This window comes from Oceanobacillus indicireducens (assembly GCF_014647195.1).
Lineage (GTDB): Bacteria > Bacillota > Bacilli > Bacillales > Amphibacillaceae > Oceanobacillus > Oceanobacillus indicireducens.
The window spans coordinates 128,412-186,082 of sequence record NZ_BMOS01000003.1 but is presented as its reverse complement, the minus strand read 5'-3'; the positions used below and the strand labels follow the sequence as shown (position 1 = coordinate 186,082).

51 protein-coding genes, 1 pseudogene and 2 other annotated features (1 of these 54 only partly in view) are annotated in these 57,671 nt (G+C 40.3%); of the genes and pseudogenes, 45 read left to right on the top strand and 7 right to left on the bottom strand.

Translation table 11 applies throughout. The features are described 5' to 3' along the window. The 20 genes and pseudogenes from IEX94_RS03580 to IEX94_RS03490 form a co-directional block, all read left to right on the top strand. Nucleotides 1–235, top strand: the end of a protein-coding gene (locus tag IEX94_RS03580; protein ID WP_188856057.1) for an acyl-CoA dehydrogenase family protein. It extends 932 nt beyond the left edge of the window; only the last 235 of its 1,167 coding nucleotides appear in the window; its start codon lies beyond the left edge, outside the window; the stop codon is at nucleotides 233–235. 104 nt (nucleotides 236–339) lie between these two features. Then, nucleotides 340–1,479 carry an acetyl-CoA acetyltransferase gene (locus IEX94_RS03575; protein ID WP_188856056.1) on the top strand — a complete coding sequence of 380 codons (1,140 nt, stop codon included), beginning with the start codon at nucleotides 340–342 and terminating at the stop codon, nucleotides 1,477–1,479. Nucleotides 1,480–1,482: 3 nt separating this feature from the next. Beyond that, nucleotides 1,483–1,881 (top strand): Zn-ribbon domain-containing OB-fold protein, encoded by a 399-nt coding sequence (locus tag IEX94_RS03570; RefSeq protein ID WP_188856055.1) that lies wholly within the window; start codon nucleotides 1,483–1,485, stop codon nucleotides 1,879–1,881. Between the two features lie 131 nt (nucleotides 1,882–2,012). After that, on the top strand, nucleotides 2,013–3,209 hold the full coding sequence (locus tag IEX94_RS03565; RefSeq protein ID WP_229782543.1) for an MFS transporter: 1,197 nt from the start codon (nucleotides 2,013–2,015) through the stop codon (nucleotides 3,207–3,209). A 135-nt stretch (nucleotides 3,210–3,344) separates the two neighbouring features. Further along, complete coding sequence (locus IEX94_RS03560) at nucleotides 3,345–4,901, top strand: class I adenylate-forming enzyme family protein (protein ID WP_188856054.1); 1,557 nt, start codon at nucleotides 3,345–3,347, stop codon at nucleotides 4,899–4,901. A 75-nt stretch (nucleotides 4,902–4,976) separates the two neighbouring features. Further along, nucleotides 4,977–6,977, top strand: a complete 2,001-nt coding sequence (locus IEX94_RS20085; RefSeq protein ID WP_188856086.1) for an ABC transporter ATP-binding protein — start codon at nucleotides 4,977–4,979, stop codon at nucleotides 6,975–6,977. 4 nt (nucleotides 6,978–6,981) lie between these two features. Then, the gene (locus IEX94_RS03550) at nucleotides 6,982–7,929 is read left to right on the top strand and encodes an ABC transporter permease (protein ID WP_188856053.1); all 948 of its coding nucleotides are present in this window, start codon (nucleotides 6,982–6,984) and stop codon (nucleotides 7,927–7,929) included. A 34-nt stretch (nucleotides 7,930–7,963) separates the two neighbouring features. Beyond that, a complete protein-coding gene (locus tag IEX94_RS03545) occupies nucleotides 7,964–8,869 on the top strand; it encodes an ABC transporter permease (RefSeq protein WP_188856052.1) in 906 nt (301 codons plus the stop codon). A 42-nt stretch (nucleotides 8,870–8,911) separates the two neighbouring features. Then, a complete protein-coding gene (locus tag IEX94_RS03540; RefSeq protein ID WP_188856051.1) occupies nucleotides 8,912–10,546 on the top strand; it encodes an ABC transporter substrate-binding protein in 1,635 nt (544 codons plus the stop codon). Nucleotides 10,547–10,644: 98 nt separating this feature from the next. Beyond that, a complete protein-coding gene (locus IEX94_RS03535) occupies nucleotides 10,645–11,598 on the top strand; it encodes an MBL fold metallo-hydrolase (protein WP_188856050.1) in 954 nt (317 codons plus the stop codon). An 86-nt stretch (nucleotides 11,599–11,684) separates the two neighbouring features. Then, entirely contained in the window at nucleotides 11,685–12,449 is a 765-nt protein-coding gene (locus IEX94_RS03530) for a beta-ketoacyl-ACP reductase (protein ID WP_188856049.1), read from the top strand. An 18-nt stretch (nucleotides 12,450–12,467) separates the two neighbouring features. Next, entirely contained in the window at nucleotides 12,468–12,917 is a 450-nt protein-coding gene (locus tag IEX94_RS03525) for a MaoC family dehydratase N-terminal domain-containing protein (protein ID WP_188856048.1), read from the top strand. Beyond that, a complete protein-coding gene (locus tag IEX94_RS03520) occupies nucleotides 12,914–13,312 on the top strand; it encodes a MaoC/PaaZ C-terminal domain-containing protein (protein WP_188856047.1) in 399 nt (132 codons plus the stop codon). The genes IEX94_RS03525 and IEX94_RS03520 overlap by 4 nt, the downstream gene beginning before the upstream one ends. Nucleotides 13,313–13,455: 143 nt before the next feature. Beyond that, nucleotides 13,456–14,211 (top strand): annotated as a pseudogene (locus IEX94_RS03515) (thiolase family protein); the annotation flags it as partial. Next, nucleotides 14,205–14,306 (top strand): hypothetical protein, encoded by a 102-nt coding sequence (locus IEX94_RS20220; protein WP_373290792.1) that lies wholly within the window; start codon nucleotides 14,205–14,207, stop codon nucleotides 14,304–14,306. The pseudogene IEX94_RS03515 and the gene IEX94_RS20220, both read left to right, overlap by 7 nt. Nucleotides 14,307–14,444: 138 nt before the next feature. Then, nucleotides 14,445–15,026: a TetR/AcrR family transcriptional regulator gene (locus IEX94_RS03510; RefSeq protein WP_188856046.1), complete on the top strand. Its 582-nt coding sequence runs from the start codon at nucleotides 14,445–14,447 to the stop codon at nucleotides 15,024–15,026. A gap of 273 nt (nucleotides 15,027–15,299) precedes the next feature. Continuing rightward, nucleotides 15,300–16,625 carry a Dyp-type peroxidase gene (locus IEX94_RS03505; RefSeq protein WP_188856045.1) on the top strand — a complete coding sequence of 442 codons (1,326 nt, stop codon included), beginning with the start codon at nucleotides 15,300–15,302 and terminating at the stop codon, nucleotides 16,623–16,625. Between the two features lie 25 nt (nucleotides 16,626–16,650). Then, nucleotides 16,651–17,160 (top strand): hypothetical protein, encoded by a 510-nt coding sequence (locus tag IEX94_RS03500; RefSeq protein WP_188856044.1) that lies wholly within the window; start codon nucleotides 16,651–16,653, stop codon nucleotides 17,158–17,160. A 39-nt stretch (nucleotides 17,161–17,199) separates the two neighbouring features. Continuing rightward, complete coding sequence (locus IEX94_RS03495) at nucleotides 17,200–18,138, top strand: catalase family peroxidase (RefSeq protein ID WP_188856043.1); 939 nt, start codon at nucleotides 17,200–17,202, stop codon at nucleotides 18,136–18,138. A gap of 215 nt (nucleotides 18,139–18,353) precedes the next feature. Further along, nucleotides 18,354–19,214 (top strand): hypothetical protein, encoded by an 861-nt coding sequence (locus IEX94_RS03490; RefSeq protein ID WP_188856042.1) that lies wholly within the window; start codon nucleotides 18,354–18,356, stop codon nucleotides 19,212–19,214. A 399-nt stretch (nucleotides 19,215–19,613) separates the two neighbouring features. Here the strand turns inward: IEX94_RS03490 and IEX94_RS03485 are convergent, their stop codons facing one another. Together IEX94_RS03485 and IEX94_RS03480 are read right to left on the bottom strand one after the other, a co-directional pair. Then, on the bottom strand, nucleotides 19,614–20,798 hold the full coding sequence (locus IEX94_RS03485; protein WP_188856041.1) for a spr1629 family repressor/antitoxin: 1,185 nt from the start codon (nucleotides 20,796–20,798) through the stop codon (nucleotides 19,614–19,616). Nucleotides 20,799–20,904: 106 nt separating this feature from the next. Further along, on the bottom strand, nucleotides 20,905–21,486 hold the full coding sequence (locus IEX94_RS03480) for a Uma2 family endonuclease (protein WP_308425571.1): 582 nt from the start codon (nucleotides 21,484–21,486) through the stop codon (nucleotides 20,905–20,907). A 358-nt stretch (nucleotides 21,487–21,844) separates the two neighbouring features. Here IEX94_RS03480 and IEX94_RS03475 point away from each other — a divergent pair, with 358 nt between their 5' ends. From IEX94_RS03475 to IEX94_RS03460, 4 genes are all read left to right on the top strand, one after another. Further along, a complete protein-coding gene (locus IEX94_RS03475; RefSeq protein WP_188856039.1) occupies nucleotides 21,845–22,435 on the top strand; it encodes a Uma2 family endonuclease in 591 nt (196 codons plus the stop codon). A gap of 72 nt (nucleotides 22,436–22,507) precedes the next feature. Further along, nucleotides 22,508–23,248 carry an RQC-minor-1 family DNA-binding protein gene (locus IEX94_RS03470; RefSeq protein WP_188856038.1) on the top strand — a complete coding sequence of 247 codons (741 nt, stop codon included), beginning with the start codon at nucleotides 22,508–22,510 and terminating at the stop codon, nucleotides 23,246–23,248. 58 nt (nucleotides 23,249–23,306) lie between these two features. Next, the gene (locus IEX94_RS20080) at nucleotides 23,307–24,680 is read left to right on the top strand and encodes an SEC-C metal-binding domain-containing protein (protein ID WP_308425570.1); all 1,374 of its coding nucleotides are present in this window, start codon (nucleotides 23,307–23,309) and stop codon (nucleotides 24,678–24,680) included. A 276-nt stretch (nucleotides 24,681–24,956) separates the two neighbouring features. Further along, nucleotides 24,957–26,876, top strand: coding sequence for an SEC-C metal-binding domain-containing protein (locus IEX94_RS03460; RefSeq protein ID WP_188856085.1), 1,920 nt, complete (start codon nucleotides 24,957–24,959; stop codon nucleotides 26,874–26,876). A gap of 366 nt (nucleotides 26,877–27,242) precedes the next feature. Here the strand turns inward: IEX94_RS03460 and IEX94_RS03455 are convergent, their stop codons facing one another. From IEX94_RS03455 to IEX94_RS03445, 3 genes are all read right to left on the bottom strand, one after another. Further along, nucleotides 27,243–27,605 carry a riboflavin kinase gene (locus IEX94_RS03455; protein WP_188856037.1) on the bottom strand — a complete coding sequence of 121 codons (363 nt, stop codon included), beginning with the start codon at nucleotides 27,603–27,605 and terminating at the stop codon, nucleotides 27,243–27,245. Between the two features lie 284 nt (nucleotides 27,606–27,889). Then, nucleotides 27,890–28,657 (bottom strand): SDR family oxidoreductase, encoded by a 768-nt coding sequence (locus IEX94_RS03450; protein ID WP_188856036.1) that lies wholly within the window; start codon nucleotides 28,655–28,657, stop codon nucleotides 27,890–27,892. 75 nt (nucleotides 28,658–28,732) lie between these two features. Next, nucleotides 28,733–29,497 carry a DeoR/GlpR family DNA-binding transcription regulator gene (locus IEX94_RS03445; RefSeq protein ID WP_188856035.1) on the bottom strand — a complete coding sequence of 255 codons (765 nt, stop codon included), beginning with the start codon at nucleotides 29,495–29,497 and terminating at the stop codon, nucleotides 28,733–28,735. Between the two features lie 283 nt (nucleotides 29,498–29,780). Here IEX94_RS03445 and IEX94_RS03440 point away from each other — a divergent pair, with 283 nt between their 5' ends. The 19 genes from IEX94_RS03440 to IEX94_RS03350 all read left to right on the top strand — a co-directional run bounded on the left by IEX94_RS03440 (nucleotide 29,781) and on the right by IEX94_RS03350 (nucleotide 51,490). Further along, complete coding sequence (locus IEX94_RS03440; RefSeq protein ID WP_188856034.1) at nucleotides 29,781–30,890, top strand: MDR/zinc-dependent alcohol dehydrogenase-like family protein; 1,110 nt, start codon at nucleotides 29,781–29,783, stop codon at nucleotides 30,888–30,890. 30 nt (nucleotides 30,891–30,920) lie between these two features. Further along, the gene (locus IEX94_RS03435; protein ID WP_188856033.1) at nucleotides 30,921–32,213 is read left to right on the top strand and encodes an MFS transporter; all 1,293 of its coding nucleotides are present in this window, start codon (nucleotides 30,921–30,923) and stop codon (nucleotides 32,211–32,213) included. Nucleotides 32,214–32,540: 327 nt separating this feature from the next. Beyond that, entirely contained in the window at nucleotides 32,541–33,545 is a 1,005-nt protein-coding gene (locus IEX94_RS03430) for a dihydroxyacetone kinase subunit DhaK (protein ID WP_188856032.1), read from the top strand. An 18-nt stretch (nucleotides 33,546–33,563) separates the two neighbouring features. Continuing rightward, nucleotides 33,564–34,220 carry a dihydroxyacetone kinase subunit DhaL gene (dhaL, locus tag IEX94_RS03425; protein ID WP_188856031.1) on the top strand — a complete coding sequence of 219 codons (657 nt, stop codon included), beginning with the start codon at nucleotides 33,564–33,566 and terminating at the stop codon, nucleotides 34,218–34,220. 231 nt (nucleotides 34,221–34,451) lie between these two features. Further along, a complete protein-coding gene (gene rpiB, locus IEX94_RS03420; RefSeq protein ID WP_188856030.1) occupies nucleotides 34,452–34,943 on the top strand; it encodes a ribose 5-phosphate isomerase B in 492 nt (163 codons plus the stop codon). 24 nt (nucleotides 34,944–34,967) lie between these two features. Continuing rightward, nucleotides 34,968–35,915, top strand: coding sequence for a class II fructose-bisphosphatase (gene glpX, locus IEX94_RS03415; RefSeq protein WP_188856029.1), 948 nt, complete (start codon nucleotides 34,968–34,970; stop codon nucleotides 35,913–35,915). A 28-nt stretch (nucleotides 35,916–35,943) separates the two neighbouring features. Next, nucleotides 35,944–36,588: a fructose-6-phosphate aldolase gene (gene fsa / locus IEX94_RS03410; RefSeq protein WP_188856028.1), complete on the top strand. Its 645-nt coding sequence runs from the start codon at nucleotides 35,944–35,946 to the stop codon at nucleotides 36,586–36,588. 34 nt (nucleotides 36,589–36,622) lie between these two features. Then, the gene (gene tkt / locus IEX94_RS03405) at nucleotides 36,623–38,635 is read left to right on the top strand and encodes a transketolase (RefSeq protein ID WP_188856027.1); all 2,013 of its coding nucleotides are present in this window, start codon (nucleotides 36,623–36,625) and stop codon (nucleotides 38,633–38,635) included. Nucleotides 38,636–39,156: 521 nt separating this feature from the next. Beyond that, nucleotides 39,157–40,179: a YecA family protein gene (locus tag IEX94_RS03400; protein ID WP_188856026.1), complete on the top strand. Its 1,023-nt coding sequence runs from the start codon at nucleotides 39,157–39,159 to the stop codon at nucleotides 40,177–40,179. A 296-nt stretch (nucleotides 40,180–40,475) separates the two neighbouring features. Then, on the top strand, nucleotides 40,476–40,973 hold the full coding sequence (locus tag IEX94_RS03395; RefSeq protein ID WP_188856025.1) for a Dps family protein: 498 nt from the start codon (nucleotides 40,476–40,478) through the stop codon (nucleotides 40,971–40,973). Between the two features lie 536 nt (nucleotides 40,974–41,509). After that, nucleotides 41,510–41,815: a YhdT family protein gene (locus IEX94_RS03390; protein WP_188856024.1), complete on the top strand. Its 306-nt coding sequence runs from the start codon at nucleotides 41,510–41,512 to the stop codon at nucleotides 41,813–41,815. Next, complete coding sequence (gene panF / locus IEX94_RS03385) at nucleotides 41,812–43,281, top strand: sodium/pantothenate symporter (protein WP_188856023.1); 1,470 nt, start codon at nucleotides 41,812–41,814, stop codon at nucleotides 43,279–43,281. The genes IEX94_RS03390 and panF overlap by 4 nt, the downstream gene beginning before the upstream one ends. Nucleotides 43,282–43,389: 108 nt before the next feature. Further along, a complete protein-coding gene (locus IEX94_RS03380; RefSeq protein WP_188856022.1) occupies nucleotides 43,390–44,883 on the top strand; it encodes an amidase in 1,494 nt (497 codons plus the stop codon). Nucleotides 44,884–44,916: 33 nt separating this feature from the next. Continuing rightward, entirely contained in the window at nucleotides 44,917–45,993 is a 1,077-nt protein-coding gene (locus tag IEX94_RS03375) for a tartrate dehydrogenase (RefSeq protein ID WP_188856021.1), read from the top strand. Next, nucleotides 45,990–46,739: an SDR family NAD(P)-dependent oxidoreductase gene (locus IEX94_RS03370; RefSeq protein WP_188856020.1), complete on the top strand. Its 750-nt coding sequence runs from the start codon at nucleotides 45,990–45,992 to the stop codon at nucleotides 46,737–46,739. Before IEX94_RS03375 ends, IEX94_RS03370 begins: the two co-directional genes overlap by 4 nt. A gap of 23 nt (nucleotides 46,740–46,762) precedes the next feature. Beyond that, a complete protein-coding gene (locus IEX94_RS03365; protein ID WP_229782542.1) occupies nucleotides 46,763–48,205 on the top strand; it encodes an aldehyde dehydrogenase family protein in 1,443 nt (480 codons plus the stop codon). A 73-nt stretch (nucleotides 48,206–48,278) separates the two neighbouring features. Further along, nucleotides 48,279–49,052, top strand: a complete 774-nt coding sequence (locus IEX94_RS03360; protein WP_188856019.1) for a TatD family hydrolase — start codon at nucleotides 48,279–48,281, stop codon at nucleotides 49,050–49,052. A 176-nt stretch (nucleotides 49,053–49,228) separates the two neighbouring features. Further along, nucleotides 49,229–50,572: a sodium/glutamate symporter gene (locus IEX94_RS03355; protein ID WP_188856018.1), complete on the top strand. Its 1,344-nt coding sequence runs from the start codon at nucleotides 49,229–49,231 to the stop codon at nucleotides 50,570–50,572. A 144-nt stretch (nucleotides 50,573–50,716) separates the two neighbouring features. After that, a complete protein-coding gene (locus IEX94_RS03350) occupies nucleotides 50,717–51,490 on the top strand; it encodes an SDR family oxidoreductase (protein ID WP_188856017.1) in 774 nt (257 codons plus the stop codon). A 280-nt stretch (nucleotides 51,491–51,770) separates the two neighbouring features. Here the strand turns inward: IEX94_RS03350 and ytvI are convergent, their stop codons facing one another. Both ytvI and IEX94_RS03340 read right to left on the bottom strand, forming a co-directional pair. Beyond that, on the bottom strand, nucleotides 51,771–52,877 hold the full coding sequence (ytvI, locus tag IEX94_RS03345) for a sporulation integral membrane protein YtvI (protein ID WP_188856016.1): 1,107 nt from the start codon (nucleotides 52,875–52,877) through the stop codon (nucleotides 51,771–51,773). Nucleotides 52,878–53,045: 168 nt separating this feature from the next. Beyond that, a complete protein-coding gene (locus IEX94_RS03340; protein WP_188856015.1) occupies nucleotides 53,046–54,170 on the bottom strand; it encodes a CAP domain-containing protein in 1,125 nt (374 codons plus the stop codon). A 705-nt stretch (nucleotides 54,171–54,875) separates the two neighbouring features. Then, nucleotides 54,876–55,120, top strand: a binding site (T-box leader). 58 nt (nucleotides 55,121–55,178) lie between these two features. Beyond that, nucleotides 55,179–55,448 (top strand) — a binding site (T-box leader). A 61-nt stretch (nucleotides 55,449–55,509) separates the two neighbouring features. On the opposite strand from IEX94_RS03340, the gene IEX94_RS03335 reads away from it, so the two are divergent. Next, the gene (locus IEX94_RS03335) at nucleotides 55,510–56,904 is read left to right on the top strand and encodes an anthranilate synthase component I family protein (protein ID WP_188856014.1); all 1,395 of its coding nucleotides are present in this window, start codon (nucleotides 55,510–55,512) and stop codon (nucleotides 56,902–56,904) included. Between the two features lie 31 nt (nucleotides 56,905–56,935). Continuing rightward, nucleotides 56,936–57,671: anthranilate phosphoribosyltransferase (gene trpD / locus IEX94_RS03330; protein ID WP_229782541.1), on the top strand; the 736-nt coding region annotated here is incomplete at its 3' end.

Genomic DNA, 57,671 nt, shown 5'->3' with positions numbered 1-57,671 from the left:
TGCCCGTCATCAGTCATCTATGGCGAAACTAAATGGGGCTGTCATGGCTAATGAAGTCGTTGATCGTGTATTACAAATTCATGGCGGGATGGGTTATACGAAGGAATTACCAATTGAACGCTGGTACCGCGAATTACGACTCACTCGTATTTTTGAAGGAACAGATGAAATTCAACGCCGTACGATTGCGAGAAACTTATTAAAAGGGCATGTAAAAGTTGGGGAATTATTATAGCTTTCATTGTTAGCTAATTCTAGTAAAGTTCTTTAACTTCTTTCTTTGTTTCGTAGGTCAACTCGAAAATAGTTTTCATAGTATTGGAATAAAGGTGGGTGGAAATGAAATCTGAAAGAATTGCAGCGATTGTAGGAGTTGCGGAATCAGATTTGGGAAAAACCCCTGACAAAAATGTCTTGCAACTTCAAGCTCAAGCGGCTAAAGCTGCTTTGGATGAGGCGGGTTTAACTAAAGATGATGTGGACGCATTGTTCACTGCTGGAAACTGGGCTTGGGCCCCTAACCTAATGTTAGCAGAGTACCTTGGTATTGATGCGAAATACACTGATTCAACTAACATAGGTGGTTCATCATTTGAGGCCCACGTAGGGCACGCAATGGCAGGTATTCAAGCAGGATTATTCGAAGTGGCTCTGATTACTTACGGAAGTACGAATCGTACGAATCCGGTGAACTCCACTTTTAGTGCTCCTTTGACAGGACAGTATGAACAACCTTATGGCTTACCAGGAACGGTTGGGTCATACGCTTTAGCGGCAATGCGACATATGCACCAGTACGGAACGACATCTGAACAGTTGGCTGAAGTTGCTGTTGCAACAAGAAAATGGGCCTCTTTAAATGAAAAGGCTTACAAAAGAGAGCCAATTGAGATTTCTGATGTTCTCGAATCACGTATGATCGCTGAACCCCTTCATCTATTAGATTGTTGTTTGGTTACAGATGGCGGTGGTGCAGTAGTAGTAGCATCAAAAGAAGTGGCATCAAGGACGAAGAAACCACCTGTGTGGATTTTAGGTCATGGGGAAGCGCATTCACATAATACGATTACGAACATGCCTGATTTAACAGTTACAAGTGCCCGCGAATCAGGAGAACGGGCATTTCAAATGGCAGGTGTTTCACGAGCTGAGATTGATGTTGCAGAGATTTACGACTCATTTACGATAACGGTTTTGTTAACACTTGAAGCGTTAGGTTTTTGTGAGCCTGGTGAAGGTGGAGAGTTTGTTAGTAATCAACGCACTGCGCCAGGGGGAGCTTTTCCTATGAATACAAACGGTGGCGGGCTTTCCTACTGTCATCCAGGTATGTATGGAATCTTCCTCTTAATTGAGGCAGTACGACAACTGCGAAACGAATGTGAAGCTCGTCAGGTAAATAATGCAAAGTTAGCTTTAGTGCATGGTACTGGCGGGGTGTTGTCTTCAACTTCAACGGTTATATTAGGGAGGGATTAAGCAATGTCTCTTCATATTTCCAAGCCAGTATATGATGAAGAGTCTAGACCATTTTGGGAAGGGCTAAATAATAAGGAATTATTAATACAACAATGCAAATCATGTAATAAACATATCTTCTACCCTCGCTCCCTTTGTCCATTCTGTTTTTCAGAAGAGATTCAATGGAAAAAAGCTAGTGGAAAGGCAAAAATATATAGCTATACCGTTATACACCAAGCGTTCGGTCCGTTTAAAGAAGAAACTCCATTTATTGTTGGCATAGTGGAACTCGATGAAGGCGTAAGAATGATGACCCGTATTATAGGGGAGCGTGAACAAGTTGAAATTGATAAGGAAGCATCTGTGTTATTCCACAGAATGAGTGATGACTTTACTCTACCGTATTTTCAGATCAAGTAACGAAAATAAATTATAAAATTTAATCCGATCATTCATAGACATTAGTTGTTTAATTTATAGAGAACGGAGGAATAATGCGTTCTTCCGTTCTACCTATTTAATAATTGAGCAGTGAAAGTAGATGAAGTGTAATGATGGATAAGAAGGTTTTTTTTTTACTAGGATTTATTATGTTTTTAACGATGACTGGTTATGGGATTGTCCTTCCAACATTACCATTTATCGCGGATGATTTAGGTTTATCTTCTTTTCAAATGGGATCTCTCATAACTGGTTGGGCAGTTTCTCAATTAATTACTGCCCCAATATGGGGACGCTTTGCAGATAAAATGGGGAGAAAACCTGTATTGCTTTTCGGATTGTTCGGTTTTGGGGTAGCTTTTATTATTTTAATACTAGCCCAAAGCTATTGGCAATTACTAATCGCTCGGATCATTGGGGCAGCTTTAAGTTCCGGAACCCATCCAGCTGTGTTTTCTATGGTAGCTGATTTTTCAACACCAAAGAATCGAAATCTTTCGATGGCACAGATGGGAGCGTTAAATGGTCTAGGGTTCCTATGTGGTCCAGCCGTTGGAGGATTATTCACTCCATTTGGGATTATCGTACCTTTTATCGTTGCGGGTAGTTTAGCGTTAATTACGATTCCATTGGCATGGATTTTTATTAAGGAACCAATGGAAAAAGAAGCTCAAATAGACGAAAATGAAAATCCTTCTTTTTGGGGTTCGATTACCATGGTAGCAAAAACTGGCTATTGGGATTTATATACGATTACGCTCGGTTTGTCTATCGCTGCTTCCAGCTTTTTCGGCCTACTAGGATATTTTATGATAGCACGTTACGATGCGAGTGCATTATATGTGAGTTTGGCTTTTAGCGCACAGGCAGGAACATCCGTAACTGTTCAATTCTTTCTACTCAAGAAACTGTATGACGTCTTCGATGAAGAAAAGTTATCAAAAATTGGCTTAAGTATTGTGACGATTGGATTTGCCATCATTGCTACAGCACCTGTTCCTTGGATGGTTATTATAGGTTGTATCTTAACTGGATTCGGGCAAGCATGTGTGAGACCAACAGTAATTTCACTTTTGTCTAAGCGGGGTGAGATGGGGCAAGGGATAACGATGGGTTTACAGCAGTCTATGGATAGTTTAGGGCGAATCTTAGGCCCGCTATGGGGCGGTTGGATTTTTGTATATCTTGTTCCAGGCCCATTTTTAACATCTGCTTTAATCACTTTCTTACTATTGATTATGATGTTGGTTAACTCAGAAAGACAACTTCATTTACCAAGTGTAGGGGAAAGAAAATCTCGAATGTAATGCACCCTTTATTATTCATATAAAAACCTGTGGATTAAATATACGGAATATATTGACTTATGTATACATTTAGCGTGCCTGAGTGCTGAATGAACTGAGTATAATTTGCTAATAAAGTTTTTGCGGAGGGATAATATGCTGCTTACACAGCTATTAGAAGAAAACATTAAATCCTTTGGTGAGTATTCGCTTCTTTATTATGGAGATAAATCATACACAAATATTGAAACTAGGGATATTGCAAAGAAAGTTTCCACTATGATTAGTGATCTGGGAATTGATGTGGGAGATAGGGTACTTGTTTGTATGCCGAATTGTCCAGAGGTAATATTTTCTTATCAAGGCATTTTGCGCTCGGGAGCAATAGTTGTGCCGGTCATGTATTTGTTGCACGAGAAGGAAATAAACTTCATTTTAGAAAACTCGGAAGCAAAAGCAGTCATTACTTCTTCACCTCTTCTAAGGAAAATAGTAAAGGCTACAGATGGATTAAAAGAAAAACCAAAGGTCATTTGTGTAGATACTCCAAAAGAGGAAGATTTAGTTAGAAATAACGATTTAGAAATCATTGAATGGGAGGAAGCCTTTTCAAAGATAGATTTAAAGAAAGAGCGGAGTCCGGCTCTAAAAGAAGATGACATGGCAGTTATTTTATATACTTCTGGAACAACCGGAAAGCCGAAGGGGGTTATCCTGACCCATAAGAACCTATACTCCAATACAGCTAACGGTTTAGCACTAAGAGATGAAGACGAAGAACGTGGAACAACATTAGGTGTCCTGCCATTAGCTCATATTTATGGTTTTGGAGTAATGAATGGTTTATTAATGCAAGGTAATTCCGTTGTTATTTTTTCAAAATTTGATGCAGAGGAAGTCTTTAAGGCGATTGAGAAATTTAAAATTAAGTCTTTTGCTGGTGTACCGGCCATGGTATATGCCATGGTGTACAATCCTAATGCTGATCAATATGATTTATCCTCTCTAGAGACGGTAGGATCTGGCTCAGCGGCATTACCAGTTAGCTTAAGGAAGAAATTCATTGAAAAGTTTAATGCGGAAGTACGTGATGCTTATGGGTTATCAGAAGCATCTCCAGGCGTTGCTTCACAACGAAATGATATGCCAATTAAGGAAGGTTCTGTTGGTATTCCAATGCCAGGTGTCAAGATTAAGATTGCTGATGAGAATGGTGAGGAGCTCCCTGTAGGGGAGATTGGAGAATTATTGATACAAGGCGACAATGTTACGCAAGGCTATTTCCGTAATGAAGAAGCTACAAAAGAGGCTTTTAAAGATGGATGGCTTTGTACTGGTGACATGGCAAGGGTAGATGAGGATGGATATCTATTCATCGTAGACCGTAAAAAGGATTTAATTATTCGCGGTGGGTTTAACATATATCCTCGTGACTTAGAAGAATTGCTTGCAAAACATGAAGCAGTTTTAGAGGTTGCTGTAATTGGAATTCCATCGGAGAGAATGGGAGAAGAAATTCTCGCATGTGTAGTTAAAAAAGAAGACGTAGAAGTAACTGAACAAGAATTGTTAGAGTACTGTCAAGTACATGTTGCTAAATATAAAACGCCAAGACAAATCTTGTTTATAGACGAACTTCCAAGGAATGGGGTTGGTAAAATACTAAAGATGCATCTAAAAGATATGTATCAGGATCATCAATTCCAAAATTAGCAGAAGCAACAGTTTTAATTGAAGGAGGAAGAGAACTTGGTAAATCATGAAACCCCATTGTTGCAGGTTGAAAAAATGACGACAGTCTTTCAAACGAGAAAAGGTACTGTGGAGGCAGTAAATGATATTTCCTTCAGTATAACAAAAGGAGAAACAGTTGCTATTGTTGGTGAATCTGGTTCTGGGAAAAGCGTGTCTGCTTTATCCATTCTAAGGTTATTAGAAAATACTGGGAAGGTTTCTTCTGGGAAAGTTCTGTTTAATAATTTAAATCTTGCTGAGCTGAAAGATGAGGAAATACGAAAAATTCGCGGGAAAGACATTGCGATGGTCTTCCAAGACCCGATGTCTTGTTTAGACCCCGTGTATACGATTGGAAATCAAATTATCGAGACAATCAAAATTCATGAAGATTTGCCAACAAAGGAATATGTTGAGCGAGCAATTGAGTTGTTACGTCTTGTAGGCTTACCAGATCCTGAAAATAGAATCCACGTATACCCTCATCAATTATCGGGGGGACAGCGACAAAGGGTAATGATTGCAATTGCGTTAGCTTGTAGACCCGCTTTAATTATCGCGGATGAACCAACTACTGCTTTAGATGTTACCGTTCAAGCGCAAATTATGGAATTATTAAAGGATCTACAATCCAAATTTGATACTTCAATTTTATTAGTGACACATGACTTAGGAGTCGTTGCTGAAATGGCAGATCGGGTTGTCGTTGTTTATGCTGGCCAGGTTGTCGAACAATCAAGTGTAAGAGAATTATTTGAAAATCCGCAGCATCCCTATACGGAAGCTCTAATGAGGAGTATTCCTAGAATAGAAACGGACCGGGACCAACGTTTGCAAACGATAAAAGGAAATGTGCCAAGTCTCGATGAGATACCATCAGGTTGCAGATTCCATCCCCGTTGTCAATTTGCTACAGATAAATGCCGTATCGAGGAACCACCGTTTTACAATCTTGGCGATAACCGTTTAAGTAAGTGTTGGCTTGTTGATCCAGATGCTGAAATAGAAATATCATCTCCTGGTACGATCAAGGAAAAAACCGATGAAGACGTTTATGACAATTTAGATGAACGATTGGGAGAAAAAGAATTGTTATTGGATGTAGAAGAACTCAAAAAGCACTTCCCAATTACAAAGGGCATATTATCTAGAACGGTTGGCCATGTCCGAGCTGTAGATGGGGTCTCCTTTCACATACATCAGGGTGAAACGCTAGGCCTAGTAGGGGAATCAGGATGTGGGAAATCAACGGTTGGAAGATTAATTACAGGCTTGATTGACTCCACCAAAGGACAAGTCAGTTTTGCTGGAAATGATCTAATAAACAGTAATCGTAAATCGATGAAAAATTTAAGGAAACGAATGCAATTTGTTTTCCAAGACCCTTTTAGTTCGTTAAACCCCCGCATGACTGTGCTTGATATTATCGGAGAACCATTAGAAGTGCATGGGCTGGCTAAAGGATTGGATAAACAAGAAAAGATAGGTGAATTATTAGAAACAGTTGGGCTATCTAAAAACGATATGCAAAAGTTTCCACATCAATTTTCTGGTGGACAGCTGCAAAGAATTGGAATAGCCCGTGCATTGGCTACGGAACCAGACCTTTTGATTTGTGATGAAGCCGTTTCAGCCTTGGACGTATCCGTGCAAGCTCAAATATTGAATTTACTCAAAGATTTACAGAGAAAAATGGGGCTTTCTTATTTGTTTATATCTCATGACTTAAATGTTGTAAAGTATATTTCTGATCGAATTGCTGTCATGTACATGGGGGAAATAGTTGAAGTAACAGATTCAGAGACACTCTTCAAAGAACCACTGCATCCCTATTCTAAAGCCTTAATTTCTGCAGTACCAGTTCCAGATCCTACAGTAGATCCTGACAGAATCATTTTAAAAGGAGAAGTACCAAGTCCATCAAATCCCCCTAGTGGCTGTAAATTCCATACGCGTTGTCCAATGGCGATGGAAGTTTGCAAGCAAAAAAAGCCATTAATGCAAGAACTTTCATCCGGTCATATCGTTTCATGCCATCTGTATGGAGAGGGGTAGAGGTGTGGTTGAATATATCGTAAGAAGATTAATATATGGAGTACTCGTTCTACTCCTCATGGTAACATTCGTTTTCGTTGTAATGAGAGCAGTCCCTGGTGATATCGTAACCCTCCAATTGGCGGATTCAGGAGCTTCCGAAGAACAAATAGAAGTTTTGGAAGCCGAGTTAGGTCTTGATAAAAGTATTATGGCTCAGTTAGGCGCTTGGATTAAAGGAGTAGTTCAAGGTGATTTAGGTACTTCTCTTTGGTCAGGACTGCCTGTAACAGAAATAATTAAAGAAAGAATTCCTATTACTTTGCAGTTATCAATCATGTCGATTATATTAGCAACTTTGATCGGGATACCTATTGGTGTCATCTCGGCTGTAAAGCATAATTCATTTGTTGATCATCTGTTACGTATCACATCCGTTGGTGGTTTATCAATTCCAAACTTTTGGTTAGGATTAATACTGCTAACCGGATTAGCTTTATTATTTAATTGGATCCCCCCTTTAGGATTTCAATCGTTTTTTGAAAATCCAATTGTCAATTTACAACAAATGATTTTACCTGCAATTTGTCTAGCGATCACGCTTAGTGCAAGTATTGTTCGCATGACCCGATCTGCTGTACTGGAAGTATTGCATTCTGATTTTATAAGAACGATTCGCTCAAAAGGAGCGAAGGAGCGAGTGGTGATTTATAAACATGCACTTAGAAATTCCCTCGTCTCTGTCATTACATTAATTGGTTTACAAGTAGGTTATCTACTCGGTGGAACTGTGGTGTTAGAGTCAATATTTTCCCTTCCTGGTTTAGGCAGTCTGATTTTTGAAACAGTATCCGCAAGGGATTATCCGGTAATCCAAGCTGCTGTACTAATCTTTGGAGCAATGTTCTTATTGGTTAATTTAGTTGTCGATGTGATGTATGGCTGGGTGGATCCAAGAATAAGAAATAGTTAACGTAAATAACCAACGATAGAAGGGGAGTGATGCAATGTCTCAAGTTCAAGTAGAATCCGAGTTTCCAATTAAAAAGAATCTTGCAAGAAGAACGCGGCTATCAAGGATTAAAAATCAATGTATCCGTTTTATTTCTACACAGAGGATTGGGTTGATTTCTGCTTTATTTATAATTCTGGTTATAATTGTCGCTATTTCAGCTCCGGTTATTGCCCCATTTGATCCTGTTGAACAAAATAGAGAAGCCTTTTTGGCTGCACCTGATGTACAGCATTTAATGGGGACAGATGATTTAGGGCGCGATGTGTTCAGTCGAATTATCTATGGTGCAAGAATTTCTTTACTGGTTGGCTTTGCAACTGTCATTATCTCAATCATTTTAGGTACGATCATTGGGATGATTTCAGGCTTCTTTGGTGGAGTTGTGGATATGATTATCCAAAGGGTAATGGACTCCATTATGGCTATTCCAGCATTGATATTAGCCTTGTTTATTGCTGCATTACTTGGGCCAGCAGTCAAGAATGTGATTATTGCTCTCGTTATCATTGAAATCCCGCGTTTTGCCAGAATTGTTCGGGGGGAGATGATGCGGATTAGGGAAACAAATTATGTCGAGGCCTCCCGCTCTGTTGGTGCAAATGCACTAAGGATTATTATGAGACACGGGTTACCGAACATGATGGCACCAATTATCGTTATGGCGAGCTTAGCATTCGGGCAAACAATCATCGCAGAAGCCTCACTTAGTTTCCTCGGAATTGGGACACCTCCGCCAAATCCATCTTGGGGGTTGATGCTTAGTAATGCGAGCAGATACATGGAAAGTGCCCCTTGGCTTGTTTTCTTTCCTGGTGTGGCTTTAAGTCTATTAGTCTTGGCATTTAACTTGCTGGGGGATGCATTACGAGATTTCTTAGATCCAAAACTATCTTCATAGTCTTTAAACTTACGAAATTTGAGAAATAAGAGGAGGGTTTGCATGTTTAAAATTAGGAATTTACCAGCGCTATTTTTCTTTGGATTACTGTTGCTCCTTTTAGGTGCTTGTTCTTCAGATTCTGGCACGGACGGCAATGCCAGAGCAGAAGCGGATTCATCCGAAAATGAAGAAGATGCATCAGAACCAAAATACGGCGGGACATTTACAATGGTTACTCCAGCTGATCCGGATACATTGGATCCCCATCGTCAATCATCCATTTATACACATCAAATGGCTGGATTCGTTTATAACAAATTAGTGACGTATGAAACGGGACCTCATGTTGAATTCACTGATTATAATATTGTACCAGATCTCGCAGAAGACTGGGATATATCAGAAGACGGTACAGTGTATACCTTTCACCTACGTGAAGCTTATTGGCATGACAAGGAACCTGTAAATGGTCGCCAAGTGAATGCACAAGATGTCGTTGCCACGATGGAAAGAATTATTGAATTGCCGGGTCACCAAGCTGCTATTTTATCAGAAGTAGAGAGTATTGAAGCAACAGATGATACTACTGTAGTTTTCACGTTAAAGCAGCCATTTGCCCCATTTCTAAACTTTATGGCGAACCATTTTATGTGGATTTTACCGCAAGAAGCGGTAGATGGTGAACTAGACCTGGCAACAGATGTAATTGGAACAGGACCATTTGTATTAGAAGAGTGGGATGACAATGTTCAAGCAACGTATTCCCGTAATCCAAATTTCTTTGAAGAAGGAAAGCCTTATCTAGATGAGTTAATTTATAAAGTTGTACCGGACCAAGGCGCGCGGATTGCTGCGTTTCGGACTGAACAGGCAGAAGTAATCGGTGGGATATCACCAGAGGAACTAGATACTCTAGTCAAAAGTAACCCGGATACAATTGTAAATGAAGTATTGTTTCCTACGCAAGAACAAGTGTATGTAAACATGGAAAGAGAGCCGTTTGATGATTTGAAAGTCCGTAAAGCGATTAGTATGGCGATTGATCGTCAATCGATGGTGGATAGTATTTATGGAGGAGGAGAAGTAAGCGGACCTGTAAATCCATCTTTGGGTGATTGGGCACTACCATTAGAAGAAAGGGAAGAACTTCTCCCATATGATCCAGAAGGCGCTAAAGCATTACTGGCAGAAGCGGGATTCCCTAATGGATTTGATACGACCTTAATTGTAACAGATGGCTATGGTGAACAGTTAGTTCGTGTCGCACAGTGGATTACCGAGGATTTACGAAATATAGGTATTAACGCCGAAATGGAAGTAGTGGAGTATGCTACTTACTTTTCAGAAAGATGGCCAACCGTTAATTATGATATCGGTGTAGGTTATCAAACATATTTTCAAGAAGCTGATGAATGGCTACGTACTCAGATGCATTCTGAAGGTGCACGAAATTGGTACAACACGAAAGACCCGGAATTAGATCACATGCTGGATGAACAACGTATGATTTTAGATGAAGATGAAAGGCTTGAAAAAGTTCATGAGATTCAACGCTTTGTACTAGAAAACATTTTAAACCCAATTCCGGTTTCGACTTACTATGTCATGAGCCCACATCAGCCATATGTGAAAAACTACGAAACGCATGCATCATATGGTCATATTCATATGAAAAATGTCTGGTTAGATAAATAATCTAATAACCTATAACCACAAGGTTCCCTATTTTTGGAAAGGTAAATGATTAAATCTAACCTAAAAAATAAACTTTCAAAAAAGGATTTGAATGAAATATGGTGCAGAGAATAGAGAAAATTGAGTTACCCACCAATTTTCCGATAGGACCTGTAAATGTATATTTGGTATTTGGAGTAAAACTAACACTAATTGACGCAGGGATAAAAACAGAACAGGCATGGAATGAATTGTTAGACAGTCTCAAGTCTTTAGGCTTAACCCTTCAAGAAATTGAGCAGATTGTTTTAACACATCATCATAATGACCATATGGGCCTGTTAGAATGGATTTTGGAAAAAAATCCGGTACCAGTATATGCACATAAAGATACAGAAACATACCTTGCAGATCAGGCCTATATGAAATGGAGTGGAGCGTTTTTTGAAAAACTTTTTTATGAATTCGGTCTTTCAAAAGATGGGGCAAAGAAATGGGCTTACCGTAAACGTGATCGAGACTTATTGGCAGGGTTGAAAATTGAAAAAGGACTTCAAGAAGGAGATAGCGTACCTGGTTTACCTGGTTGGGAGGTGATTGAAACCCAGGGCCATTCACAGGATCATATCTCTTTGTACCATGCTAAAGAGCAAATATTAATTTGCGGAGATCACATCATTGATGATATCCATGTTGGAATCTTTTTAGACGCGCCACATCCTGGTGAACAGCGCGCTAAACCACTTTTACAGTATGTAGAGAACCTGAAGAAGTGTCTTAAGCTTCCTATTAAAATAACATACTCTGGTCATGGACCTGACATCTACGACCTAAGCAGATTTATTTATACCCAATTTGAAAGAACAGAAAATCGCGCAAGACGGGTGAAAAATGTACTTGCAAAAGGCGAAGCGACAGGGCTCGATATTGTAAAAGAGATGTATCCTGATCGCTATAAAAAAGGGTTGATTACATTTGTTTTTGAAATCACGAGTGTACTTGATCTGTTGATAGACCGTGATGAAATTTTTGTTAAGAAGAAGGATGGGGTTTACGTCTATAGTCTAATTTAGGTTTTTGAAAGTAGAGAGAGTTTACTAGAAGCGTGCATTTTGGAATCTGTGACATCAACAATAGGAAATACGGAGGAGGAAATAGGATGGCAGGAAGGTTTGATGGGAGAGTAGCTTTTGTAACAGGTGGAAGTCGCGGTATAGGAAAAGAAATTACGGAAGAACTCGCGAAAGAAGGTGCGAAAGTAGCTATTATCGATATTAATGAAGAAGTATTGAGAGAAACAGAAAACGAATTTACAGAAAAAGGCTATGACATTTTAGCTTTTCAAGCAAATGTGGTAGAAGCAGCGGAAGTCGAATCGGCAATCGATGAGGTTGTAAATAAATTTGGCTCATTAGATATTTTAGTAAATAACGCCGGTATTATTCGGGATAATCTTCTATTTAAAATGACGGACAGTGACTGGCAACAAGTAATCGATGTTCATTTGAAGGGTGCATTTAATTCTAGCCGAGCAGCCCAGAAATATATGGTTAAACAAAAATACGGAAGAATTATCAATATTTCATCGACCTCTGCTCTTGGGAATAGAGGCCAGGCAAATTATTCCGCAGTGAAAGCCGGCTTACAAGGTTTTACAAAAACACTAGCGATTGAACTAGGAAAATATGGAATTACCGCGAATGCTGTTGCACCAGGATTTATTGAAACAGAAATGACGAAGGCCACCGCAGAGAGAATTGGCGTTCCATTTGAAGATTTCGTGAAAGCGGGTGCAAGTAAAATTCCAGTCGGACGTAGCGGGAAGCCGGCAGATATTGCAAATGCCGTTGCCTTTTTTGCCGATGAAAAGTCGTCCTTTGTCAGTGGTCAAGTAATCTATGTAGCTGGAGGACCAAAATCATAAGGAAGGAAGAGGAATGATATGTACAAAGACTTAATAGGTAAAAAATCTTCAAAAGTAAAAAGTACGATTGAAAGAGGAATGGTTACACGCTTCGCTGAATCTATCGGTGATTTGAATCCTATTTATGTTGATGAAGAGGTTGGAAAGAAATCCAGATATGGAGGAAATATTGCACCACCAACCTTTCCTCGTGTACTTAGTTCAGGGGTCATTGAAGGATTGAAGCTCCCTAAAAAAGGGCTCATCCATGGAGAGCAAAATTATCATTATAAACGTCCGTTATTAGTTGGCGAAGATATTTACTCTTACTCTGTAATTGAGGATTATTACGAAAAGCAAGGAAGTAATGGGTTAATGGGATTCTTATCAACGAAAAGATATGGTGAGGATGCAAATGGTGAACTTGTATTCACGGAAGAATCAATCATCATCATTACTGAAACTGTGAGAAAGGCGATGAAAGTATGAGTAACATTTTAGAATTAAATAAGGGTGAGTCGCTCAGTGTTACACTTAACCCAGTTTCAAGAATGGACCTAATTAAGTACGCAGGAGCCTCCGGAGACTTCAATCCTATTCATACAATTGATGAAGAAGCCGAAAAAGCCGGACTACCAGGTATTATTGCACATGGAATGTGGACGATGGGGAATTTAGCAAAACTATTTACACCATATTTTGAAGAAGGCTTTATCCAAGATTATCAGATTCGTTTTTCTGGTATGGTTTTCCTGAGTGATGTGATTACGCTGAAAGCTGAGTTACAAAATAAGACAGTAGAGTATATGGATTTTGATGTGAAAGCAATCAACCAAAAGGGCAGAGAAGTTATTAAAGGGAAAGTTCGTTTTGCGATATATTAAAACAGTTGGGAGTCCTAGAGGGGGAAATGGTTTCTTGACAACACTATGTGTCTTGGACCCGCATACAAGATAGTCCTATATTTGAACCTCTCATGACTGCTTGGTTTATTTATAAAATTTCGATTAGGAGCTGGTTTGAAACAATGGATAGAGATGCAGTAATTGTGTCGGCAGTACGAACTGCTATTGCTAAACAAGGGGGAGCATTGGCTAGTCTTCCCGCCCATATTTATGGAGGAGAAGTGATTAAGGAGGCGGTAAATCGAGTAAACATTAACCCTGAAGCTATAGATGATGTCATTATGGGGAACGTACTGGGTGGTGGCGGAAATATTGCAAGATTAACAGCATTACAGGCAGGGTTACCACTAAGCACACCGGGACTCACGATTGATAGACAGTGCGGTTCCGGAATAAATGCAGTTATACTTGCGGCTCAGGCAATCCAATCAGGAGCTGGTGATATATATGTAGCGGGTGGGATTGAGAGTATGACACGAGCACCATATCTAATGGAACGTCCAGAAACTCCATATAGTTCAATGCCGCCAAAATGGCAAAGAATGCAGCATGCGCCGAAGGGAATAGGTAGCCCTCCAATGGGGATAACTGCTGAAAATGTAGCTAAGCAGTATAATATTACTAGAGAAGAACAAGATGCGTTTGCTTATGGAAGCCAACAAAAAATGGCGAGGGCGATGAAGGAAGGGCGTTTTGAAGAGCAAATCGTCCCGATAAAAGTGCCGGTAAGAAAAGGGGAACCAATCATATTTGAGAAGGATGAACATCCGCGACCGAATACAAGTCTGGAAGCACTCTCAAAATTAAGACCTGCATTTGATAAAGAGGGAACAGTTACAGCAGGGAGTAGTTCTGGTTTAAATGATGCAGCATCCGCTCATATGAACTCAATCGTTCGGGTGGAAGATATGGTCTTGTAACTGCCTGTATCGGTGGAGGCCAAGGCATTTCAGTTATTCTAGAAAGGGAATAATTTTAATAAATATATGGCCCAAGTCGAGAAATCTCGATACGAACGTTTGAGAAATAAGAAATTAATCAGATTCACTCATAATATTAGTCGACTAATATTTATAATACTGAAGTAAGAATAGGGGAAAGGGAGTCGGCGATGAAGGGGAAAATTATACAGACAGCTATTGACTTATTTGATGAAAAAGGATTTAAAGAGACCTCGATAGAAGATATTACTGATAATATTGGTGCGACTAAAGGTACATTCTATTATTATTTTAAGAGTAAACAAGAGTTATTGAAGGATATTCATCTATCTTTCATTTTAGATTTATTGCAAAAACAAGAAGAAATAATTCGAGATCCTAGCAAAAACAACTATCAAAAACTGTATGACATTATATATTTAATCATTAGTGGAATCAAAACAAAAGGAAAGAGTGCAAGAATCATCTTTAGGGAAATGAGGCATATTGAAGAAGTGCACCTGGAACAAATAAAAGGTAAGAGGAGAGATTTCAGATTAAATGTCCAAGCTTTACTAGAAGATGGAATTGCTAAGGGGCATTTTAAAAATAATGTTAGAGCTGACATTCTCGCATTTAGCATATTAGATATGGTGAATCGAACTTATTACTGGTATAATCCGGATGGAGAGATATCAGAAGAAGAATTAGTTAATTATTATTTAGAAATCATACTAAATGGTATAAAAAATAGGGGGCCAGAACATAACTAGTCCCGATATGTTAAATATAAGGTTCCAAGCAATCAAAATTTGCTTGGAACCTTTTTGGTTATTATTATCATTACTCCGTTTTTTCAATTTATCTTTTACCAACCCAATGTGCAAAAATAAACCAGAGTTGCACTAAGAACTCCTATCTTTTGATACAGACCATTCACTCTTCCTTTCGTTTAAAAATAAATATTCAAGGGCATTCAGGGGCATACTTAAAGCATAGCGAAAAGTAGGCTTTATCGCACTAAATTAACGACGAGGAGAAGATCTATGGCAAGTCTTGACTATGATGACATTCAAGGAATCCTACTGCAGGAGCGCCCTGAAAAGTATGTTGGTATGTATTTACTCTTACAAATAGATGATTCTGAGAGCGGACGTAGTGTTCTTAAAAAACTTCTTCCTGAAATCACCTCTGCCAATCGTTGGGAAAAACCATCGGATGGGGCTTGGGTTAATGGTGCCTTGACCTATAAAGGTCTGGAAAAGCTTGGTGTTCCGAAAGAGTCTTTGGAAAGTTTTCCGGCTGAATTCAGGGAAGGCATGTCTTCACGAGCTGAAAAGCTGGGAGATTTCAACGAAAGTGCACCCGAAAACTGGGAAGATTATTTTGAAGAAGAACGTTTGCATTTAGCGATTGCCATTTTCTCACCCGATGAGGAGCGATTGAAGGAAGCTCTGGACCGTGCGAGAAAGGTGTACGATGAGTTGGATGGAATTACGCTGCTGTACGAACTTAGGGTCAGTTCACCAGAAAATGGGCTGTCCCATATGGGGTTTACGGAGGGGATCAGCAACCCGGCAATTGAAGGAAATGAGCTGCATCCGCCATTAAAAGGTGAGACTCCTCTCAAGGCGGGGGAATTCATCATCGGAAAAGAAAATGAAAAAGGGAATATCGAGGAGGGGCCGACTCCGAACATACTTGGGAATAATGGCAGCTATATGGCGCTGCGGAAGATTCATTTGCGGGTCGCGGCCTTTCGCTCGTACTTGCACGAAAAAGGAGAAACTGACGAAGAGCGCGAATTACTTGCAGCAAAAATGGTCGGCAGGTGGCCAAGCGGAACTCCTCTTTCCTTGTCACCGGATAAGGACGATCCAAAACTTGCACTGGACGAGAATGTACGGAATGATTTCCTGTACAAAGACGATCCGAAAGGGCTCAAATGCCCTTTGAGCTCCCATGTTAGAAGAGCCAATCCGCGGGATAGTCTGGAGGACTCAATTGCAGATGTAAATATTCATCGTCTGCTCCGGCGTTCTACCATGTATGGTCCGCTCCTTCCTGAAGGTGAGCTTGCAGACGATGGGACAGATAGAGGACTCATTTTTGCAGGGATTTGCACCTCGCTCTCCCGCCAATATGAATTCATCAAATCAACCTGGCTGAATGACGGCAATTTCATCGAACTGTCTGAAGAAGACCCTATTACAGGCAATAAAGCCGGTGAAGGTATGTATACCATCCCGGAGGAGCCGTTCCGTAAACGAATGCACGGACTTCCCGCTTTCTCTGTAACAAAAGGAGGAACGTATTTCTTTATCCCTAGTATTTCTGCATTAAAGTGGATTTCTGAATTGGGTGAGAACTAATATATTATTTTGGAGGTTAACAACAATGATAAATGAAAAAAACGAGAACAAACAAAATCAAGAAGTTGAGATGGAAACTGCAGGTCGGGTCGGCTTGCGACTGGGTAAAGTCTCAGAACTGACCGTCATCGCTCCTTTGAAAGAAGGCGGTGCTGAACGCCTACGAAAAAAACTTTCAAATAATCCGGACCAAATGGAAGTTATGGCCCGAATAGCAACTGTTCACGACATGCGCTGGGTTATTTTTGATGATGACAAACGATTGTTGTTCGCAACCGCCTATGATGGTGACTGGGATGCTTATATTGACGATTTCGGCACGAAGATTCCGGAGCTACTCGACCATTTCTTTTCGGAAGTTGTAGATTATCCGGGAATCAATGATCCGACAATCAAAGACTTTATTGCCAAGCATCAAGTGACTGCTACCGGTTGGTATTGTGCGTACCCTAACTCTACTGTCCGTGACATTTGGCGTGGCGAACGCAGCTTGAAAGCTTTCAACGACCTGATTGATGCCGTGCAGGGTTATTAAGATTACTTTGACACTTAAAGTATAAAAGAGGAGATCTCCATGACTAATCACAAACAGAAATCATTAACCGAAGATGCCATCGATACGCTTGAAAAAATAGCGGGTACATTCCCTTCAGCTCGCCGGGCGCATGCAAAGGGGCAAGTGTATGACGCGAAGTTTGTACCGAATGGAAATGCTGTGCCCTATACAAAGGCACCCCATCTTCAAAAAGAAGAAGTGTCCGCAACTGTCCGTTTTTCAAACAGCTCCACGAATCCGACGGCAGCTGACATTCTGTCCCCAGTAAAAGGGATGGCCGTTAAATTCAACTTGCCGGATGGCGGGCACCATGATTTGATCGGTGTATCGATTCCTCTCTTCCCTGCTGAAAGTCCGGAAGATTTTATCGAAATGATTAAAATACTGACCAATGATAAAACGGGCATCGGAATAGTAGACAAAAGGATCGCACTCAAAAATCTGCTTACTCGCTACCCAGACAGTAAGGAAGCTCTGCTGAAAGTAAAGGAACTAAAAAGTCATCCGCCTGCCAGTTTTTCGGAACTGTCCTATTATCCGCTGCACGCGTTCTACTTTGTAAATAAAGAAGGAAAGAAGCAGCCAGTCCGGTACGAGTGGCAACCGACACTCGATAAGCTTACACTCACCAGCAGAGAAGCTAAGGAGACATCTCATGATTACTTGATGGAAGAACTGGATGATCGACTGACACAAGGTCCCATCTCATTTGATTTGATCATTCAGTTAGGTGAGGAGGGGGATCCAATTGATGACCCTTCAAAGTCTTGGCCTGAAGCAAGGACAAAAATTTCAGTCGGACAGCTTTCTGTAATCGGCAAACAGGCTGAAACACCAGAAAATCTATTGTTTGATCCCACTGTTGTAGGTTCTGGAATAGAGCCTTCTGGCGACCCATTCCTGAATTTCCGGCATGAAGCGTACGCCGTCTCTCTCAACCGACGGACCAACGGCTGATTTAGATTGCACTGTTAACGGTCTGATCACAAGATAAAAACGAGCCACCACTTTATTTGAAAGTGGCAGCTCGTTTTTTTAGGTGCTTGTGTATTTTCAGACTGAAAGTTGAGTTATAATAAAGTAAACAAATAGATTCTCATTTTTGCACATGAATATTTTTAAATAATTAACACACAAGAAAAAGACCCGCTTCTTATAGAAAGGAAACCAAAATGAAAATACAAAAAGTTTATAAAAAAGGAGATAGCCAAATTAACGAAGATTCTTGTGTGGTAAATGAAGCTGCACAAGTATTTGCGGCTATTGATGGAGCTACTGGTTTGTTTGGCGCACCGGGCTATCTCGCTTCTCGGACCTTACAAGAGGATCTGTCCAAAATGACTGAAAGTAGCAGTCTCTATCAATCTATTCAACAAGCTAATGAGAGACTTGGTACCGAAATGGTTGATTATTATGAAACAAATATCGGAAAACTGGCAATCCCTGTTATCACGGAAATACCTAAAAGTCAGCGAAGTACAGCAGGAATTGCCGTAGTAAAAATTCATCCAGAAAGAAAAAATCTTGAGTATGTGCATGCTGGTGACTGTATGCTGTTTCTTAGATATAAAACTGGCGAAATTCGAAGTGTGACCTACGATGGAATCCATTACTTTGATGATTTAGCGATTAAAGAGATGGTTCGCCTTCGGAAGGAAGATCCAGCGATTAGCCAGCAAGAAATCCAACAATCTGTAAATGCTATTTTACTCAGTAATAAAGAAAAGCTTAATACAATCGAGGGTTACGGTATCATCGATGGCAGTGAAGAAGCGCTTGAATATATTTCCTATGGCAGACTGCCGCTTCATCAAGTTACAGATCTTCTGCTTGTCAGCGACGGATTGCTTTTACCTACAGATGGAAGTGAGACGGACATATGGATGGAAACTGCTAAACTAGCTTTTGAAAACGGGCTTCATTCATTGGTAGAAGCGGTTGAAAGACGAGAGGAAGGGGATGCGGATTGCAAGATGTATCCGCGTTTTAAACAGAGGGATGATAAGACAGGGATTTTATTGGAGTTCGAATAGGTCATATTCATTTGATTGATATGGAAGGTTGGCGGGTCTTGTTTGCTAATGAAATTTCATAAATAAAAGTAAGAATAACCGCCTTTTCGAACCAATGGGTAAGGCGGTTATTTCTTATGCTTAGGAGTTTGGGTAGCTAGTATTAAATCATCTATTCGACACTTTCCCATTCATGATTATTTTACATTTACAACGGCCGGTATGCTAACTTTACCAGAATATAAAGAGCGGATAGAAGTCTTTGCACCTTACCCCTCGGCTTACATCTTTCTGAATTTCTTTTTTTCTCTTCAGGTTTTTTTCTAAACTTGTACAATATTTTTCCTTCGATCGTAAATTATGAATAAATCAGGCTGTACACAATCGAGAATCAAATATAGAAGACCATCTATCGGAGCCCTACAGTATTCCATTCTCTTGCACAACAAAATCATACACTTTCGGATGTTCTGCTTTTATCATATACTTTTCAAAAAACTCTTGCTCCACATCAAGCAAACTTGCTAGCGACTTCAGCTCAAATTTTAAATAACCCAATACATCCTCCACCGACCGTACGTCCTTCTCAAATATAGCTTCGAACGAACTTCTGATTTTACCGGGTTTCATTATAACAATTTCATCATCAAGAGGTTCCATCAGCTTATAATTCTTCCTGTTCAATGAAGCATTAAAGTATCTGTATTGTTGATAGGTCATCTGATTTAGGGAGTAAGCGTGGTAAGCCATAGCGGCGATTGAAACTTTCCACTTTTTCTTGAGATTGATGTAGGCATCGGGATTAGAAATTTTACTCACTGTTTTTAAATCGCTCTGGAACTCTTCTTTTGGTAAAAGAAAGTGTCTTGCAAACGTACTTGCTTCTTTTTCTATTGTGCTATATTCTTTATTGTTTAAATCCGTGATGTCCATTTTGTAATGTAAGAGCAAATGTCCTAATTCTTGTGCTAAATCGAAGTTTCGTCTTACCGCAGTTTTTTTAATATTGCCAAGGATAATATAAGGAATATCGCCGCTTGACCAGGTGCTGCATGCGTCAACAGTATCCCCGAATGATTTTTCGAAAATAAAGGCTCCACTCTTCTCAATTAAAAATAGAAGATCTTCATTGTGCCGGTTGCTCAACCCTATTGAGTTCCTTGCGTATGAAGCGATATGCTCGATTATTTCATCCATTTCTAAATAACCAGCGTTTTTACTTTTGTAGTTAACGGCATAGTCTTTTATTGCCTTTATTTGATTTGGTGGAAACCTAATAATAGAAGATAAATAATTCGTTACATAATGAAGAAATTCCAAATAAACCGTTTCCGATTTTGTTTTCTGCCTGCTATTACGTAGGCCTGAGCGATATGCGATTTGTTGTTCATTTATTTCATTAGAAAGGTTAATATTTGAATAAAAATACTTTGGCTGGACGTTGAAATATGTCCTCATTTTATTAATGACTTGTAAACTGGGGGAGATATACCCATTTTCATACTGCCAGATGGACTGTTCTGTTAGATCTAACTCTTCAGCTAGTTGTTTTCTCGATAGTCCGCGGAGTAATCGAATGTTGGTTAAGGAATCACCAACAAACATGTTGCATTCCTCCTTGTTATTATGTGCTTTTCTTCTAATGTCGTTAGCAACTATTATTACAAAATTGCATTAGCCCTCAATAGGACAAGTAACCTGATCCACCGTCCTAAACCCTTTCCTTAAAAATATTTTTCAAATCTATTTTCAGCTCAGGAAAAATTCCCACTGTTATGCTCTCCTCGTGCTCATAGATCCCCGCTTGATGAAAGGATGTATCCCGCAGTTCATAAACTTCAACAAACATATTAGCCGGGTCAACAATCCAGTATTCTTTTACTCCCGCCTTCTCATAACTGTTAAATTTGATCCAGCGATCAATACGGGCTGTTGATGGGGATAACACTTCAATTACGAAATCAGGGGCGCCGACAATGTTCGTATCTTTTATTTTCTTTTGATCACATATAACAAATAAATCGGGCTGCACCCAATCAAAAATATTTTCTTTTTTTGTTGTTTCGGTGGCAAATAGGCAAACGTCCATTGGAGCTGAAAAAGCAATGCATTCTTTTCCACGAAGAAACATTTTGAATTCAGCAGTCAATTCAGCAACGACATCTTGATGTTTTGGTGTAGGGGAAGGAGGGGATATTTTGAGAATCTCACCGGCAATAACTTCATAGGTTTCTTCCTTTACTAAAACATAATCAGCGTAGGAATGTTTCTTATTATCCAATGTCATATCCATTATCGCTCCTTAATTTTTTGACGTGGTAAAATAGAAATGAAATTGTTGGTTGGCTTTGCCTACAGTTAATGGCAGTATACCCTGTTTTGTAATGCCTTTCAATAAGTGAAGTTATGAGGTCAGCCACCTGCCACGCTCTCCAAACGTTTATAACACTAAGAACTAAACGAAGGGAAAACAGATCATACACATTCAACGGTTGTATCTCCTAACCTAATATACCCTCATTGCAGGGTATAGGTGGAATGCATTACAATGAATACATAATTAACGATTTGCTTTTAAAACTTCTATCTAAAATACACCACTATCTACGAGTGTTTTTTTCCTGTCATATCTTCTAAAAGGATGTGAAAATATGCAATCGAAAAAGAAAAAAGATGTCATCCGTGAGGAGCCGCTAACCTATGAGGATTATGCAAGCCTCGCAGATGATGGTGTGCAGTATGAATTAGCTGATGGGATACTTCAAGCGATGACGCCAGCGCCTCATCCTATTCATCAATTAGTTAGCCAAGAGTTAGCATATCAATTAAAGCAGGGCTGTAAAAATGAATATATTCTCTTCGTAGCACCAATAGATTTAATTCTCTCCAAGCATGAAGTGAGGCAGCCAGATTTACTTCTGCTACACACAAGTAAATCAGAACTTGTTACCAATCGTGGAATTGAAGGGAGTCCAGACTTAGTTGTTGAGATTTTATCACCTTCATCTATGAAACGCGATAGAAAGGACAAGTTAGATACCTATGCAAAATATAATATCCCCGAATATTGGCTTATTGATCCCGTTCAGAAGTTCTTGGAGCAATATATTTTAAACGAAGCAATCTATGAATTAAATGAAGTTTACATGCATGATGAAACAATAAAATCATGTCATATCAAGTGTGCAGCATTTTCTATGAATACTATTTTTAATGCGATTCCGGAATTTCCCAATCTGTAATTAAACTAACTTATCTGGGGTTGCAGTGTGAGAACGCAGCGATGTAACCTCAATCAGTAAGGAGCGAAAGTCATGAATTTAACAAAAGACGAAAAGCTAGCAATATTAAGAGCGGCGGATGAACTGATCGCGACAGGTGGAAGAAATCTCCTTTCCAAAATCTTAAAGGGATCCCGCGAGAAAAAAGTGCTTGAACTAGAATTGGATAAATCACCTGTCTATGGTTATTTCCAATCCGAAACAATTGCAGCGATAACGGAAAAAGTAGATTGGATGATTGAGCATGATTTTCTTGAAATATTTTATTCAGGAAAGCTACCGATGATTGTATATACGGACCGGGGCTGGCAAATTGAAGCAAATCAGCGAGCAGATGAATTTTTACTAGAATGGGACAAGCTGATTGCAGAAGATGCACCAATACCTGATATGGAATACCTGAAAGATCGCAACCGCCATATGATTTTCTTGTTTCTTGATAAGATTAGGGAAACGGGAGACCCCAAGTATATTCCGTTTCTTGAAGCATGGGAAAAAGTAGACTATAAAAAAGTGCGTGCGAAAATACGTGATGTTATCCAATCGATTACAGAAAATGCTCCAATTGATTTAGATTTGGTCGAGCAAAGAGAAGCCGAAATAGAGGAAGCTCTAAAAGGAGAAGCACCACAGGATTTCCGCTTAAAATGCTGGGATTGCGGGAATCGTTTTATATTCACGGTTGGCGAACAGAACTTTTTTAAACAAAAAGGGTTGCACCTTCCGAAGCGCTGTCCAAAATGCAGAGAGCGGTGGAAATTTGGGTATTTATAAAGGAAACCTTGCAATAAATAGCGGAACGTAGCAACCATAAAATAAGGAGGAGAAATGAATGGATGATCGTGAAGTTTTTGAGGAATTTGATGTGAAAGCCTTTAGTGATGATCTGCAAAGCACGCTTGAAGCATTTTCGAGATATCTGTCTGAGGTACAAGGTTTAAAAGCAGAGACAGTTGATCAGCATGTAAAAAGAATATTTTTTTATGGAGGAAGCTATGTAGAGTATATCGGTGGCATGATTCGAGAATTCGATGCCGATCATATTATTGAATTTTTGGGAGACTACTATATTCGGAAAGTGTTGGATAGCACGGAAAGAGATATTGGACCATACTTGACGACGTTTAAAAGATTCGCAAAGTTTCTATATGATAACGGGGATTTACGAGAAGAGGACCTCACTGAAATTAATATGGTCTGTAAGCAAAAGGAATACTTTCATCATCGGTTTGAGACGTATTTTTCATCGGATGATATAGAAGCATGGTATTTTGATAATGATCTAGATCATTATCTCGAAGAAATGGAAAGAGCTTATCAACTGGAAGAGAGTGATGCCTTGGATGTTGATCCCAATTTCGTCCGCTTGTTGAATGAAAGAAACGTTAAAGCACCAATTGCAGTAAATGCTTTTACGTCATTCTTAGAAAAGATACAACAAGAGAAATACGCGAAGCTCACGAGTGGGAGACAGAATATTACAAGGAAGTTTTGGCAGGAATTAGATCATGCGCTCGATTTAGGGTTATTTACAAAGCCAACATTAAACCAAGAAGATATCGGTTTATTTCACTTTTTCTATGTAGCAGGGATCCATTTAAGGCTTTATCGTATCAAAGGAAATAGGTTGGAACCAACAGAATTTCTAAATGCTTACCAAAAGTTAACTGATGAAGAGAAGTTTGTTCTATTAATGGATGTGCTCTGGAATCAGCTTTCCTGGAAAAAAGTTCAGCCGTCTAATCGAGGTGGACGGGTTGAATTTACGCAGTCAAAACGGGCGAATATAGCCGAAGTACTTTCCCAATTCCCCGTAGATAAGGAAATTAAATTGAGAGAAGACCGGCTTGGAGTCATGCTAGTTAATCAAACGTTTCAAGGTATCACCGACTATGTCTTTAAGTACATAATGCCGATAATGGAATACTTTGGATTGTTCCAGTTGAAGCTTTGGTATACCGAGGATGATAAACAATATTATATGGGGATTGATTCGATTAGAATAAATTCATTTGGGTTATTTGTTTTCAATCAATTGAAGAAGATGGGAAATCAATTACCCGAACATACTCCGACGGACCCCATGACGGAATTGTTTATGCAGATGACGGAAAGGTCAACCCCGATAATAAAGGAGAATAAAGTTGGCCGTAATGATCCGTGTCCTTGTGGAAGCGGGAAAAAATATAAGCGGTGTTGTATGTAGGTAGCGAAATGATGGAAAGTAAGAATTCAACCTTAGGAGTCTGAAATAGTAGGATAATTAGTAAGACTAGTAATAACCGCCCTTAGAAGTGTAGAGAACAGGGCGGTTATTCTTCGTGGATTTCTTAATTTCCGCTCGCGGTATGGAAATATTCGACTTTCGGTTACATTTTTACGCTGCTCAAAATCTATCAAGCATTCTTCCTCTAAATCACTTGAAATCCCTGCAATTAATCTTCATAATAAAAAGAAAGACCCCAAAAAGAGGTGAAGGCTGATGAAGAATATCGGAAGAAACGATCCATGTCCCTGTGGGAGCGGCAAGAAATATAAAAAATGCCATGGTGCTTCAAATGTGATCGAAATTAGTCCAGAACGGTATAATGCCGAATTGGAACGCCTTCATATAGGTTTATTAGAATTTGCTACGCACAACTATTCCTATTTTATAGAAAAAGAATTAGATGAAATACTAGAAGAGTATAAGGAACTACAAGTAGCGGATGATGAAATAGCAGAATTTTTTTCATCCATTCTTAGGGCTTGGATCATACTCCATGCACCAATACAAAATGGTAAAACGATTTTTGATTTATATTATATGGAACAAAAGTGGAAAATTAGTAATGAAAGAATAAGGAGAACTTTTGCATCTTGGTCAGGAACGGTCCCTTCGATTTATGAGGTACTCTCGAATACAGAAGACGAGATAGAAATTAAAGATCTGCGTTCCCAAGAAACGTACAAACTTATGGGAGCAGGAGATGAAGAAAGAGACTTTTTAGAGGGAAGTTATCTAATGGGCTTCTTGCTTCCTTATATCCAGTTGTATGATTTCTTTATGGCGATACCAGAGTTCACTGATACGACTCCAGAAGCTCTGGAAATGATCCAAACATGGAGTGAAGAGGAAATCATAAATAACTACCCTGATATATTAGCTGCATTCATTGAATTTGAAACAGTTACCGGTGAGTTCGAATGGGATTATCCACCCTATGAAATGGTTGCAGAGCTTTTCACAAGACATATGGAACAAAAGAAAGCACCTCAAATTGTGATTTCAACTGGGATCGTACTCTGGAAGTATTTTACAGAATTGGAACAGCCAATGTTTACAAAGGTAGGATCTTATGCTGGGGCATTAGAGTATGTTATTCAGCGTGAAATTCTTGGGATTGAATTGGATAGTCAAAAGGGATTGGCGGAAGAGTACGGGATAAGTGTTACGACATTATCTAAAAATGCAATGAAATTGAAAGAGCTATTGGAAGAACAGATCGCTGAAGCAGCGGAGAACATAAAAGTGGACTTACCTCATGAGCTAGACGACCTTCTGGATCCAGAAATAATGGAGAGTTTTATGGATGAAGTTGAAAGCCTTCTAGAGGAACAAGAGTTTGAATCAGAAGAAGAAGCGGAGGCCTTTGTCGATCAGTTGCTGGAAAGTGTCGGGTTATTTGATCCTATTTTAGAGTCACCTAGAGACTTAGCTGAAGAAAAACTGGCTGAAGCAATCCAAACAAGCGGAAAGGCCCGGAAGAAACTTATTGACGAAGCGTTAGCAATTGATCCTGATTTTTCAGATGCATATTTAATGAAAGCGGAAGATACAAGCTCAACGAATGAAAAATATCAGCTTTATTCCTATGCGCTCTCCCTTGCAGAAAAAGAGTTAGATAAAGAATATTTTCATGAAGGTAAAGGACATTTCTGGGGAATTACGGAAACTCGTCCCTTTATGAGGGCAAAGGCAGGACTTGCTATTTTCCTTGATGAATACGGCGATAAGACGAAAGCTCGAGCGCATTATGAACAATTACTTGAATTAAATCCGAATGATAATCAGGGAATCAGATATTATCTATTGCGATTATATCTTGAACTTGAAGATTATGAATCTGCTAGGAGACTAGTCACTGAATATAAGGATGATGCATCTATAGAATTTGCTTTCAACAATGTGTTGCTGCATTATTTCCGGGATGGAATCACAGCAAAAACAAAGAAACTATTGAAACAAGCAATGAAGCAGAACCCGTTTGTCAAATATTTTTTAACTGGTCAAACAAAGCTTCGGACGAAGGGAGACAAAGTCGCAAATATCCAAGACATGGAAGCGAATGACTATGTTCTGGATAACATTGCCTTGTGGCAGCAAGCTGGGGAGCTGATTGAAGTGATCAAAAAAATGTAGTCTGCTTCCAGTGAAGAAGATCATGGAACTTAGATAATCCCGCTCACGTTATTTTATACAAGCAGAATAACCATCCTACGAGGATGGTTATTCTGCTTGTATTTTTACTGCTCTACATTCAAGGATAAAATCTGCTATAGATGGTGGAAATCTAGTTGGTATGAACCCCGGCTGTATGGAATGACGACATATAACATCATACCTTAAAGCGTCGGGCAGCCATTGGATTTTTAGCTAAGTGATGTGTGAAATATTGAGTAGCGTGTATATAGGCAAACTTAAACAAAGATACTTTCACATGTTTACCTAGAAGAAGTAAGACGGAGTAAAAGATCAGAGAGTTATAACAAGTAGTTGCAAGACGTATTACAAACTTATAGCTGCTGGCAACTCGTCTCGTCGTTTTTGTTTTGTTGAAGGAATAACATAATTATTCCAAGAGAGTAAGACGTTACAAGCTTGAAGTTGCTGCTCAAAATTACGGATATATACTTTCACTTTTTTATCGTTTTCCTCCCCTGGTATCGTTACAATCGAAGCAACTGCTTCATACCATTTACCCGAAATTTTTATCGAAATTGGATGGTAACCTGTTGTAGGTAATGGGATATCCGGATGGATATTTATGTCCGCAATTTGGTAGTCCAAAAACTTTGAACGGATATTTTCCTGTGAAATGGTTCCTTGTGTTTGGTACAGACAAGCAACTGTTGGATCAGCTTTGTTCATGTCATGGCCTCCTTTTCATGTTTTTACTATATGTGAAGTGTATCACTTAGTATTATTATATAAAAAATTGCTCGTAATTGCAAGGGCTTTCATGAGGGAGAAGATGAAGAGCAATTTGCATTTTATTATAATCCATATTTTTTAATCACAAAAATGGTAACAAGTACTGAAACTCCAGATTATATACAGTTGAGTATATGATTGATAGTTAGTACTGTAGAGATTTTAGGGTCAGCGTACTTGTCCCTGAAAAATGGGATATGAACACTGACCCTCAAATCTTTTTATTTGATGGTGTTTCCGCCGTCAATGACTATGTTTTCGCCTGTGATTAGGTTTGTTGCGTCGCTGGCGAGGAATAAAGCAATTGCTGCGACTTCTTCAGGGTAGCCGAAGCGTCCAAGTGGTATTTCTTTTTTCGCTTTTTCTCCTTTTTCACCAGCCCATGCTTTTTGACCAAGTTCAGTCAAAACTACAGTAGGGGAGATTGCGTTCACATTAATTCCATATTGTGCCCACTCAAGTGCAAGCACTTTCGTCATTCCTATAATTCCTGCTTTACTAGCACCGTAAGCAACATGATTATCGAGAGCAATAATTGCTGCCTGGGAAGCTAAGTTGATCATCTTCCCTCCGTTACCCTGTTCGATCATGACATTGCCGATCTTCTGACACATCTTGAATGAACCCGTTAAATTTAAATCAATCGTTTTTTGCCAATAACGATCAGAAATATTTTCTGCATCGTCTAGTAGTGCTACCCCAGCACAGTTTACGAGAATATCAATCCTACCGAATACCTCTCTTACTTTCGAAACAGACTGATCCATACTTTCATCATTCGTAATATCACATTTTACACCGATTGCATGCTCGTCGCTAATTTCCTTGGCTGCCTCCACAACGTCTTCTTTCAAGTCTAAAATAGCAACTTTGGCCCCTTTTTCTACGTATAAGTCCGCGATGGCTTTGCCGATCCCGCTAGCTCCGCCTGTTATTACTGCAACTCTATCTGTAATATTGAAGTTTTTATCAAATCCTTGAAATTCCATTCCAATCCCTCATTCCTAAATTTATTAATTCATTAAGTAAGCGATTACCAAAAGGGTGAGAAAAATGAACAACAATTACATAACTGTAATGTTGTTATCTTGTAAGCTCTCCAGCATAGTCGCACTAATTTGCTCTTCCGAAATTAATACATCAATTTCATCCGTAGTAGCAAAAACTGAACTTGACGTTTTCCCTATCTTAGAGTAGTCAATAATTGCAACTACCTTTTTTGAACGCTTAACCATTTCTCTCTTTAATTCCACTTCATATAAATTGAAGTCTGTTAATCCATTCTCGACGGTATACCCACTAGCAGAAGTAAACATGATATCAATATTCACATGATCCAAGATGCTTACTCCAAGTTTTCCTTCAATGGAGGTAGAACCGTTTGTAACGACACCACCTACAAGAATAACGGTTATCGCTGGGTTATCCTTTAGTTCGAGAGCGGATTGAATTCCACTCGTTACAACAGTTAATCGCATGGAGCTTTCATTAATTTTGCGAGCTAATGCCAATGCGGTTGAACTTGCATCGAGTAAAATACATTGTTGGTCTTCGATTAACTCAAAAGCTTTTTCAGCTATTTTCATTTTCTCTTGAATGTTTTTCTTTTCACGAACAGAGAAGCTTCGATCGTTTTCAGTGCCATCACTTAAAACCGCCCCACCATGAGTTCTTTTAAGAAGGCCGGCTAATTCCATTTTGGTTAGATCTGTTCTTAATGTAGCTTCTGATACATCCAAATGTGATGCAAGCTCCTTGACGGTTACTCTCCCTTTATCCTGTAAGAGCTGCAAAATTTTATCTCTTCTTTCACTTGCAAACATTTTCATTTCTATAACATCCTTATACTTTATATTATCTCTTATGTTAGACGAAAAAGTGAAATTAATCAACGTGCAAAATTACTTTCTTTTATTATTGAGATAGCGATTTATATGAAGTTAGTGAAAATCCACGAAAATACTCAATAACAATATTGACAAAACGAAAATTAATGATAATATATGAATTGAGATGTAACCGATTCCAATTAAGTCAACGAAAATTGCCTTTTAGTTTTCGGTGATTGAATCACTTTTTACAAAAATATTAATCTATCAAAGGAGAATGGAAATGACGAATACAGTAGAGAAAAGCCAAGTAAAAAATCAAGAGATTCCTGAAATGATGAAGGCTGTCGTGGCATATGCTCCAAAAGATTATCGATATGAAGAAATAGCAACTCCGACTTTAGAAAATGATGAAGAAATTATTATTAAGCTAGAAGCTTGTGGAATTTGTGCTGGTGATGTGAAAGCGTTTGAAGGTGCACCGAGCTTCTGGGGCGACGAAAATCAACCGGCTTATATTAAAGCGCCAATGGTTCCCGGACATGAATTTATTGGAAGAATTGTAGCGAAAGGTGATGCGGTAACTAATTTTGAAATTGGTGACCGAGTAATTTCTGAACAGATTGTTCCTTGCTGGGACTGCCGCTTCTGTAAAAGAGGAGAATATTGGATGTGCCAGAAACATGACCTTTACGGATTCCAAAACAATGTAAACGGTGGCATGGCTGAATATATGAAATTTACAAAAGAAGCGATCAACTATAAAGTTCCGGAAGATCTTCCTTTAGAAAAAGCTATTCTGATTGAACCGTATGCATGTAGTCTTCATGCGGTACAGCGTGCACAAGTACAACTTGGCGATGTTGTTGTGTTGTCAGGTGCAGGTACACTCGGTCTGGGGATGATCGGTGCACTTAAAAAGTCAGGTCCTAGTAAACTTGTTGTACTAGATATGAAAGAAGATCGACTAGAATTAGCGAAAAAGTTTGGTGCTGATGTTGTATTAAACCCAGGTGAAGTTGATGTTGTTAAAGAAATTCAAGATATGACGGAAGGGTATGGCTGTGACGTTTATATTGAAGCAACAGGGCATCCGTCTTCTGTTGAACAAGGACTTCACGCAATTAGAAAACTTGGCCGTTTTGTAGAGTTTAGTGTATTTGCGGAGCCGGTAACAGTGGACTGGAGTATTATTGGTGACCGTAAAGAACTAGACGTTTTAGGTTCCCACTTAGGCCCGTATTGCTATCCGCTTGTCATTGAAGGAATTGCAAATGGTGACTTCCCAACTGAAGGTGTAGTTACACATGAGTTGGGATTAGAAGATTTTGAAGAAGGCTTTGAACTAATGGCAAAAGGCGATAAATCATTAAAAATCATTTTAAAACCTTAAAATTCAAGGGAGAAGGGATGGCATGCAAAGATGACGGATTTAGGGCAAAAAGGAACTTTGCTAGATAGAATGGGAATGCCGGCGCACTTAGCATGGGGGTATTTTGGTGTACTTATCTTCATGATGGGAGATGGGTTAGAACTTGCCTGGCTCAGTCCGTATCTTGTAGAACAAGGGCTTACCGTTCAGCAAACGGCAACACTCACAACGGCTTATGGTGTAACGATTGCTATTGGTGCTTGGCTTTCAGGTGTACTAGTTGAAGCGATTGGACCAAGGAAAACGATGATGTTAGGGGTAGCAGCTTATATTATTGGACATGTATTGTTTGTTGGATTTGCTGTTTCTACCTTAAATTATGGATTAATGATTCCAACATACGCGATAAGAGGATTTGGTTATCCGTTATTTGCTTATGCCTTCCTAGTCTGGATTACATACCGGACACCACCGCATCAGTTAGGACGAGCAGTTGGTTGGTTCTGGTTTGTGTTTACAGGAGGATTAAGTGTACTAGGCGCCTTCTACTCTAGCTGGTCAATTCAAACATTTGGCCATATCACTACATTATGGAGTGCGCTTATCTGGGTATTGATTGGAGCGTTCTTTGCAATTATAGTTAACCGAGATAAATTTGAAATGCCAGAGAAAGAAGAAATAAGTGGAGCAGCATCTAAGGTTAAAGAGCTGCTAAACGGAATTACTATCTTAAAAAGAGAGCCAAAAGTTGCGATTGCAGGTGTGGTTCGCGTTATTAACCAATCATCACAATATGCATTTCCATTATTCTTGCCGTTATATTTAGCGGATCATGGAATCGCAACAACAGTTTGGTTAAATATTTGGGGTACGATATTTATTTCGAATATCGCATTCAACTTAATCTTTGGTTATCTAGGAGATAAGTTAGGCTGGAGAAATACAGTCACATGGTTCGGGGCAGTTGGTTGTGGAGTCTTCACACTCATGCTATTCTATACACCGCAAATTTTTGCCGGTAACGTAACACTTGTAGCGATTGTTGGAATGCTATGGGGTGCATGTATCGCTGGTTTCGTACCACTATCTGCATTAACACCATCATTAGTTGGCGACGGAGACAAAGGTGCCGCCATGTCGATTCTAAACCTTGGAGCAGGTCTATGTGTATTCGTTGGTCCTGCACTTGTAGCATTATTCTTCGACCTGGCCGGTCCTCAAGGATTAGTGTGGATCTTAGCTGGACTATACTTCATCGCAGCTGTCTTAACAAGATTCTTAAAGCTTCCAAACGAAGAAAAGAAAAAAGAAAAGGTAAAAGCAGAGGTACATTCGGCTATATAATAGAATTACCCTCACAGCTGTGGGGGTAACTCTGATTAAGTGAAACTTCATTCAGTGGGGGATCCTTACCTTCCCACTGAATGTTAGTTGAACAGAATCAGGGATTTACGGACTGTTTATCCCCACCCTTCACATATTGGGGTTCCCTTATGTTTAGAGGAGGGGGATTACAGACTGTTAACATGTATTAAAATTGTTGTTTAAAAAGTAAAAACAAAAGAAGATCTATTGAAGACTTGATATATCTATCGGAAAACGCTTTATCGTTTGATATAATGAATAGTTAGTTGATTGAGTAGATAAATAACGAGCAAGGAGTGCATTAATATGAAAAAATTAATGAATGATTCTAGATATGTTGTTGAAGAAATGGTGGAAGGGTATGTCAAGGCGCACCCCGACTTGATCAAACAGTTACCAGAAAATGATAGAGCATTAGTGACTGCGAAGGAAACACGCGAAGGGAAAGTTGGAGTTCTAATCGGTGGTGGTTCTGGACATGAGCCTGGATTCTTAGGTTATGTTGGTGAAGGAATGGCTGATGGTGTAGCGGTTGGTAACATTTTTGCATCGCCTTCCCCAGATCCAATCTTAGAAGTTACGAAAGCAATTGATAAAGGCGCTGGAGTTGTTTATCTATACGGAAACTATGCTGGTGACGTGATGAACTTCGGTATGGCTGCAGAAATGGCGGACTTAGAAGAAGACATTGAAGTTGGTATGGCTTTAGCGACAGATGACGTCGCATCAGCTCCTAAAGAAGAAAAAGAGAAACGCCGCGGAATTGCTGGTGAGTTTTTCATTTTTAAAGCGACAGGGGCAGCTGCTGACTTCGGTTATAACTTGGAAGACGTTGTCCGCGTTGCTAAAAAAGCAAACGAAAATACTCGCTCCATGGGTGTAGGTCTTACTCCTTGTTCGTTACCGCAAACTGGAGAGCCAAGCTTTGAAATTGGCGATGATGAAATGGAAATTGGATTAGGACACCACGGAGAGCCGGGAGTCGAAAAAGGCCCACTTCAATCGGCAGACGAGGTTACAGAACGCTTAGTTAATGATATTTTAGAAGATATTGAAATTAATAGTGGTGACAAAGTTGCGGTTTTAGTAAATGGTCTTGGTTCTACATCGAGAATGGAACTATATACAATGTTCCGCAAAGTTGAACAAATGCTAAGTGAATTAGGTATTGAAATATACCGTTCTTATGTTGGAGATTACATTACATCCCTTGAAATGGGCGGAGCATCTATTACTTTAATGAAATTAGATGATGAATTGATTAAAACAATTGATCATCCAGTAAATTGCCCAATGTTTGTTCAAAAATAAGGAAAAGGAGTTTTCAAAATGCAATTAACAGCTAAAGAATTAAAAGCTTATTATAAAGAGATTGTTAGTATGGTGGAGGAACAGAAAGACTACCTTTGTGAACTTGACCGTAAGATCGGTGATGGAGACCATGGTGTGACAATGTCTATCGGTTGGCAAGCTGTCAATGAGAAACTTGACAATGAGCTTGTTGCTGAAGAAGATTGTGCAAAAGTAAGCATTATGGTAGGGAAAACATTTTTGAGTGCTGTAGGTTCCTCTGTAGGCCCACTATATGCAACAGGATTCATGAGAGGTGCTAAAGCAGTTAAAGGAAAAACAGTCATTGAAGATAAGGACTTGGCGGAGTTCTGGATTGCTTTTGCAAGAGGAATTAAAGAGCGTGGTCAAGCTGAAGTGGGAGATAAAACTATGGTGGATACGCTTGAGCCATTTGCGAATGAACTGGAAGCAAAGTTTGCAGAATCTGGAGAATTTCTACCTGCATTTACGGACGCTGTCGCAGCTGCTAAAGCTGGAATGGAATCAACGAAAGAGCTCGTTTCTAAAAGAGGCCGTTCCAGCCGTCTAGGAGATCGCTCTATCGGCGCCCAAGACCCAGGCGCAACTTCTGCCTATATGATCTTAGCTACTTTTTTAAACTTTGTTCAAGCTAAAACCGAACAAGCTATTTAAAAACAAAGGCGCAGGAGTTATCACAGCATTTTTATTAGTTTCTTTTATTATAAAAATAAAAAATAGAACCAGAGGTGTTATTTCTGGTTCTTTTTTATCGAAAAAACACTAAATACGAAAACAAATGAAAGTAAATAAGTGATAATAAAAATATATAACTTGATAAATGATAAAAAGTATATTAAAATGAAAGTAAGTAAAAGGAAATGCATGAATATGGAGGAATGTAAAATGAAAATTGCAATCGGCAGTGACCACAACGCATTTCAATTAAAAGAAACAATTAAAGAGTTTTTAGCAGATACAAAGCACGAGGTAATCGACTTCGGTTGCTACTCCGAAGATGCAGTAGATTATCCAGACATAGCATTCCAAGTTGCAGAAACAATCAGTGAAGGAAAAGCGGAAAGAGGTATTTTAGTTTGTGGGACTGGTATTGGTGTATGTATTGCAGCAAATAAATATCCAGGAATCCGCGCGGGACTTGCTCACGATGTTTATTCAGCAGAAAGAGCACAGTTAAGTAATAACGCACAAATTCTTACAATGGGATCACAAATTGTTGGACCGGAAGTTGCAAAAAAGGTTGTTGAAGCATATTTGAATGTATCTTGGGAAGAAGGTTCTAAACGCAAAGTGGATAAAATTGTTGAAAAAGAAGCAGAGTTCGTAGGGGAAAACTTTAAAGAAGCGGTAGCTGGAAGTAATTGTGCAGTTAACTAAACATGCGAATCGAGGAGAATAAGCATGCAATCATTATTATTGGACTTTTTAAAAGTAACTGAATCAGCTGCAGTCGCCGCTTTGCCATGGGTTGGTAGTGGCGACAAAATAGCGGCTGACGGAGCTGCAACAAATGCAATGCGGGAAACCTTGAATAAAATGAAAATGCACAGCAAGATTGTAATTGGTGAAGGTGAGATCGACGAAGCCCCGATGCTCTATATCGGTGAAGAGCTTGGAAAAGGTGGCAGTCACGAGGTCGATATTGCGGTAGATCCGATTGAAGGAACAACACCAACTGTTAATGGTCAAGGAAACGCGATTACGGTAATCGCAGCGGCTGAGAAAGGGGCACTGCTTCACGCTCCTGATATGTATATGAAGAAGATGGCTGTCGGACCAAAGGCGAAAGGGCATATTGATTTAGATGCACCAATCGAAGAAAATATTAAAAATGTCGCAAAGGCGCTTGGAAAAGAAGTAACAGAGCTGAATGTTCTGATACAAGACCGACCGAGACATGAGGAATATATTGAACGAATTCGAGAAACAGGTGCTAAAGTACGTTTGTTTCATGATGGTGACGTCATTTATGCGATTGCCACTTGTATTGAAAGTTTGGGTGTCGACATGTTCCTTGGAATTGGAGGTGCCCCTGAAGGAGTGCTGGGGGCAGTTGCCGCGCGTTGTATGGGTGGAGAGATGCAAGCAAAACTCTTACCACGCAATGAGGAAGAAATTGCTAGATGCATAGAAATGGGGATCAACAATTTCGAAAGCGTTTTAACACAGGATGATTTAGTGCGCACAGATGATTGTCTGTTTGCAGCTACTGGAATCACCGATAATATTATCATCGACGGTATTGAAACAAATGATGGGAACTATCACACTTCTTCTATTCTCGTAAATGGCAGAGAAAAACAAGTGAGATATGTGAAAAGTGTTTATCCAGTGAAAGCGATCGTTTAGCACAGTAAAATCTTAGGAGGTTTTTTAAATGGATTTCTATTTAGACACAGCAAATATTGAAGAGATCAAACGAATTAATCGATTGGGATTAGTGGACGGTGTTACAACAAATCCTTCCATTATTGCAAAGGAGAATAGAGATTTTAAAGAAACGATTAAAGAGATTTGTGAGCTTGTGGATGGCCCAGTTAGTGCTGAAGTTATCGGACTTACCGTGGAGGAAATGGTGGCTGAAGCACGTGATATCGCAACATGGGCCTCAAACGTCGTTGTGAAAATCCCGATGACGGAGGCTGGATTAGAAGCGGTTAATATTCTTTCCAAAGAAGGTATTAAGACGAATGTTACGCTCATTTTTTCCGTATCCCAAGGACTGATGGCAGCCAAAGCAGGCGCAACTTATGTTAGCCCATTTGTCGGTAGAATCGATGATATTGGTGAAGATGGACTGGAATTGATTCAGAACTTGAAAACAACGCTTCAGAATTATCATTTCAATACGAAAATCATTACAGCAAGTATCCGGACGATTAATCACTTGGAAAAAGCAGCTATAGCCGGGGCACATATTGCGACGATTCCCGGGTCCCTATTACCGAAATTATGGAAGCATCCATTAACGGATAATGGAATTGAGCAATTCTTAGCTGATTGGGAAAGTGTTCCAAAATAAGCTTACGAGCTATAATTGAAAGGGATGATAACGTATGACTACTTCAACTGTTTCTGTAGAACAACTATCAATCAATACCATCCGCACACTTGCTATTGATGCGATCGAAAAGGCGAACTCTGGACACCCTGGGCTTCCAATGGGGGCGGCTCCGCTTGCTTATACGCTCTGGACAGATTTTATGACGCATAACCCAAAACATTCTAAATGGTTTAATCGGGACCGATTTGTTCTTTCTGCAGGACATGGGTCGATGCTTTTATATAGTTTACTACATTTATCAGGCTATCATGTGACGATGGATGATTTAAAGAACTTCCGTCAGTGGGGTTCGAATACACCTGGTCACCCGGAGGTACGCGACACAGATGGTGTTGAGATGACGACAGGACCGCTTGGACAAGGGATCGCCTCTGCAGTAGGGATGGCGATGGCTGAAGCCCATTTAGCTGCTACGTATAATAAGGAAGATTTCCCTGTAGTTGATCACCATACATTTGCACTTGTTGGAGACGGTGATTTAATGGAAGGAATTTCACATGAAGCAGCCTCCCTTGCAGGACATCTCGGTTTAGGTAAATTAGTCGTTCTATATGACTCGAATGATATTTCTCTCGATGGGGATCTCGACAGGTCATTCTCTGAAAGTGTCGAGGGGCGGTTCCGTTCCTATGGCTGGCAAGTTCTTCGTGTGGAGGACGGTAATGATGTAGGTGAACTTCGTAAAGCGTTGACAGAGGCGAAGGAAAATAAGGACCAGCCAACATTAATTGAAGTGAAGACCGTAATCGGTTACGGTTCACCGAATAAAGGCGGTTCCTCCGATTCTCACGGTGCGCCACTTGGTAAAGAAGAAGTGAAGCTCGTAAAAGAAAATTATAACTGGGAGCATGAGGAATTTTTCGTCCCAGAAGATGTGTATGAAGATTTTAACGAAAAAGTAGTCCGTAAAGGTACGCAGGCTGAGAAAGAGTGGGACGCGTTAATTGAAAAATATAAAACTGTTTATCCAGAACAGGGCAGGCAGTTACAATTAGCAATCAATGATGAACTTCCGGTTGATTGGGATAAAAACCTGCCAATCTATGAAGTCGGCTCATCGCTAGCAACACGTGCTTCCTCAGGAGAAGTTTTGAACGCGATTGCCCAAGCTGTTCCGAACTTTATCGGCGGTAGTGCAGACCTTGCAAGTTCGAATAAAACGATGATTGATGGGGCGGGTGACTTCACAAAAGCGAATTACGCTGGAAGAAATATTTGGTTCGGAGTACGTGAATTTGCGATGGCAGCAGCGCTTAATGGAATGGCACTGCATGGCGGCTTAAAGGTATTTGGTGGAACTTTCTTCGTGTTCAGTGATTATTTACGTCCCGCTGTTCGTTTATCAGCCCTAATGAAAACACCTGTTACGTATGTTTGGACACATGATTCAATTGCTGTAGGAGAAGACGGCCCAACGCATGAGCCTGTTGAGCAGTTAGCATCATTCCGTGCAATGCCAGGCTTATCGGTGATTCGTCCAGCCGACGCGAATGAAACCCAGGCTGCTTGGCGTCTTGCTGTGGAATCAAAGGATGAGCCGACTGCGCTTGTGCTTACACGTCAAAACCTTCCAACATTAGAAGGTACGAAGGAAAAAGCTTATGACGGTGTAAGAATGGGAGCTTATGTTGTAAGTGAAGCGGAAAAGGAAACACCGGATGCTTTAATTCTTGCAACAGGCTCTGAAGTGCAATTAGCAGTTCAGGCGCAGGCCTCTTTAAAAGAGAAGGGGATTGATGTCAGAGTCGTCAGCATGCCGTCTTGGGACCGTTTCGAGGCTCAAGAGCAGGCTTATAAAGACAGTGTGCTGCCTCCTGGTGTTAAACAGCGTCTAGCTATTGAAATGGCTTCTTCGCTTGGCTGGGACCGTTATGTAGGTGATGAGGGGGATATCCTTGCCATCGACACATTTGGTGCCTCAGGTAATGGAGAACGAATCATCGAAGAGTATGGCTTTACTGTAGAAAATGTTGTAAAACGCGTAGAAAGATTAGTGGAACAGTAAAATAAGAAACAAAAAAAGATGCCTTGGACTAGGCATCTTTTTTTGTTATGTTAAAACCAAGCAATAAATCTTCGGTCAACAAGTCGATCTACTGTTTTTTAGAAAATAATATTTACCATCTGCAATCATAGCAATGGTGAATGTTAGATTCTCCTCTACTTTGAGATCTGTCACAGTAACAGATCTCATACATATCATTTCCATATTTGTACGTAATTTCACAAGATAGGTGTAAATCTAGTAATCCGCTTCACAAAAAATAATACATATATAGCCTTAACATGAATCGAGCCGAGTTCAAGGCTATACCCTAATTTAAACGATTATGTCACGTATGAACTTCCTGCCCTTTCTGAAAAAATGTGACCCTATCCTTGACACACAAGGTGTCTCGGCGTTTCCTGTTTTGACAAAAATAATGGGATTTTAAACTTAATTACGAGTAACCTTGAATTATTTATAAAAATTGCCCATAATTAAGAGATAACTAAGCTTTATAGCTTTACTAGAGGTGACAATGAATGAGGAAGATTAGAAGAAACGAACCGTGTCCTTGTGGGAGCGGGAAAAAATATAAGAGATGTCACGGTGCAGCCCGTGTAATGGAGGTTGATCCTACTCGATTTAATAATCAACTAGATGAGCTTCATCGGGGATTGTACCGTTTTGCCATGCAGAACTACCGCGGGGAACTTGGGGACATGATATCGCGACATCCGAAGTATTCACCGATTGAAGACGAAGAACGAATGAATTTATACAAGTTGGGTTTGACTGCCTGGGCCATGATTCATGAACCAATTGAGCATGACCAGACAGTTTTTGACATATATTATGAAGACCAACGAAATAAAACGAAAGACGCGAGAGTGAACCGGGCATTTACAGCTTGGCAGGATGTCACACCATCCATTTATGAAGTTGTTTCTATAACGGATGAAAAATTTCATATACGGGATATCCGAATAAATGAAGAGACGACTGTAAGAGCGTATGAAATGAGCAGCGTAAAGGAAGGCGATTTTGTAATCGGCATGCTGCTTCCGTTTGTACAGAGGCATGAATTCCTATTGGCGATGTTTGAATTGTTCGGTGCGGATGAGGAATTTATTGATAGAATAAAAGCTTTGAATGATGAGGAGTTTACGAAAGAATATCCTGCCATTTTAGCACATGCTTTAACGATGGAAAACACACCATCTGAGCCTGCAATTGAACCGGCAGCCGAAGCATCATCCGAGGAAATGCTTTGGGATAATCCATTATATGGTAAGGTTGCGGAAATATTTGAAGAACATATGTTGAAAAAAGAATTTGATGAAGAACATATAGCACAAGGCCTTGAAATCTGGAAAACATTTACGGAAAAAGAAAATCCAACCTTCAGAAAACCGGAAAGTTATGCAGCTGCCCTTGACTATGTCCTCCAGCAAAGAGTACTCGGACAAGCGAACCAGTCACAAAAAGAACTGGCTCAAATTTATGGTACAAGTCCTACTACCATATCCAATAATCGCAAAAAAATTATCGAAGCAATCGCGTAATTATCGTGCCTGTCATGCCTTAGATTTTGTCAAAAAAGGTGTGGCAGGCATTTTTTTGATTGCATAAGAAATTGCATAAGAAACTATAATTGATGCTGGTCTAGATTGGAATAAAGTAACGCAACTGTTCTGTGAGTGTGGTCGGGTTCTTTTATTCGTCGGAAGGAAAGATGGGATTGATCGGCAATACCAGGTGGTGAAGTGTTAGACATATTAAAAAAGTTTCAATGTCTCGAAATAGGGAATAGTATATATAGGTCCTAATAGAGCCTGAACATTAAAAAAGGAGAGATAGTATGGCAATTGAACATGCACATTCGCATAGACATCCCGAAGAATCGGCAGCAATTACATTAAATCATCTCGTGGCAAATCTCGGAGTATTGTACGTAAAACTTCATCAATATCATTGGCATGTGAAAGGACCGCATTTCTTCACTTTGCATGCTAAATTTGAGGAACTTTACAATGATACAACAGGCTACTTTGACTCGTTTGCAGAACGTTTACTGCAGCTTGGTGAAAGACCTTATTCGACACTCCAAGAGTTTAATGAGCATGCCTTCATCAAGGAAGAGGTTTATCAACAGGAAATTCATGCAGATAAAATGGTGGAAGATCTCGTAAATGATTACCGTGCGATTCGTGACTATACGGTAAAAGGAATTGAACTGGCAGGTAATGAAGGAGACACGGTGACGGAAGATATGCTGATTGAATATAAGAATAATCTCGACTTCCAGTTGTGGAATTTGCAAGCTTATCTTGGTAAAGATGCAACAGAGGGCGAGTAAAACAAAACCCCCTATTTACTTGAACAAACTGGCAGTCTAATGGGTGATTAGAACCTTCTAATCGCCCGAACGAGTTCAACTCAAGCTCATCCGGTCGATTAGAGCACTCCTAATCATGAATGAGTTGTAATCTATCTCATCCGGTTGATTAGAAGGCTTGTAATCGCCCAAACGAGTTCAATCCTACCTCATTCGGTCGATTAGAGCACCTATAATCGCCCAAACGAATTTCAAATTTATCTCCTTCGAGTGATTAAAACTCTTTAATCACCCGAACGAACTCGAATCTGGTTCAAACGGCAGTGAAAAAATAAAAAAAGCAATCATTCCCCACGTTGAAGGGAAGTTGCTTTATGATAAGAAGTGGGACAATAATCAAAACGTCTCGCTTCTTTTTTATTCGGAAAATATTTGTCATGTCAAGCTCTAAGTCTGAACAATTTGTATACTGGAAATAGTTATTATTATAAGTATAATAGACTTAAAGTTGATATTTTTGACAAAAATAGTTCATGTTTATGGGGAGGAGTGTTGGTATGGAAGGGAAAAAGAAAAAACAGGAATGGCGCTTTTCTGTTGCAAATAGGGAGGCGCTTATAGGATGCGGGCTTGCTATATTCAACTTTATCTGGTGGTATGGTTTTGCCTATGGACTTGGTTCGAAGCCACCTGAGGAATATACATATGTTATGGGATTTCCTGCGTGGATTTTTTACAGTTTAATATTTGGAACGCTAGTGATGTTTGTTGTTGTCATTTTAGTTGTTAAGTTTTTCTTGAAAGACATTTCACTAGAAGATGACGATGAAGATACAAAGGAAGATGAGGTGATGAAAGGATGAACTGGGCGGTAGTTACCCCTTTATTAATTTTTCTTGTCGTAATTTTTATTATCGGTATGTGGTCCAGTAGAAGATTATCGGAAGCGGATGGGTTCCTGAGTGATTATTTTCTAGGCAGCAGAGAATTCGGTGGCTTACTGCTCGCGATGACGATGGTTGCTACATATGGAAGTGCGTCAAGCTTCCTTGGCGGCCCAGGTGCTGCCTATACGATTGGGTTTGGTTGGGTGCTGCTTGCAATGACGCAGCTCGCGACCGGGTATTTCGTGTTGCTTATTCTTGGGAAAAAGTTCGCAATCGTTGCAAGGCGGTATAATGCGGTTACGCTAATTGACTTTTTAAAAGAAAGGTATAAAAGCAAGACGGTTGTGCTGCTTTCTGCATTTAGTATTATTGTTTTTATGTTCGCTGCGATGGCGGCTCAGTGGGTTGGAGGAGCTTATTTAATCCAGTCATTAACTGGAATTAGTTATATTGGCTCTCTATTTATTTTCACGATTTCGGTACTCGTTTATGTTACGGTTGGTGGGTTCCGAGCCGTTGTAGTAACGGATGCGGTCCAGGGGGTTATTATGGTCGTTGGTACATTGGTACTCCTTGCAGCGGTTATTATTGCCGGAGGTGGGTTATCCAATATATTCGCTGATTTAGTCGCAATTAATCCGAATTTAATTACCCCATTCGGTCATGACGGTTCCTTGACGGCTGCTTACGTTTCGTCTTATTGGATCCTTGTTGGAGTAGGAGTTGTAGCACTTCCGCAAATCGCAGTCCGTGCGATGTCCTATCGTAATTCGACAGCGATGCACCGCGCGATCATCATTGGAACAATTGTCACTGGGACGATTATGCTTGGCATGCATCTGATTGGGGTATTTTCCCGTCCAGTATTGCCTGGTGTTGAAGTAGCGGACCAGGTAATTCCGCTCGTTGCTTTAGAAGTGTTGCCTCCATGGCTCGCCGGAGTCATCTTATCTGCACCACTTGCAGCAATCATGTCAACAGTGGATTCGCTTCTATTACTCGTTAGTTCATCCGTTGTAAAAGACGTATATATCAACTATATGAAACCGAAAGCAACAGATCAACAGATTAAAAATGTAAGTATGGGAGTTACTGGAGTAATTGGGATTGTCGCTTTCATTCTTGCAATCAGTCCGCCTGAATTACTTATTTACCTGAACTTATTTGCTTTTGGTGGTTTGGAATCAGCCTTCATGTGGCCGCTCATTATGGGGCTTTACTGGAAATATGCGAACAAGACTGGTGCCATCGCATCGATGATTACAGGGATCGGTTCTTATATCGCTATTCATTATTATAACCAGGCATATGGCGACTTGTTTGGCGTCCATACGGTTACCGTGCCGGTTTTCCTATCCTTGATTGTGTTTGTTGTCTTCAGTTTGATCTTTAAGGAAGAAGCGTACGAGTTTCCAACAAAAAATATTAACAAAGGAGCATAGGTAGGCCATGCCTGTTTTTAAAATCAGGCATGCCTCTTATGAATAGATCGGATCCCCGGAATAGATGGGATTTGCAACATAGAGATAAAGAAAAGGGGAGTGAGGTTTGTGAAAGAATTACTGAGTTGGGAAGAATGGGCAGAACTTGATGCGACAGGTTTAGCCGAGTTGATTCGGGAAAAAGAAGTGACCCCACAGGAAGCCGCGCGTCAAGCAGCAAAAGGGATTGAGGCATTGAATCCTGAAATTAGTGCAGTTATTGAAGTATTTGACGATGTTGTGGAAGATCCACTGCTAGACGGAATGAACCCGGATGGCGTGTTTGCCGGTGTTCCATTTCTGATGAAGGACTTGGGACCGACGATAAAAGGTCGACTTCAGGAGATGGGTTCTTTACTTATGCAAGGAAATCGAGCAGAAAAGGATAGTTTTCTAACGACAAAGATTCGCGATGCAGGTCTGAATATTATGGGAAGAACAACGACTCCCGAACTAGGTCTATGCAGTTCCGCGGAAAATCCGGATCTCTATGTGACGAGGAACCCGTGGAATCTTAATTACACGACTTGCGGTTCTTCGGCAGGCTCGGCTGCTTCTGTTGCGGCTGGCATTGTTCCAATTGCTCATGCGACAGATGGTGGGGGCTCAATTCGAATCCCGGCGGGAGTGAATGGAAATATCGGACTCAAGCCATCCCGAGGAATTTTTTCCTTGGCTCCCAATGGTTCCGATTTAATGAGTGTTGTGTCGAGTCAAGGAGCTCAGACTCGTACAATTCGGGATATGGCCGCTTTTGTCGATCATACGAGAGGCGGGGCACCTGGTGAGTTCATGCCGTTTTGGCACCCGGATGAATCTTATACGGAACTAATTAAAAAGGATCCGGGGAAATTGCGGATTGCGGTATCGCATGAATGGGGCAACTATCAAGCGACACCTGAAATTGTTGCCGAACTGAAAAAAACAGCAAAATTCCTCGAAGAATTAGGACATGACGTCGAATGGACGATTCCGGATATTGATTTCCATGCTGCATATAAGGCACAGACGGAGGCATATATCATGAATTTTTCCCAAACGATTTCTGAAATTTTAGAAGGGAAAGATTTAGAAACACCACCTGCTGAATTAGTGGAACCGATGTGTATCCGGGTGTGGGAGGAAGGAAGACATGCAACATATGGTGAACGGGCAAAAATGCAAGCGCTTTTTAACCAGCTATCCAGGTCAACAGCTGCATACTTTGAAAAATGGGATATCATTCTGACACCGACGATGGCACTTCCGACGCCACTTGTTGGAACGACAGAATACTTGACGATAAGTGATAATCCTTCTGTTTATGACTGGTTCCATAACCTCTGGAGTATTTTCTCCTATACGTCGATTGCAAATATTTGCGGGATCCCGGGAATCTCACTTCCGGTGGCACAACTTCCTAATGGTTTACCGTTTGGAATGCACGCACTCGCCAAGCAAGGAAACGACGGTCTGTTGCTTCAGCTCGGTGCTCAGCTTGAACGAGCGCTCGATGGGAAGTGGAACCATGGAAGGAAGCCGGATATCCATGTTACTAAAATACAATCCATGCAGAAGCAATAAATATAATAGACTTTGTAAAAGAGGATGAAAGAGATGAGAGAATACAAGATTGCGGTATTACCCGGAGATGGGATCGGTCCAGAAGTGACAAGGGAAGCGGTAAAAGTCCTTGAACGAATTGCTGAGATGGATTCTAGCTTCCGTTTTAAAACGAAGAATTTTAATTGGAATAGTGAATATTACTTAGAGCACGGGAAAATGATGCCAGAAGATGGACTTGAGCAGTTAAAAGAATTTGATGCCATTTTATTCGGTGCGATTGGGGATCCTCGAGTGCCAGATCCAGTTTCGATTTGGGAATTAATTTTACCAATACGGAAAAACTTCCAGCAGTTTATTAATTTTCGCCCGGTTAAACTGTTGCAGGGCCTGGAAAGCACATTGAAAAAAGAGGTGCCGATTGATTTCGTTATTGTCAGGGAAAATAGTGAAGGAGAATATACAGAATCAGGTGGAGCGATGTTTCATGGGGAAACCCGAGAAATGGCGTTACAGAACATGGTGATGACACGGCAGGGTGTCGAACAGATTGCTAGATTTGCTTATGACTATGCTCGTGCAAATGGCAGGGAAAAAGTGACGAATGCAACGAAATCGAACGTCATGCTTCATACGATGACGTTTTGGGATCGACTTGTGGAAGAAGTGGCAGCGGAAAATAAAGATATTGATTATGAAAGATATTATATCGACGCACTTGCTGCTTACTTTGTCCAACGTCCCGAAACCTTTGATGTCGTATTAGCTTCGAACCTTTTCGGGGATATTTTATCTGATCTTGGATCAGCAATTGTCGGTGGTCTTGGTCTTGCGCCATCTGGAAATATTAATCCGTTGGGTGAATTTCCTTCGATGTTTGAAGCAGTTCATGGTTCTGCGCCTGATATTGCAGGAAAAGGGATCGCAAATCCAATCGCTCAAATTTGGTCAGCTGCCCTAATGCTCGAACATCTTGGAAGGAAAGATCTCCATGATCTCGTTTTACAGGCGATTGAAGAAGTGTTAGTTGAGAAAAAAGTACTGACGCCAGATATTGGCGGAAATGCGACAACAGCAGATGTTGGCGATGCAATTAGTGACAAACTGGAACGAATTGGAGGACTTTTATGACAATAACAAAAAAAACAGTCATTGTAACAGGTGCTGGCGGCGGTATGGGGCGAGCTACGGTGGAACATTTACTCGAAGCAGGTGCAAACGTTGTCGGGTGCGATTTAAATATTGCAGCTTTAGCTGAACTTGAGGAGAATCCCCGTTTTAAAGCTATGAAAGCAGATTTGCTTAATGAAGCTGCTGTACAGCATATTTTTGCGCAGACAAAGAGTGAATTTGGTTCTATCGATGGACTTGCGAATGTGCATGGGATTGCGCAACATGCGACACCGATAGAAGACTGCAGCCTTGCCGAATATCGAAAAATAATCGATGTGAATATGACTAGTATCTTTTTAACGTGCCGGGAAGCCGCTGCTTATATGAAGGAACAGGGAAGCGGAAAAATTGTCAATATCGGTTCTGTTTCGACGACACGGCCACGACCTGGACTGCAGGCTTATGTTGCTTCGAAAGGCGCCGTAGAGTCCTTTACAAAAGCATTAGCTTTAGAACTTGCGCCATATCAAGTGAACGCGAATGTGCTCCATCCGGGACCAGCTGACACGTCAATGCTTGGTGAGTTTACTGCTGTGGGTAGCAGTGTTGACGATACCAAAAAGGAAGTCTTTGAAAGCAGTGTACCACTTGGCAAATTACTGCAACCGGAAGACATCGCTAAATCGGTGAAATATTTATTGTCTGATGCGGCAGAAATGATAACCGGAGCTGTTTTACATGTTGATGGCGGGAGAAATATATAGTTTCAAAAAAGGGGAGACACTTGGTGAAAACATATGAAATGTATATCAATGGAGAATGGACGAAAAGTGCGAACGAAGCGGTAATTGATGTGCTGAATCCGTCAAGCAGTGAGAAAATCGGTGAGATTCCTCGAGGTACGAAGGAAGATGTGGACCGGGCTGTTCGAGCTGCAGCTGCTGCATTTCGCACGGAGGAATGGCGTTCGTATTCGGCATTTGACCGGGGAGATCTTTTATTTGCAATTGCCGATAAAATGCAGGAAAGTAAGGATGAATTAGCGGAGCTTGAAACAACGGATGTTGGAAAGCCGCTCTCCCAAGCGTATGCTGATGTGGATGCGGCGATCCGCTACTTCCGTTTTTATGGTGGAGCAGCTGATAAAGTAATGGGGGATACGCTTCCAATCCAAGACGGATTGCTTGATTATGTTGTGCGTGAACCGGTTGGGGTGACGGCCCATATCATTCCATGGAATTATCCGCTGCAAATTATTTCTAGAAGTGTTGCGGCAGCAATTGCGACAGGGAATACGGTTGTTGTAAAAAGCGCAGAGGATACACCGCTTACCGCGCTGCGCCTCAGTGAATTTTTTGCTGAGTTAGACTTACCTGCTGGAGTGTTCAACCATGTAACAGGTTACGGGTATGAAGCAGGAGCTGCTTTAGCAGGTCACCCACTTATTAATCAGCTAACATTCACTGGTTCGGTTGCTACAGGAATTTCCGTTGGTCAAGCAGCGATGGCGAATGTCGTGCCAGCCACGTTAGAGCTTGGTGGGAAGTCTCCGAATATCGTGTTTGCCGATTGTGATGTAGAAGCAACCGTTGCCGGCGTTGTCCGTTCGATTATACAAAATGCAGGCCAGACTTGTTCTGCAGGGGCACGGTTGCTCGTTGAGGAATCATTCAAAGATGAATTTTTGAAAAAGGTGATTGAACAGTTCGGTAAACTAACGATCGGTGCAGGTATCGAGGATAAAGATATTGGTCCGATTTTAAATGAAAGGCAATTTGACCGGGTGATGGGGATGATCAATATTGCTCGGGAAGAGGGAGAAATTCTTTTTGGTGGCAATCAAATGACTGTCGAAGGATTTGAAAATGGATTTTATATCGAGCCGACGATTGTCGATGGAGTAAGTCCACACAGTAGAATTGCCCAAGAGGAGGTATTTGGTCCGGTGCTTACCGTGTTTACGTTCAAGGACACGGAAGAAGCGTTAGAACTTGCAAACAGTACGGATTATGGGTTAGTTGCCGGCGTTTGGACGAAAGATATTAACCGCGCTCATTACTTAGCAAGCAGAATTGATTCCGGTCAGGTGTTTATCAACAATTACGGTGCTGGGGGTGGTGTTCAAATGCCATTTGGCGGCTACAAAAAGAGCGGGTTCGGCAGAGAAAAAGGTTGGGCAGCACTGGATAACTACACGACGTTAAAAAACGTGGCAGTAAAGTATAGATAGAATACAGAAGTGAAAACAGACCATTGTTTTCACTTCTTTTTGTGAATTATTTTTAGAAGGGATTGCTAGAACTATGGAAACCAAACTGATCGATGCTCATATCCATCTTGATTTTTACACCACTGAAGAACAAAAGCAAATAATCGAGTCATTGGACAAGCATCAGATAGAAGGCCTTATTACCGTTTCACAAAATCTCAAGTCCGCAAAATCAAATCTCGCTTTATCCAAAACATATTGCACTATCCAACCGGCCTTTGGATATCATCCGGAACAAACTTTGCCTTCAGAAAAAGAAATAGTCCAGTTGACGGAATTTATCTTAACACAGGAACAAGACATGGTTGCAATTGGAGAAGTAGGGCTACCTTATTATTTAAGACAGGAGACAGATCTTAAACTTGAAGAATATATCAACCTGCTCGAGCATTTCATCATGCTTGCCAAGCGAACAAAGAAACCAATTATTCTCCATGCCGTTTATGAAGATGCACCAGTTGTTTGCTCTTTACTTGAGAAACATTCGATCGATAAGGCGCATTTTCATTGGTTTAAAGGAGATGATAAAACAATGCAACGGATGCTTACGAATGGCTACTTTATTTCTGTAACGCCGGATATCGTATATAAGCCTAAAATTCAGCGAATAGCCAAACAATATCCACTTGAACAATTAATGGTGGAAACGGACGGTCCTTGGCCATTTTCCGGTCCTTTCGAAAATAAACGCACTCATCCCAAAATGTTGCATGAGTCGATAAAGGTGATTGCACACTTAAAACAAATCGATAGAACAGCGGTTTATCAGCAAATTTATGAAAACACGAGAAGTTTTTTCACGCTTTAGCTTTGACGACTATTGCCGAAATCGCGTCACGAAAGACATGACTAAAAAAGGTATGTTATAATATTCGAGCGGTGTTTTTCTTCAGGCGGAATGTTTTTTTATAATTTGATACACATTAAAATGTGTGCTTCTTTTTAACCTATATTATCCTACACCAAGAGAAAGGAGTTACATATATGGAGTTTACTCTATGGGATGTTCTGACGGATTTAGGACTATTATCGTTGTTATTGTTAGTAGGAATGGTTTTACGTGCAAGGGTAATATTTCTGCAACGTTCTTTTATGCCGGCAAGCATTATCGCCGGAATTTTGGGCTTGATACTGGGACCGAATGGTTTTCAAATCATCCCGTTTTCTGATTTTATCGGAACATATCCGAGTGTTTTAATTGCTATTGTTTTCGCTTCCATACCGTTGTCATCAGAGAAGTTCGATTGGCGGAAAGTCATGGACAAGGTTGGTGGTTTTTGGTCCTATTCGCAAATCATCATGTTATTGATGTGGGGACTAGGTTTAATGTTTGCACTAATTTTTCTCGTACCTACATTCCATGTCCATGATGGATTTGGTTTATTATTAGCTGCTGGTTTTGTCGGGGGACATGGTACTGCTGCAGCACTTGGCGATGCTTTTCAACAGCAGGGATGGGAAGAAGCGACTTCCCTTGCGATGACTTCCGCAACAATTGGTGCAATTGTCGCTATTGGAGTAGGGTTGCTTTTAATCCGTTCTGCGGCAAATAAAGGTGAAGCGAACTATATTAGCCGGTTTGAAGAACTGCCTACAGAATACCGAACCGGTCTGTTGCCAAAAGAGAAAAGAACTTCGATGGGGAACGATACAGTTTCGAGTATTTCCATCGATCCCCTTGTATTTCACTTGGCGCTCGTGCTGCTTGTAGCAACCGGGGGTTATTTTTTAAGTCAATTTGGTGAGCGGTTATTTCCGCAACTTACGATTCCAGCGTTTTCTTTAGCGTTTTTAGTCGGTTTATTTTTAAATATTATGATTCAAAAAGCAGAAGTGGATCATTATATTGATAAAAATGTTATATCAAAAGTGAGCGGAAGTGCGACAGATATCTTGGTAGCTTTCGGAATCGCATCGATTAACTTAACAGTCGTAGTGGAGAACATTGTGCCATTCTCAATCCTGATTATATTCGGAATCCTCTTCTCTTACTTTTTCTATAAAGTCGTTTCTAAGAATTATTTCCAAGAGAATTGGTTTGAAAAAGGTATCTTTACTTGGGGCTGGATTACTGGTGCAGTGGCAATGGCGATTGCTTTGCTGCGGATAGTTGATCCAAAAATGGAGAGTAAGACGCTTGATGAATATGGCTTGGCCTATATACCAATCGCGCCAGTTGAAATTATGCTCATTACCTTCTCGCCAATGTTCATTCTTCATGGCCGTCCGTGGTTGTTCGTCACGATAACGGTCGGATTGTCCATTCTCATTATCCTATTTTCTATCCGAAGGGGCTGGATTATGATAGGGGAAAGAGAAAACGGATAAACGGGAAAACCATTGATTAGAAACTTAGTCAATGGTTTTTTTATTGGAAATTTCCCCGATTTGTATGATGTTATGCTAGTATGAAAGTAAGTTTCTAAAAAATGTGAGTAATATGTTAACGAGTGTTTTAAAGGGGGAGAAATAATGGATTTAAAATTAAAAGGGCAGTCCGTCATTGTAGCTGCGAGCAGTAAAGGATTGGGTAAAGCAATTGCATTAAAATTTGCTGAAGAAGGGGCGCATTTTCTGATTTCCAGCAGGAGGGAAGAGGAATTGAAACTTACCGCAGCTGAAATCAGGAAGAAAACAGGTAATGAAAAAGTCCGCTATAAAACATGTGATATAACGGATGAATCGCAAATTAAAAAGTTAGTGGGAACAGCTATAGAATGGAACGGGAAGGTAGATGTACTGATCAATAATGCTGGCGGCCCACCTGCTGGAACTTTTGATAAGTTTTCAGACAGCGACTGGCAAGCTGCTTTTGAGTTGAATCTTACGCGGGAAGTATTGCCTTCCATGCGGGAGTCAGGAGCAGGGAGAATTGTTAATATTGCATCCTCATCTATTAAACAGATATTGGATAATCTAATTTTATCCAATACATTTCGTGCCGGAATTGTCGGCCTATCGAAAAGTCTTTCTCAAGAACTGGCAGGAGACAATATTCTTGTTAATACCATTGGTCCGGGCCGGATTGCAACAGACCGAGTGCAGGAATTGGATGAAATACGAGCGGATCATAAAGAAATCAGCTATGAACAACTCCGGAATGAAGTCGAACGATCGATCCCGATTGGGAGATACGGAGAACCCGAAGAATTTGCGAACATGGTCGTTTTCCTTGCGTCCGGTGCTAACTCCTATGTCACTGGTCAGAGTCTCGTTGTTGACGGAGGTCTTGTAAAGGCATTGTAGATGAGAAAACCAGCATTACTTAAGTAATTTATGAACTATGTGATTGTGTACACAAACAACCCGCTTGTCGATATTTCCCGGGAAATAACAACAAAAGCGGGTCTTTTTATTCAGGAAGAAGTGGGTTCTCCTTTAATAAAGTAAAACTTCATTCAGTGGAGAATTCCTTCCCCCCACTGAAAGTTAGTTGAACAGAATCAGGTATTTACGGACTGTATATCCCCCCAGCTCCACATGTTGTGTTTCCCCCTATGTTTGGAAGAGGGGATATTACAGACCGTTAATGCGTGATAAATTCCCACAAGCCATCAAAAACTTTCGCATCATACAAAGAAATAATTAGAACAAGGCTGATTGGTCCAATAATAAGGCCAATTAAACCAAATAGTTGCAGACCTGCAAACAAAGATACGAGAATGGCGAGCGGATTTAACTTCATACTGGATGATAGTACTTTCGGTTCGGCAATTTGTCTGACGGTTACGGTGGAGCCATATAGAATGAGAAGGCCGATCCCCATAAACAAATCCCCGGTAAAAAAACTATATATACTCCAAGGAATCAAGATGAGCCCTGGTCCGAAATATGGCAATAGATCGATGAAACCAAGAATTACAGCGATAGTAAGTGACTGCTCCACCTGCAATATCCATAAACCGATGAAACTGACTAAAGCAGTAAGAATCATTAAGATGATTTGGGATTTTAAAAAGCCGAATGTTTTTCGCTTTAAATCACGTAAGACATTCCAGGTCTTTTTTTGGAAAATGAGCGGCAACTTATTTTTATAAAGGGTGGCATATTTCTTAGAATCTTTGCTGATGAAATAAATTGCAAGAATAGAAAAAATAATAACTGTAAATGTAATGGGAAGGGCACCGATAAAGGTGGAAAGGCCGTTAGCAATACCCTGACCAATCCTGCCGAGTAAGGCGGCGACATTGCTACCGATAATTTGAATCCCTTCCTGCAAGGCTTGGCGCTGCGAAGAATCGAGGTTGTCTATAAAGCCAATGCCTTGATCCCATAATGGTAAAATGACATCATTGAAATATAACTGGATATTTACGGAAACTACTTCAATTTGATTCGGGATATAATCCGACAGGTATAAAAAACCGTCAATGGTCTTTTTGATAAGGATCGTCACAATGCTTCCGATAATTCCAATAAGGAAAAGGATTCCGGTTAATACGGCAAGTGGTCTTGGAAAACGTAAATATCTTTCAACAGTATTAACAATCGGATTGATTAAAAAGGCAAGTAAAGCGGCGATTAGAAAAGGATATGTAAGTCTAAGAAAATGATATAGTAAAAATAAGCCAATTGCGGAAATAAAAGCTAGAAATAGGATGCGGAAAATTATTTGGATCGCTGGGTGTTTCATAAGCGGAGCTCCTTTCAATCGCTTGGAACATAATTTGCTATCTGTTAATAAAAATAGCGAAAATTCATTTGTTTTTATTTTTATCCTATCATAATTTCTTGGCTTTAACTAGAATGAGTCGCGTCTATATAAAGAAAGGACGTCACGTAAGTAACATGAACGTCCTACTTAGTTAGCTATATAATTTTCCGTATAAAAAGGAAGAGAGTCTTTGTTGAAAGCTACCCCGACAACGAGGGTTCGGTAGCTATTATGCAACTTGTTTTCACGGTGACCAGGTGAATTCATTAAACCTTCATGGGCGAAAATACTGCTTTGTTGACCGGCTGCGAGATTTTCCCCAGCCCTTTGGTAGGCAACAGCATCTTCTGTTAAGCGGTCAAATGGGGACTTGCCTTCCAGATTTGTGTGGCTGAAATAATTATTTTCTGCCATATCCTGACTATGGGCGCGGACCGTTTCTAAAGCGGATTCTTCCCAATCGAGAACAGAAAGCCCGTGTTTTACCCGTGCCGCATTGGTGAGATCAAATAACTGATATTCGAATCCCTCTCTTAATTCTTCGCTCGGCATTCCAAAATAGTTTTTCTTCTGTTTTTCCAATTGCTTATCAATAATCAGAATAGCGGTCACTGTATTATTCTGATGAACATCATAAAATATTGTCGTGTAACTTTGGTCAATTTCGAAAGTATGAAACTCCCCGTTATCCTGAATTTCGTAATTCACTAAACCTTTTCGGAGCGTTTGCAGTGGCTTAGGCAATACGGAAAGCACTTCTTCCCGCGTGCTTTCAAATGTAATTCCATTACTGGAAGTAAGCAAATCTTGATTCGTATATAAACCATTGACTCGGTCGTCGTCATCATAAGAAATCATCATGAAATGTTGGTAATTCTGATGATACGTGACCCAGTCCACACCATATTCATTCCGTGTCGTTCTTTCAGGTTCACCAATCTGTGCTTCAACATCCGCCCGCAAATCACCAAGTTCAATGCTATGAATAGAAAATAAGTGATCGGAAGGAGCTGATAACTCGGGTTTCTCTAGTTGAATTGGTGAATCTTGATCTTGAAAGGTTTCAGAAACTTTATCAGAAAGTAACCGAATCTCCTGTCCAATCCAATCGATCGTATTGCTAACAACTGGATGCTCGCCGATTCGATAAATATCTGATTGAATATTTTCAAAAACTCCGCCTACTCCTGATTCTTTAAAACTATCCCCATAAAAATGCCAAAACAACCCGACAATAAGTAACAAAACAATAAATCTCCGTAAAAAAGTCAAACTCCCACTCCCATCTATTGAGACTAGGGTCAGTGCACATGTCCCAGTTCATAGCAATCATTCTAGCCACATTGCTGCCTCACATACTTGCAAAGCATCTTCTTTATTTTATCATAAAAGATATCAAGCTAGTGTGATGTAAACTTACAAAAATATGGAAAAAAACAGGGAATATTTTATCACGTATTAACGGTCTGTAATACGCCCGCCTCTAAACAAGAGGCTGATAGGAAAACAACTGGGGTTTATTTTCCCATTCGTATGTTCATCTTACTTAAATGAGAAAACAACTTGGTTTTATTTTCCTATTCGCATGCTCACCTAACTTTAATAGGAAAATAACTGTGCTTTATTCTCCCATTAGCATATTCACCTAACTTAAATGGGAAAACAACTTGGTTTTATTTTCCAATTCGCATGTTCATCTAACTTAAATGGGAAAACAACTGAGGTTTATTCTCCCATCAGCAATACCCATCTTACTTTAATGGGAAAGCAATAGGGAACTATTTTCCCATTTGCATGATTTTCTCACTTAATTGGGAAGGTATGCGTCTGCCGGGAAACTGAACGGTAATCAGGGCACCAATATAATGACCGAGCAAGATACTTACGGTGAATGAAAGTAAGAGGGATTAAAAAAAGTTTCAAAAACCCCTTGACATCTTCTTGGAATTATCTTAATCTTATTTCTAATAACTTAATTAATCTGCGTTGATGAAGAGTAGTAATTTATTCAGACACTTAAGAGAGCTGGTGGTTGGTGTGAACCAGTGTGGAGCGGATAAATGAATGGACTTCGGAGCTTCCAAACCGAAACGGCAACTGGAGTAGGCTTTGGCGAATACGTCTCATCGTTATCTGAGACAGGTGTTAGGCAATTATTGCCCGACATGTTGAGTGAGCTCTTACAGCTAATAAAGGTGGTACCACGGTCCCTCGTCCTTTTTCGGATGAGGGACCTTTTTGCATTGTTGGAATGTCAAAAAAACTAAAAATAAAAATATAAAAAAATCGTAAAGTAAGAGTAGTAAACAGTCGCTTCAAGCGTTCCAGAGAGCTGGTGATGGTGAGATTCCAGCGCGCTCGTGACTGTTGAATGGACTTATGAGAGGGTTTCTGAAAAAGCAATCGTTGTTTGAGTAGGAAAGCACGGGTTTCCGCCGTTACACGGATAGGATATCGAAGGAACGAAATGTAATCCTTCCGTATCCGAAAAAGATGAAAAGAATATTCTTTTCCAAGTGAGGTGGCACCGCGGTCCCATACGTCCTCTATAAACATGCAAGTTATGTTTATAGAGGACTTTTTTTATTTACACAAAAGGGGTGAAAGACAAATGATCTTATCGTATCAATATGAAAAAATACCGGCAGCTGGAATGTCAGCTTTAAAGATTTTCAAAAACTTGAAATCCCGAAAAAAGATCTTGCTTGAGAGTACGAGTTACCATGAACAAAAAGGAAAATTTACTTATCTCGGAGTTGATCCGTACGAAGAGGTTATTGGCAACCAAGGGAAAACTACGATAATAGATATTCAAACGAATACGACGAGACAACTCGAAGAACATGCACTCGACTATTTGAAAAAGCAGCTACCCGACATGGAAACACATTTACCAATCCCGTTTTTCGGCGGGGCGGTCGGCTATGTCGGATATGATTTCATTTGTAATTTGGAAGATATTGCTCTGCCAAGTATGGATGAGTTACAAATGCCCGACGTTCATTTCATGTTATTTAGAAATATTATCGCTATTGATCATACGAAAGATTGCTTATATCTTATTGCAGTCAATCCGGATCAAGACCCTAACGTATTCCTGGATGAAGAGCTCAAGAAACTAAAAAATTTACTTCAAACTGATATGAAAGACAGCAATATAGCTTTTCCCAATATAGATTTCAAGTCTCAAGAAACAGAAGCAAGTTTTACAGAAAAACTGTTGCGGGCGAAGGAATATATCGAACGGAAAGAAGTGTTACAGGTCGTACTATCACAGCGAATGCAAGCAGACATTAGCGGGAACCCGGATTTCCCATTTGCCTTTTATGAGAATTTACGCGCATCTAATCCGTCGCCATATATGTTTTACATTGATTTTGCAGATTATATTTTGCTAGGCGCGTCACCAGAAAGTTTACTGCAAGTAACTGGTAATGAGGTGGTTACGAATCCAATCGCTGGCACAAGACCAAGAGGTGCGACACAAGCGGAAGATGCGAGGCTAGAGGCTGAACTTCTTGGAGACGAAAAGGAACTTTCTGAACACCGCATGCTCGTTGAACTTAGTAACGAAGATCTTGCGAGAGTTTGTAAGGAACAGACAATCGAACTTACAACCGATATGATCATTGAGAAATACCAGCATGTGATGCATATTGTTTCCGAGTTAAAGGGTGAGTTACGAGAAAATTCTTCAAGCGTCGATGCATTAATATCTTTGTTACCTGCAGGGACTGTTTCCGGAATGCCGAAACAGCGCGCGATGGAGATTGTGAATGAACTGGAGGAAAAGAGGCGCGGCCCTTATGGCGGGGGAGTTGGTTATATCAGTTTCAACCGGGATTTGAACATCGCACTTACGATTCGCACGCTGATTATCAAAGGAAAATCCGCATATCTCCAAGCTGGGGCAGGGATTGTCCGTGACTCGGTAGTGAAGAAAGAATACGAAGAGACATTGCATAAAGCGCGGTCATTAGTAGAAGCCGCATACACGTTCAGTTAACAAAAAATCGTAAAGAAAGGAGAACGAACAAATGAAGACATATCTTCAAAAGTTGATCAACAAGGAAAATTTAAGCCGGGAAGAAATGAAAGCAGCTGCAAGCCATTGTTTTACGAGTGCAGTGACTGAATCGGAAATTGCCGCATTCCTTATTGCACTCCAAGCAAAAGGTGAAACGGCCGATGAGATTACTGGTCTTGCGGAGGTAATCCGAGAAAAGTCATCCTTCCAGACGGAGAACACATTAAATGTCATCGATAATTGCGGTACTGGTGGGGATCGGTCAAATAGTTTCAATATCAGTACAACCGCGGCCTTTGTTATGGCAGGAGCGGGGATTAAAATTGCGAAGCACGGCAACCGGAGTATTTCCAGTAAAACGGGTAGTGCAGATGTACTCGAGCACTTAGGCGTCTCTCTTTCCTTTTCAAAGGAACATATTGAGGAAATGCTTGCGGAGAACAATATTGCATTTTTATTTGCTCCCCATGTTCATGAAGTGCTGAAGCCTTTTTCCATTGTCCGTCAAAATCTTGGCGTACCGACGATATTTAATGTCATTGGCCCACTGACAAATCCAATTCAGCTGGAAACCCAGTTAGTCGGAGTTTACCGGAAAGATTTGCTTGAGAAGGTCGCAGAATCATTGAATAAGCTAGGACGGCGCAGGGCAGTGGTCGTGACCGGGGCAGGTTCACTTGATGAGGCATCCTTAGCTGGTTTGAACAACTTGATTGTTGTAGAAGATGGCAAGCTAACACCGATGA

Coding starts and splice junctions, on each gene's coding strand:
- IEX94_RS03575 (WP_188856056.1), top strand. CDS start 340: ATGAAATCTGAAAGAATTGCAGCGATTGTAGGAGTTGCGGAATCAGAT.
- IEX94_RS03570 (WP_188856055.1), top strand. CDS start 1,483: ATGTCTCTTCATATTTCCAAGCCAGTATATGATGAAGAGTCTAGACCA.
- IEX94_RS03565 (WP_229782543.1), top strand. CDS start 2,013: ATGATGGATAAGAAGGTTTTTTTTTTACTAGGATTTATTATGTTTTTA.
- IEX94_RS03560 (WP_188856054.1), top strand. CDS start 3,345: ATGCTGCTTACACAGCTATTAGAAGAAAACATTAAATCCTTTGGTGAG.
- IEX94_RS20085 (WP_188856086.1), top strand. CDS start 4,977: ATGACGACAGTCTTTCAAACGAGAAAAGGTACTGTGGAGGCAGTAAAT.
- IEX94_RS03545 (WP_188856052.1), top strand. CDS start 7,964: ATGTCTCAAGTTCAAGTAGAATCCGAGTTTCCAATTAAAAAGAATCTT.
- IEX94_RS03540 (WP_188856051.1), top strand. CDS start 8,912: ATGTTTAAAATTAGGAATTTACCAGCGCTATTTTTCTTTGGATTACTG.
- IEX94_RS03535 (WP_188856050.1), top strand. CDS start 10,645: ATGGTGCAGAGAATAGAGAAAATTGAGTTACCCACCAATTTTCCGATA.
- IEX94_RS03530 (WP_188856049.1), top strand. CDS start 11,685: ATGGCAGGAAGGTTTGATGGGAGAGTAGCTTTTGTAACAGGTGGAAGT.
- IEX94_RS03525 (WP_188856048.1), top strand. CDS start 12,468: ATGTACAAAGACTTAATAGGTAAAAAATCTTCAAAAGTAAAAAGTACG.
- IEX94_RS03520 (WP_188856047.1), top strand. CDS start 12,914: ATGAGTAACATTTTAGAATTAAATAAGGGTGAGTCGCTCAGTGTTACA.
- IEX94_RS03510 (WP_188856046.1), top strand. CDS start 14,445: ATGAAGGGGAAAATTATACAGACAGCTATTGACTTATTTGATGAAAAA.
- IEX94_RS03505 (WP_188856045.1), top strand. CDS start 15,300: ATGGCAAGTCTTGACTATGATGACATTCAAGGAATCCTACTGCAGGAG.
- IEX94_RS03500 (WP_188856044.1), top strand. CDS start 16,651: ATGATAAATGAAAAAAACGAGAACAAACAAAATCAAGAAGTTGAGATG.
- IEX94_RS03495 (WP_188856043.1), top strand. CDS start 17,200: ATGACTAATCACAAACAGAAATCATTAACCGAAGATGCCATCGATACG.
- IEX94_RS03490 (WP_188856042.1), top strand. CDS start 18,354: ATGAAAATACAAAAAGTTTATAAAAAAGGAGATAGCCAAATTAACGAA.
- IEX94_RS03485 (WP_188856041.1), bottom strand. CDS start 20,798: ATGTTTGTTGGTGATTCCTTAACCAACATTCGATTACTCCGCGGACTA.
- IEX94_RS03480 (WP_308425571.1), bottom strand. CDS start 21,486: ATGGATATGACATTGGATAATAAGAAACATTCCTACGCTGATTATGTT.
- IEX94_RS03475 (WP_188856039.1), top strand. CDS start 21,845: ATGCAATCGAAAAAGAAAAAAGATGTCATCCGTGAGGAGCCGCTAACC.
- IEX94_RS03470 (WP_188856038.1), top strand. CDS start 22,508: ATGAATTTAACAAAAGACGAAAAGCTAGCAATATTAAGAGCGGCGGAT.
- IEX94_RS20080 (WP_308425570.1), top strand. CDS start 23,307: ATGGATGATCGTGAAGTTTTTGAGGAATTTGATGTGAAAGCCTTTAGT.
- IEX94_RS03460 (WP_188856085.1), top strand. CDS start 24,957: ATGAAGAATATCGGAAGAAACGATCCATGTCCCTGTGGGAGCGGCAAG.
- IEX94_RS03455 (WP_188856037.1), bottom strand. CDS start 27,605: ATGAACAAAGCTGATCCAACAGTTGCTTGTCTGTACCAAACACAAGGA.
- IEX94_RS03450 (WP_188856036.1), bottom strand. CDS start 28,657: ATGGAATTTCAAGGATTTGATAAAAACTTCAATATTACAGATAGAGTT.
- IEX94_RS03445 (WP_188856035.1), bottom strand. CDS start 29,497: ATGAAAATGTTTGCAAGTGAAAGAAGAGATAAAATTTTGCAGCTCTTA.
- IEX94_RS03440 (WP_188856034.1), top strand. CDS start 29,781: ATGACGAATACAGTAGAGAAAAGCCAAGTAAAAAATCAAGAGATTCCT.
- IEX94_RS03435 (WP_188856033.1), top strand. CDS start 30,921: ATGACGGATTTAGGGCAAAAAGGAACTTTGCTAGATAGAATGGGAATG.
- IEX94_RS03430 (WP_188856032.1), top strand. CDS start 32,541: ATGAAAAAATTAATGAATGATTCTAGATATGTTGTTGAAGAAATGGTG.
- dhaL (WP_188856031.1), top strand. CDS start 33,564: ATGCAATTAACAGCTAAAGAATTAAAAGCTTATTATAAAGAGATTGTT.
- rpiB (WP_188856030.1), top strand. CDS start 34,452: ATGAAAATTGCAATCGGCAGTGACCACAACGCATTTCAATTAAAAGAA.
- glpX (WP_188856029.1), top strand. CDS start 34,968: ATGCAATCATTATTATTGGACTTTTTAAAAGTAACTGAATCAGCTGCA.
- fsa (WP_188856028.1), top strand. CDS start 35,944: ATGGATTTCTATTTAGACACAGCAAATATTGAAGAGATCAAACGAATT.
- tkt (WP_188856027.1), top strand. CDS start 36,623: ATGACTACTTCAACTGTTTCTGTAGAACAACTATCAATCAATACCATC.
- IEX94_RS03400 (WP_188856026.1), top strand. CDS start 39,157: ATGAGGAAGATTAGAAGAAACGAACCGTGTCCTTGTGGGAGCGGGAAA.
- IEX94_RS03395 (WP_188856025.1), top strand. CDS start 40,476: ATGGCAATTGAACATGCACATTCGCATAGACATCCCGAAGAATCGGCA.
- IEX94_RS03390 (WP_188856024.1), top strand. CDS start 41,510: ATGGAAGGGAAAAAGAAAAAACAGGAATGGCGCTTTTCTGTTGCAAAT.
- panF (WP_188856023.1), top strand. CDS start 41,812: ATGAACTGGGCGGTAGTTACCCCTTTATTAATTTTTCTTGTCGTAATT.
- IEX94_RS03375 (WP_188856021.1), top strand. CDS start 44,917: ATGAGAGAATACAAGATTGCGGTATTACCCGGAGATGGGATCGGTCCA.
- IEX94_RS03370 (WP_188856020.1), top strand. CDS start 45,990: ATGACAATAACAAAAAAAACAGTCATTGTAACAGGTGCTGGCGGCGGT.
- IEX94_RS03360 (WP_188856019.1), top strand. CDS start 48,279: ATGGAAACCAAACTGATCGATGCTCATATCCATCTTGATTTTTACACC.
- IEX94_RS03355 (WP_188856018.1), top strand. CDS start 49,229: ATGGAGTTTACTCTATGGGATGTTCTGACGGATTTAGGACTATTATCG.
- IEX94_RS03350 (WP_188856017.1), top strand. CDS start 50,717: ATGGATTTAAAATTAAAAGGGCAGTCCGTCATTGTAGCTGCGAGCAGT.
- ytvI (WP_188856016.1), bottom strand. CDS start 52,877: ATGAAACACCCAGCGATCCAAATAATTTTCCGCATCCTATTTCTAGCT.
- IEX94_RS03335 (WP_188856014.1), top strand. CDS start 55,510: ATGATCTTATCGTATCAATATGAAAAAATACCGGCAGCTGGAATGTCA.